This window comes from Bradyrhizobium acaciae (genome assembly GCF_020889785.1).
GTDB classification, from domain to species: domain Bacteria; phylum Pseudomonadota; class Alphaproteobacteria; order Rhizobiales; family Xanthobacteraceae; genus Bradyrhizobium; species Bradyrhizobium acaciae.
In genome coordinates this window covers 57672-107298 of sequence record NZ_JACMYK010000011.1, presented here as the reverse complement: position 1 = coordinate 107298, position 49627 = coordinate 57672, and the positions used below count along the sequence as shown (strand labels likewise).

Below are 49627 nucleotides of genomic sequence, written 5' to 3'. Positions count from 1 at the left end.
CGCGACGGCCCGGCCGCCGGCGCAATGATGCCCTTGGCCAGCGTTTCCGCCTCGGCCGAGCGCTCGCGATAGTTGATGGCGACGGCAGCGCCGGCTTCCGCCAGCATCTTGACGATTGCCGCACCGATGCCGCGCGAGCCGCCGGTCACCAGCGCCACATGTCCGTGCAGACTGTTTGTCGTCATCGGCAGTCCTCCTTTGCGCGTCCGGACAGGTTCGCAAAGGGGAAGGCGGGGTGCAACGCAACCCTGCTCAAACCTGCGTTGCGGCAGCCGCCCTTGCGGCAAAAAACCGGCATTTTGGCCCGGAATCGGCCTTGCGTCCGGCGCGGGCCGGCGGCAATGGTTGGGGCATCACTTCTTGCAAGCCCACCCACGAGAGTCCGATGAGCAAACTGATTGTCCGCGCCGGCGATTTCACCTTTGACGCCCGTTTCGAGGAGCAGCTTGCCCCGAAGACGGTGGCCGCCTTCCGCAAGGCGATGCCGTTCGAGAGCCAGGCGATCCATGTGCGCTGGAGCGGCGAGGGCGTCTGGATGCCGCTCGGCGATCTCGATTTCGGTGTCTCCTACGAGAACCACACCAGCTATCCGGCGCCGGGCCAGATCATCCTCTATCCCGGCGGCATCAGCGAGACCGAGATCCTGCTCGCCTATGGCGGCGTGCACTTCGCCAGCAAGATGGGCCAGCTCGCCGGCAATCATTTCATCACGCTGACCTCGGGGCTCGAAAACCTCACCGCCTTCGGCAAGACCGTGTTGTGGAAGGGCGCGCAGAACATCCGCTTCGAGGAAGTCTGATGTGACCGAGGCCCGCTATCCGCGCGATCTCCGCGGCTACGGCCGCACGCCGCCGGATCCGAAATGGCCGGACGCTGCGCGCATCGCGGTGCAGTTCGTGGTCAATTTCGAGGAAGGCGGCGAGAACAACATCCTGCACGGCGATCGCGCCTCGGAAGCGTTTCTCTCCGACGTGCTGGGCGCGCAGCCCTGGATCGGCCAGCGTCACGCCAATATCGAAACCATGTTCGAATACGGCTCGCGCGCCGGTTTCTGGCGGTTGTGGCGGATGTTCACCGAGCGCAAGCTGCCGACCACCGTGTTCGGCGTCGCGATGGCGCTGAAGCGCAATCCGGATGTCGTCGCCGCGATGCACGAGGCCGGCTGGGATATCGCCAGCCACAGCCTGCGCTGGGTCGAGCACAGGGACATGACGGAGGACGAGGAGCGCGCGGAGATCGCGCGCGCCATCGCCGTCCACACCGAGGCGACCGGCGCGCGGCCGCTCGGCTGGTACACCGGCCGCTCCTCGATCAACACGCTGCGGCTTCTGATGGAAGCGGGCGGCCTGCGCTATCTCTGCGATTCCTATGCCGACGACCTGCCGTACTGGATCAAGGCTGCCGGCACCGACCCGCATCTCGTGATCCCCTACACGCTCGACGCCAACGACATGCGCTTCATCAACCCGCAGGGCTTTGGCGGCGGCGATGAGTTCTACACCTATCTGAAGGACAGTTTCGACGTGCTCTATGCCGAGGGCGCGACGTCACCCAAGATGATGTCGGTCGGCCTGCATTGCCGCGTCGTCGGCCGTCCCGGCCGCGCCGCCGCGCTGATGCGATTCCTCGACTACATCCAGAAGCACGAGTACGTCTGGGTGCCCACCCGGCTTCAGATCGCCGAGCACTGGCACGCCAATCTGAAGCATCTCGCGGCCGACGCGTTCGAGATCGGCTAGCGCGGTTCCACCGCTTTCGGTTTGACGCAGGTTTCCAGCTCACCCGAAATGCATCCGATGAATTGCTGCGTTGCACTGAGGTCAGAGGCCATCCCGGATTCCGTGCGTTAGCGGCCTGCAATGCGGGAGCAGGCGGGTTTCATGCGCGAATTCTTAGCCGAATTGGAACACACATTTCGCTGGGTTCCAGATTGGGTCATCGGCCTTGGCCTCATTACGGGCGCGATTGTCGTTGCGCTTGTCATCCATTCGATCGCACAGCGCATCGTCCACCGCATGGTCGGGGCGAAGAACGCGGTCGCGCCGATGCTGCTTGACCGGACAGCTGGTCCGACGCGGCTGGCACTATGTCTCGCCGCCGTCGCGCTGGTGTTGCCGCTGGCACCGCTCGACGATCTGCTGCGGCAGACGCTCAGCCATTTCTTCGGCGTCGCCGTCATCGCCCTGGTCGGCTGGATCTCGATCCGCGCCGTCGACATGGCGTCGGCCAGATATCTCGAGAGATTCCGTCTCGACGTCGCCGAGAATTTCCTGGCGCGCAAGCACGTCACCCAGGTCCGCGTCTTCAAGCGGGTCACCGACACGCTGATCGTCATCATCGCGGTCTCCACTGCGCTGATGACGTTCGACTCGGTCAGGCAATACGGCGTCAGCCTGTTCGCTTCCGCCGGCGCCGCCGGCTTGATCGTCGGTCTTGCGGCAAGGCCGCTGCTGAGCAATCTGATCGCCGGCGTACAGATCGCCGTCACGCAGCCGATCCGGATCGAGGACGCCGTCATCATCGAGAACGAATGGGGCTGGGTCGAGGACATTGCCTCGACCTATGTCGTGATCCGACTGTGGGACTGGCGGCGCATGGTGGTGCCGCTGTCGTATTTCATCGAGCGTCCGTTCCAGAACTGGACGCGCGATGCGCAATCCCTGATCGGTGCGATCGCGCTGCATGTCGACTACAGCGCCGACGTGCCGGCGATCCGCAAGAGGCTGGAGCAGGTGGCCAAGGAGTCGCGACTCTGGGATGGCGCGGTGGTCAATCTGCAGGTGATCGACACCCACCCGCGCACCATCGAGCTGCGCGCGCTGGTCAGTGCCCGCAATGCGCCGCAGTCCTGGGACCTGCGCTGCGAGATCCGTGAGAAGCTGCTGGCGTTCATCCGCGACGAGATGCCGGACGCGTTGCCGCGCGATCGGGCGATCCTATCGCCCGCGACCGACGGATTTGGCCGGGGCTTTCTGCGCGGTACGCCGCCCCGCGAGCGCGCCGCGGCGGCGTCACCGAACTGATCAGCGACCGGCTTAGTGCCCGGCCATGTGCCGGCCGATCTCGGTGAGGTCGGCTTCGCTGGCGCGGGCCTCGTGAACGAACGCGCCGTGGAACATCACGACCAGGCGATCCGACAGCTCCAGCAATTCGTCGAGGTCTTCGCTGACCAAGAGCACCGCGGCGCCGCGGTTCCGGGCGGCCATGATCTCGGCGTGGATCTGCGCCACCGCCGCGAAGTCGAGCCCGAAGCAGGGGTTGGCGGCAATCAGCACCTCGACGTCGCCCGAGAGCTCGCGCGCCAGCACCGCGCGCTGGACGTTGCCGCCCGAAAGTGCCGCGATCGGCGTCTCCGGCGTGCGGGTCTTGATCTTGTAGCGGTTGATCTTGCGCTCGGCATCTTCGCGGAAGGCCGAACGATTGAGCCACCAGCCGCCGCGCGCGAATGGGGCGCGATCGAACTCACGGAACGCGATGTTGTCGGCGACACTCATGCCGCCGACGCAGGCGTTCTTCAGCGGCTCCTCCGGCAGCAGCGACATCTTGTGCCTGCGCATCTCCTCGCGGCTGGCCGCATAGGCCTCGCCCTGGACACGGATCACGCCGCTCTCGGCCTCACGCTGGCCGGCCAGCACCTCGACCAGCTGGCGCTGGCCGTTGCCGGAGACGCCGGCGATGCCGACGATCTCCCCGCTTTTCACCGTCAGCGACACGCCGTGCACGGCAATCGCGCCGGCATCGTCAAGCGCGGTGAGCTTGTCGAGCTCGAGCCGCGGCGCGCCGGTCTCGCCGGTGCGCGGCGGCTGCACCGTCAGCTGCTCGGCGCCGATCATGGTCCGCGCCATCTCGTCCGGCGTGAGATCGGCGACCCGGCCGGTGCCGGCGAGCTTGCCGCGGCGCAGGATCGTCACGTCATCGGCAAACGCCATCACTTCGCGGAACTTGTGTGTGATCATCAGGATGGTCAGTTCGCCCGCGACCACCATCGCACGCAGCATGCCGAGCACCTCGTCGGCCTCGCCCGGCGTCAGCACCGAGGTCGGCTCGTCCAGGATCAGGAAGCGGCGCTTCAGATAGAGCTGCTTGAGGATCTCGCATTTCTGCCGCTCGCCGGCCGAGATGTCGGAGACCTTGGCGTCGAGCGGTACCTTGAACGGCATCCGCGAAAGGAAGGCCTCGAGCTCCTTCTTCTCCTTGCGCCAGTCGACCACGGCCGGCACGTCGTCGCGCGCCAGCACGAGGTTCTCGGCGACCGTCATCGCCGGCACGAGGGTAAAATGCTGGTAGACCATGCCGAGCCCGAGCGCATGCGCGTTCTTCGGGTTGGCAATGGCCTGCTGGCGGCCGCCGACGATGATGTCGCCTTCGGTGGCGTGGTAATAGCCCATGATGCATTTCACGAGCGTGCTCTTGCCGGCGCCGTTTTCGCCGAGCAGGGCATGGAACGAGCCGGGCCGCACCTTGAGCTCGACATTGTCGAGCGCCAGGAAATCGCCGAACCGCATCGTCACGGCGATGGCGTCGACGCCGAACGCGCCTGATGGTGCGGGCGGTTCGCCGATGATCACGACAGCGCCCCGATCAGGTCAGTGGATTTCGTCACCGCGCCGAACACGCCGCCCTGCATCTTGATCATCTTCAGCGCGTGGTCGTGATTGCCTTTGTCGGTCGCGCCGCAGCAATCCTCGACCAGCACGCATTCGAAGCCGCGGTCGTTGGCCTCGCGCATCGTGGTGTGGACACAGACGTCGGTGGTGATGCCGGTCAGCACGATGTTCTCGATGCCGCGCAGCCGCAGCATCAGTTCGAGATCGGTGGCGCAGAACGAGCCCTTGCCGGGCTTGTCGATGATGGGCTCGCCCGGCAGCGGCGCGAGATCGGGAATGATCTCCCAGCCGGGCTCGCCGCGCACCAGGATGCGGCCGCATGGGCCGGGATCGCCGATGCCGGCGCCGATCTGGCGCGAGCGCCAGCGCTTGTTGGCGGGTAGATCGGCAAGATCAGGCCGGTGACCTTCGCGGGTGTGGATGATGTGAAACCCCTGCGCGCGCATCACCGCGAGCAGCTTCCTGATGGGCTCGATCGGCGCCCGCGTCAGCGAGAGGTCGTAGCCCATCTTGTCGACATAGCCGCCGACGCCGCAGAAATCGGTCTGCATGTCGATGATGATGAGCGCGGTATTTTCCGGCCGCAAATCGCCATTGTAGGGCCAGGCGTAGGGTTCGGATTTGATGAAGCGCTCGGGCATGAATGATCTCGCGGTCTATCGGGTGATGGACAATTCGGCGGGCGCGCCAGTCAGCGTGCGCTTCGGCGAGCAGGTGATGATCATGATCGCCAAGGTCAGGATGTAGGGCGCGGCATTGAACAGATGATAGCCGGAGGTGATGCCGACCGATTGCAGCGCCGGCCCGAGGGCTGCGGCACCGCCGAACGCAAGCGAGGCCCACAGGCACAGCATCGGGTCCCAGCGCGCGAAGATGACAAGCGCCACCGCGGTGATGCCCTGGCCGGAGGAGAGGCCTTCGTTCCAGCTGCCGGGATAGAACAGCGACAGGAACGAGCCGCCGATGCCGGCGAGGAAGCCGCCGACCATGGTGGCGCGCAGCCGGATCAGCAACACCGAATGGCCCATCGCGCGCGCCGCGTCCGCGCTTTCGCCGGCGGTGCGGATCAGCAGGCCCCAGCGCGTGGTCTTGAAGGCCCAATAGAGCAGCGGCGCGATCGCGACGCCGATCAGGAACAGCACGTTGATGCGCAGCGCGGCGCGCAGCTGAGGCACGTCGCTCCACCAGCCGAAATCGATCGCCGGCAGCCGTGCCGCCGTCGGCTCGATCAGCGGCTTGCCGAGGAAGAAGGCCAAACCAGTGCCGAGCAGCATCAGCGCGATGCCGACCGCGATGTCGTTGACCCGCGGCAGCGAGCAGATGCCGGCATGCAGCGCGCCGAACAACGCGCCGGTGATGCCGGCGGCGAGCACGCCGAGCCATGGCGAGCCCGAGAGATAGGAGATGCCGTAGGCGCTCATCGCGCCCATCACCAGCGTGCCTTCGAGGCCGAGATTGATGCGGCCACTGCGCTCGGTAATGCACTCGCCGAGGCTGACGAACAAAAACGGCGTCGAGACGCGAATGGCGCCGCCGAACACGGCGAGCGGGACAGTCCAGAGCCCGAGCGATGCATCCGCCATGTCAGGACTTTCCCTTCAGGAAGCCGATCCGCCCGTAGAGCGCGTCGCTCGCCAGCACGAACACGAAGATGATGCCTTGCAGCACCAGCACCGACGCGTCGGGCAGGCCGAGCCGCCGCTGCAACAGGCCGCCGGAGGCCGAGATGCCGCCGAGCAGGATCGCCACCGGAATGATCGCGAGCGGATTCTGCCGCGCCAGGAACGCGACCAGGATCCCGGTGAAGCCGTAGCCGGCGGCGAGGTTGGCATTGGTGCGGCCCTGCACGGCTGCGACCTCGATCATGCCGGCGAGGCCCGCACAACCGCCGGCAAGGAAGCAGACGGTCATGATCAATTTGCCGACGGAAAGCCCGACGATCTTGGCGGCGCGGATGTTGCCGCCGGCGACGCGCGCGGCGAAGCCGAAGGTGGTGTGATAGATCAGGATGTAGGCGGCAACCGCCGCGACGAGGCCGAACACCAGGCCCCAATGCACGTCGGTGCCGGGAATGCTGCCGATCATGTTGGCGGCGCCGATCTCGCGCGTCGACGGCTTGTTGAGGCTCGCCGGATCGCGCATCGGTCCCTCGACCAGATGGTTGAGGACCGCGAGCGCGATATAGACCAGCAGCAGGCTCGAGATCGTCTCGTTGACCCCGCGATATTGCCGCAGGCCACCTGATAGCGCGATCCAGAGGCCGCCGCCGATCATGCCCGCGATCACCATCGCGATCTGCACGACGATCGGTGCCGCGCCCTGCAATGCCAGCGCCGCCGATGTCGCCGACAGCGCGCCGATCAGAAGGGCGCCTTCGCCGCCGATGATCACCATGCCGAGCTGCGCCGGCAGCGCCGTGCACAGTGCGGTCAGGATCAACGGCGCTGCGCGGGTCAGCGTGTTCTGCCAGGAGAAGGCGGTGCCGAACGCGCCGTAATACATGTAGAAATAGAGGTCGAGCGGGTTCTTGCCGTAGAGCGCGACAAAGCCGCCGAACACCGCGAGCGCGCCGACCAGCGCCGCGCCCGGGATCAGGATGTACTCGATACTCGCGCCGTAGCGCTGGAGGAAGCCGGGATCGGCGGCCGGAGCAACGCCGGCCGCCTCCACCGATTCCGCCGCCTCGGTGGTCACGCGGTGGCTCCGATCACGCCCTCGACCAGATAGTCCATCTTCTCGAGCTCGGGATCCTGCTGGCCGCGATCGGTGCCGCCGGCGATCACGGTCTTGCCCTTGTTGTCGGCGATCGGGCCCTTGAAGATCGTGTATTCGCCGGACATGAACTTGGCCTTGACATCGTCGGCATGCTTGCGCGCTTCGGCCGAGACCATCTCGCCATAGGGCGAGACCTTGACGATCTCTTCCTTCAGGCCGCCGCGATAGAAGTTCGGGATCGCTTCACCAGCCACGATCATCTTGACGAACTTCGGATACAGCGCCTCCCAGTTCCATTCGGCGCCGGTCAGATAGGCCTTCGGCGCCAGCGGCGACTGGTTGACGTGATAGCCGCACACCATCGCGCCGCGGCGCGCGGCGTTCTCGACCATCGTCTTCGGTCCGTCGACATGGCAGGTGAGCACGTCGACGCCCTGGTCGATCAGGCTGTTGGTCGCTTCGGCTTCCTTGACCGGCATCGACCAGTCGCCGGTGAAGATCACCTGCGTGGTCGCCTTGGGATTGGCAAGGCGGGCGCCGAGCGTGAACGCGTTGATGTTGCGCAGCACCTGCGGGATCGGCTTGGCCGCGACGAAGCCGAGCTTACCGCTCTTGGTCGAATAGCCGGCGACGATGCCGGAGATGTATTGCGCCTCGTCGATATAGCCGAAATAGCTGCCGGCGTTCTTTGGGTCCTTGTCCGACCAGAGCCCGCCGCAATGCTCGAAGTGCACCTTCGGAAACTTGCCCGCCATCTTGACGACGTGCGGGTTGTAGTAGCCGAACGAGGTGGGAAACAGCAGCGTGGCGCCGTCGAGGTTGATCATGGACTCGATGGTCTTCTCGACCGCATCGGTCTCCGGCACCTTCTCTTCCTCGACCACCTTGATGCCGGGCAGCTTCTTCAGCGCCGCGGCGCCTTGGGCGTGGGCCTGGTTGTAGCCGTAGTCGTCGCGCGAGCCGACATAGATGAAGCCGACCGTGGTTTCTGCCGCCGCCGCGCCGCGAACGCCGAGCGTGCTGCCGAGCGCCAATGCCGCGCTTCCCTGCAACAAATGCCTTCTTGAAATCGTGCCAAAATCCATCGCCTGCTCCCTCCGGCGGGTCCGGCCCGCCTGTCCTTGTCGCGGCCGCCATAACGGCGGCGCGTGACGGAGTGTCGCAAGCTTCGTGCCAGAGCACGTTTGGCGGTCATTATTCCGTAAGTATCTGAATATGAATGAGAACGATGTTCGATGTGAGCCGCCTCGGAAGTGCGCAGTCGTCATCTTGCCTATTTTGTGAGCCATCAATCGCCGTTGTATGCAATGCCGTTAAGCAGTCGCTAACCGCCGGGCGGCCGATGCGGGGCCGGGACGGGTCGGCGCATCAGGCGTCATTTGCCGGCTGGTGAATCGGATCGGGCCTGCTACGAGTGAGGCGGGCCGCGGCGCCGGTTGGACTGATGGGAAACAGCATGAGCGAGACAAAACCGTCTTCGAGTCCCTCTTCCCTCGGTGAGGAGATCGTGGCGCGGATCGATCAGCTAGCGGCGATTTCCGAGACCCCGGAGCATCTGGCGCGTGTCTTCCTCACGCCCGAGCATCGCAAGGCGGCCGATCTCATCCTGTCCTGGATGCGCGAGGCCGGCATGAGCGCGCATCTCGATGCGATCGGCAATGTCTGCGGCCGCTACGAGGGCGAGCGGCCGGGCCTGCAGGCGCTGATGCTCGGCTCGCATTACGACACCGTGCGGGATGCCGGCAGGTGGGATGGCCCGCTCGGCGTCATCACCGCGATCGCCTGCGTCGCCGATCTGAACCGGCGCGGCAAGCGGCTGCCGTTCGCGATCGAGATCGTTGGCTTCGCCGACGAGGAGGGCGTGCGCTTTGCCTCAACCCTGCTCGGCAGTCGCGCGGTCGCCGGCACGTTCGACGAGAGCGTGCTCAATACAAGCGATCGCGCCGGCACCTCGATGCGCGATGCGCTGATCGCCTTCGGGCTCGATCCCGATCATATCGGCAAGGCAGCCCGCGCCCGCCGCGAGCTGCTCGGCTATGTCGAGCTGCATATCGAGCAGGGGCCCGTGCTGGAGGAGAAGGCGCTGCCGGTCGGTGTCGTCACCGCGATTTCAGGCGCGACGCGACTTGCCGCCAGTCTCACCGGCATGGCCGGCCATGCCGGCACCGTGCCGATGAAGCTGCGGCGCGATGCGCTGGCGGGCGCCGCCGAATGCATCGTTGCGATCGAGCAATTCTGCAAGTCCGACGAGCAAGGCCTGGTCGGCACCGTCGGCTACATCAACGCCATGCCCGGCGCCACCAACGTGATCCCGGGCAAGGTGTCCTTCACGATGGACATCCGCTCGCAGAGCGACATGCATCGCAAGCGCGCGGTCGCCGACATCGTGCGGCAGATCGAGGCGATCGCAAAACGCCGCGAGCTCGCCTTGCAGATCGACATCACCCATGAGAACCGCAGCGTGCCTTGTGCACCATGGCTGAAAGCGCAGATCGCCGAGGCGGTAGCTAGCGAGGGCCATGCCCTGTTCGAACTGCCGAGCGGGGCCGGGCACGACGGGATGGCGATGGTCGATATCGCCGATATCGGCATGATCTTCGTGCGCTGCCGCGGCGGGATCAGCCACAATCCGGCCGAGCATGTCGAGCTCGCCGACGCCGACACCGGCGCGCTTGTGCTGCTGCGCTTCGTTGAAAACTTCCGAGCGCACGGTACAGTGAATAGCTGAGGCTGCTGCTCCTCGCGGGCCACGTACGCGGCTGTCCGTGCCGAATCCGGACAATGTGACCGCCATTGGCTGGCACGGCCCGCCTATTTGCGCCCCGGCCCTGAAGCGCTAGACTTGCCCCGATTGGGGAGGGGGAGGGCATGAGGTCGTCCGTCGTCCAGGACGTTCAGTTCCCAAAACAACCGGCGCTGCAGCTGATCTATGACACTGCACCGATCGGTCTTGCCTACCTGTCTCCCGACTGCCGTTACCTCCAGATCAACCAGCGCCTCACCGAGATCTGCGGCATCTCGGTCGAAGGTCATCTCGGACGCACCGTGCACGATTGTGTGCCCGCGCTCGCCACCGCGGTCGAAGGCATCGTTCGTTCGATCATGGAGACCGGAGAGCCCGTGACCGGTGTCGAGGTGTACGGGCAGCGCCCCGGCCACAATGACGAGCGCTGCTGGATCACGCATTGGCACCCGCAGCGCGGGCCGAACGGCAGCATCGTCGGGGTCAACGTTGCGGCCGAAGAGATCACCGAGCGCAAACGCAGCGAACGCGAGATCCGCGCCGCACGCGATGCGGCCGAGAAGGCCTTGCAGCATCTGCAGGAGACCCAGGCGTCGCTGATCGAGGCGGAAAAGCTCGCCGCGCTAGGCCGGCTGGTGGCCGGCGTCGCGCACGAGATCAATAGCCCGGTCGGCACCAGCCTCACGGTCGCCTCGGTGCTGGAGCAGAAATGCGCCGATTTCGCCGCCGAGGCGCGCGCGGCAAGCTGAAGCGCTCGACCCTGAGCGATTTCATCGAAGTCGTCGAAAGCGCGTCGTCGCTGCTGGTCGGCAACCTCAAGCGTGCCGCGGACCTGGTGCAGTCGTTCAAGCAGGTGGCTGTCGATCGCAGTTATTTCGACCGCAGCGCGTTCGATCTCGGTGAGGTGACCGAGCAGGTGCTTTCGAACCTTCGTCCGGCCTTGCCGAAGAACAATCTCGCGCTCGCGGTCGATTGCCCGCCTGATCTTGCGATGAACAGCTATCCCGGCCCTTACGGCCAGGTGGTGACCAATCTGTTCGTCAATGCGGTCGCGCACGCATTTCCGGACGGCAAGGGCGGCACCATCACGATCCGGCTGCGTGCGTCAGGCGCGGGCGAGGTGGAGATCCTGTTCGCCGATGATGGCTGCGGGATGGACCGCGACGTGCTGCGGCAGGCCTTCGATCCGTTCTTCACCACGCGCCGCGACATCGGCCGTATCGGGCTCGGCCTCCACATCGTGCACAACATCGTCACCAACCGGCTCGGCGGCGAAATCCATCTCGACAGCGCGCCGGGGATGGGGACCAGCGTGCGGATCACGCTGCCGCGCGTGGCGCCGCAGCGCGGGACCGATGGTTGATGGGGAGTCGAGAAGGAAATGCTCTCCGGCGTACGGCCCGGAAAACGTCCTTCCAAGATACCGGCGCAAAAGGCATTCCGCGCCCCTTGCTTCGGCCCCCGCCGTCGCGACATTGTCACGGTAGTCCCTGATGGTTACGACGATGAGCCAATCCGCATTCGATCCCTTCGGTGAGGCGGTCCCCGCGGTCGATCGTTCGATCGCGAGCGAGGGCGTGTCAAAATGGCTGAAGACCGCGGGCACCAGCGTGTTCTGGGTTCTGGTGGTCGGCATCGTGCTGGCACGCGCCGTCTATTTCCAGCCCGGCGTGTTCAGTTTCGAGCGTGCCGTTGCCTGGGCGCAGGGTCTGTTCGCCGCGCTCTGAGCACGCGCACGTCCGCATTGCCAACGGAAGCCGACAAGAAGGCGCGCTTGGTCTTGCCGGCTAAGGCCACTTCCGGACTCATGCATCGCAACAAATTGCGTCTCGTATTCGATCACCTTGTCGGCACGAGTCGCTTACTCGGGCAGTCCCGCTTTCCGAAGGCCCTTGATCAGCAGCTTCGCATTTGACAGCCCGCCCCGAGCGATCCATGCAGATATCGTAAAGGCGGGATCGACCTCAAGCACACGCGCCGCCGCCTCACGCGCCTCAACACCTCGCCCGAGATGAGCGAAAGCGGACGCGAGACATCGGTGAGCTGGTGAGTAGAAGGGGTCCTGACGAAGGGCTTTCTTCCCCGCGGCGATGGCCTCGTCAAAGCGCCCGAGCTCGATCAACGCCGTCCCCATAGCAGCAAACATCAGGTGCAGCCGCGGGTCTACCGGGCTCATACGCATGGCGCGTTCAAAGCTCCGGACCGCTTCCTCCGGCAGCCCCGCAATTCGGTAGACTTGGCCTCTGCTGTTCCATGCGCCGAATGAATTTGGGTTGAGCGCGACCGCCCGGTCCGCCATTTCGATCTCACTTTCACTATCGCCGACCATGAACGCCGAGGTTATGGCAGCCGTTGCCAATGTGTCCGGATCACCATCGTCGATGCTCAATGCCAAGCGACAAAGCCGAATGGCTTCCTTGCGCTCGAATTGAGGATCCATAGCGTAGCCCAAAACGACGTTGAGCATGTGACAGTTACCCGCCAGCGCAGCGACAAAGCCGAACCGAGGGTCGAGCTCCAGGGCGCGATGAGCCAGCCTGATCGCCTCCGCCACCCGTTCGCGGGTCGTTAGGTAAAACTGCTGCCTCGCGCGGAGAGAGAAATCATACGCGGTGAGGTTCTCCGGTCGCTGCCGCGCCGCGATTTCAATTTCTGTTTGAAGCAGCTTTGGCTGAATGGCTGAGACAACGGCGACCGTGACTTGGTCCTGAAGCGCGAAAACGTCTGTCAGGTCACGCTCGAACCTGTCCGCCCAAATATGCGCGCCCGTCACTGCATCGATCAACTGTCCCGTGATGCGAACTTTCCCGGCTGCCTTGCGTACGGAGCCCTCAAGGACATAGCGCACACCGAGCCTGCGTCCGACCTCCTTGACATCGACGACTTTGCCTTTGAACGTAAAGCTCGAATTACGAGCGATCACGAACAGCCATTTGAACCGCGACAGCGCCGTCGTGATCTCCTCAACCATTCCGTCCGCGAAGTATTCCTGTTCGGGGTCGCTGCTCATGTTCTCGAACGGTAGCACGGCGAGGGAAGGCTTGTCGGGAAGCGCAAGGGCGCTCGCGGGCGCATCGCTGGGATTTGGGCCCGTAGCGTCTCGCGCCTCCCGCACCTGTCCGACGAAACGGAATCCCTTGCGCGGCAGCGTCCTGATCAGGCGCTGTTCCTCCCCGGAATCTCCGATTGCGCTCCGGGCGACATTCAGCCGGGTCGTCAGTGCTGCATCCGAAACGCTGCGCTTGTTCCAAATAGCATTGATGAGGTCGTCTTTAGTGACAACGCGCTCCCTGTTGCGGATCAGGTAATCGAGCAGATCGAACACCTGTGGTGCGACGGAGACGAGGTCCGGCCCGCGACGCAGCTCGCGCCGCTCGGTGTCGAATGCGTACTCCTCGAAGAGATAGCGCAAGATGCGAATCCGCTGGATGAGGGCCCGCCGATAACCGGGTGGCGCTTTGGCCTCGCTGGAAATCGCAAGAATAGGCTGCCGGTGAGGAAAATGTAAGCTGTCGGTCAAGCGTAGCCGCCGATCTTACAGCATGCTCGTGCGGGTGAAAAACACCCTCCTAGGAGGCGCCGCAATGAGCACGACGCACAGCACAAATTGGCTGGAACGGAAATCCGTATCGACCTGGCATGTCGCCCGCTTCGTCTGGAAGTGTTGGGATGCCTTTCAAGAGAGCCGCGAACGCCAAAAGTTGCGCGCCACCTTGTCCAGCCTTAGCGACCGGGAGCTGATGGATATCGGCACCGCGCGCGGCGAGATCGACTACGTCGCCTCGCACCGCGGGACTGACCCGCGAGACATCCGATCCGGCGATACCTGCCAACGGTTGACGGCCAAATTTGGCCCACCGACTTCCGATAGGGGGTCATTAACGGAACAGTAGCGCTCTAGCTGTTTGGCCGAGGCTTCTTGGTCTAAAGGCAGGTATGCTGCCATTTGCAAATGGCAGGTACCGTTCCCGCGAGATAGTTCTATGGACGCGAAATCAGCCACGCGATTTAAGCAGCACGGAGAGCGGGCCATTGAGGAGTTATCCTTGGCGCTCACGCTCGCCGAAGAAGCTGCTCCAGCAAGTGAGTTTCTGAGATTAAGGACGTCGGTCGGCGATATCATCGCTCGGATAGACAACATGCTTCAGGACAACATTTACAAAGATCATCCCGGTCTGGATGGCATGAAGACTGACCTTTAACGTCCGCTTCGGGGCCAATAGGCGACGTCACAGGCCGTCCTGCATCTGGACCGCTTCTCGCAAGCGGACCTTGTGATGTCGGCGGCTCCGGTCAGCAACGGGCGTAGGCTGCCGAAGGTCGATCCCAGCCCGGCTCACTTTTTGCGGAGATTGAATTTCGGTTGCCGGTTCCATGCTAGCTTGCATCTGGTGCAGAAGACAGAGTCAGACCTATCCTTGAAAGACCGCGCAAAAGAAGCGCTTGCTTACGCTTGTGGTTACGTTTGTGGCGAGGTCATTGGGTGGGTTATTGTCGGGGCAGCCTGGAGTTTGTTCCTTTTGGTGCGTAGCTACAGCACCTATGTAGGGGTGGCCGCAATTTCATGCGGGGCGCTTATTCTTGCGCTGGTTGCGTGGCAAGCACTCAAAGCCGGATACCAAAGCCTTCGATGATCCTAACGACGATGCACGCGCGAAGCGACTGATCAACGACCGCCGCGAGCGCGCACGTCATTGAGCGGGATCGTCAGTCGTCATGGCGCGGCATCCTGCACCTGGTCCGCTCAAACCTCATAAGCCGATCTAAGGCTATCCGCTTCCCAAGTCAGTGATGGGTCACAAGCCGATATTGCTTGGGCCGGATCGCGTGTCCGCTTCGCCCCGAAAGCGGGTGTCCCAGATTTTTATGAATACGCACCCTCGTCTCATCGCGCTCTGGCGGACGGCACTCGCGGCGGCGTCTTCGTGGCCTGCGTCGCCCGGATGATCCCCTCGAACGCGACCGCGGCCGGCACGTCGAGCCGGCCGGGCGATTTGAGCTGCCAGAGCGTGCGCTCGATATGAACGCCCTTGATCGGGATCACCTTCAGCTTTCCGAGCTTCACCTGATCGTCGATGACAGCAACCGACACGATGGCGACGCCGACGCCTGAGGCCACCGCCTGCTTGATCGCCTCGGTGCTGCCGATCTCGAGCGTGCGCTGCGGCTCGACGCGGTGAGCGGCGAGCGCTTGCGCGACCACCTCGCGGGTGCCTGAGCCCGGTTCGCGCAGGATCAGGATCTCGTCGTTGAGCAGGCGGACGTCGATCGGACCTGCGGCGGCTGCGAAGCGGTGATCGGGCGCTGCGATCAGCACCATCACGTCGGTGCGCCAGGCTGTGCTGGTCAGGTTCTCGTCCTCAACCGGCCCCTCGACCAGCGCGATCTCGATCTCATGCCCCAGCATCAGCGCGGCGATATCACTGGTGTTGGCGCTCACGACATGCAAGTCGATGCCGGGAAAGGCACGGTGGAACACGCCGAGATATTCCGGGATCATGTAGGTCGCGATCGTGGTGCTGGCACCGATCCGCAGCGAGCCGCTGTCGAGGTTGCGCAGCGCCTGCAATTCGTCCTCGGCGGCGCGCTCGGCCGCGAACAGCGTTTCGGCATGGCGGGCCAGCGCCGCGCCCTCCCGGGTCGGCCGCACCCCCTTCGGGGTGCGATCGAGCAGCCGGCAGCCGACCTGAAGCTCGAAATCCCGCACCCCCTTGGAGATCGCCGGCTGGCTGATGTGCAGCAGGTCGGCGGCGCGGGAGAAGCTGCCGGTTTTCGCCACGGCCGCGAACAGGCGGAGCAGATGCAGGTTGAGGGACATAACTTCTCTCTATCGGGGCAGTCCGAAAATATATTAGCCAAGAGGTGGCCTCTGGCGCATAAAATCTTCTCTGAAAAGAGGATTTCGTGCCGGAACAACAACAAGATCAGGGGCAGAAGCAGGGGACGCTGAAGCGCATATTCCTGCTCATTCCGGGCATTCTGCTCTGCGGAATGGTCACGATCATCTCGCTCGGCATCCAGGCCGCCGAAGAGCGGGTTTTCGACCATCCCTATATCGAGGCCCTGGTGGTCGCGATCCTGCTCGGGATGGCCGTGCGCACCGCCTGGGAGCCGTCGGAGCGCTGGCGCTCGGGCATTGCCTTCAGCGCCAAGCAGCTGCTCGAGGTCGCGGTGATGCTGCTCGGCGCGTCGATCAGCTTCGCCGCGATCCTGGCGTCGGGCTGGCTCCTGATCGGCGCCATCGCCGCCACCGTCGTGATCATGCTGGCGGTGAGCTATGGGCTCGCCCGCCTGCTCGGGCTCAAGACCAAGCTCGCGATCCTGATCGCCTGCGGCAATTCGATCTGCGGCAACTCGGCGATCGCCGCGGTGGCGCCCGTGATCGAGGCCGATGGCGACGACATCGTCTCGTCGATCTCGTTCACCGCCATCCTCGGCGTGCTGATGGTGCTCGGCCTGCCGCTCTTGATCCCGCTCTTGAAGCTGACCGCGACGCAATACGGCATCCTCGCCGGGCTCACGGTCTATGCCGTGCCGCAGGTGCTGGCGGCGACCGTGCCGGCCGGCATCGTGTCGACCCAGATCGGCACGCTGGTGAAGCTGGTGCGCGTCCTGATGCTGGGCCCGATCGTGGTCGGCCTCTCGCTGTTCGTGGCGCGGCGGCGCAAGGCAAACACCAAGGCAAACACCAGGACCGGCGCTGTCGACGCGGGTGCTGCAAAGGCCGCCGCGATCAGCCCGTTCAAACTGGTGCCCTGGTTCATCATCGGCTTCCTGGTGCTGGCCGCGCTGCGCTCGTTCCAGCTGGTGCCCGATATCGCGATCGCGCCGGTGACGAAGACGGCGGCGATCCTCACCGTCGTCTCGATGGCGGCGCTCGGGCTCGGCGTCGACGTGCGCGTGCTCTCGACCGTCGGCGGCCGGGTGACCGCGGCAGTCACGCTGTCGCTGATGCTGCTGCTGGGCTTGAGCATCGGCCTCGTGCACTTCTTCAAGTAGAGCATGACTAGATTAGGTTGAGCTGCAGCCGCATCGAAGGTTCACCTCTCCCTTAGGAGAGGTCGATTTGCGCAGCAAATCGGGTGAGGGGTTACGGTCTATCAAAAGAGCAAGAGCCCTCACCCGGATTGCACGGACGATGCTTCGCATCGCCGAGAGCAATCCGACCTCTCCCCGACGGGGAGAGGTGAGCCGAAATCGCGGCACGCCCGAGTCAACCAAAACTCATACCGCTCTGGCGGCTACTCGGCAGCCTTCGCGGCCTTGCCGAACATCCGTGTCGGTGCCGCAAAGCCGCAGGACGTGCCGTCGGTGATCTTGACCTGGTCTTCCCAGGGCAGCCGGAAGCGGCCGGATACCATGTCCTGCATGAAGGTGTAGGGGCAATCCATCGCGCCGCCCTTCACCGCGACATAGCCGCGGTGCCAGAGCTGATAGATGTTGTTCTCGACGCCCCAGTTGATCCGCGCCTCGCGCACGAGGTCGGGCCGCACCTCGGCGGTGATGATCTCGTCGGCCCGTCCCGTGGTGCCGTGCGCGATGATGCTGCCGTCGAAATTGACGATCATGCCTTCGCCCATCGAGTCGAAAGACCCGTCTGAGCCGCACATGCAGACATTGGCGGTCACCATCAGGTTCTGGAACGCGTTGGCCTGGTTGGTGAAGCGCCAGCTGTCGCGGATCGGCGCGGTATAGCCGGCGGTGCGGATCATGATCTCGGCGCCCTTGTAAGCACATTCGCGCGCCATCTCCGGGAACATGCCGTCGTGGCAGATGATCAGCGCGATCTTCGCGCCTTTCGGTCCGTCGATCACGGGAATGCCGATGTCGCCCGGCTCCCACGGCTCGACCGGAATCCAGGGATGGAATTTGCGGTAGTACAGCTTGATCTCGCCGTGATCGTCGATGATCAGCCCTGAATTGTAGGGATTGCCGTGCGGGTTGAACTCCATGATGGAGAAGCAGCCCCAGATCCTGTTGTCGATGCAGGCCCGCCTGAAGGCCGCGACTTCCGGCCCGTCGAGCCGGCACATGATCTCCGGATTGGTATCCATCGACAGGCCGTGCAGCGAATATTCGGGGAAGACGACCAGATCCATGGTGGCGAGATTGCGCCGCGCCTTGCCGACCATCCAGACGATGCGCTCGGTCTGCCGTGCCAGATCGGCCTTGGTCGCAACCACGGGCAGCTGCAGCTGCACCAGTCCGATCACGACGCCGTTGGGTGACTTGTTGAGACCGCCAAGTCCATTCATGCCTGTCCTCCCGCTTGTTTGAAGCGTTGTCATTTCCCGAACGTTCGTCGCCGCTCGTTCGGCTCCGATGCGGCTCTCAGCTAGCAACGATCATGCCAGCAGGATTAAGCGATGCGCAAATCAAGCGGATGAGAAGCGGGGCAGGGCGAACGGCCGGGCGCGTGTCCCAAGCAATTGAGATGCCGGGCATTTCGGGCCATTGAAGGGGACGGCACTATCATTTGCGCAATGGCACGCGGTTTGCTTAATCAAGCGCGGGTCTTCTCGCATTCGGGGCGTACGTCATGGCGAATTCAGGCGCGACAATCGCGGCGGAGCCGGGGCCGATCACGCTCGACTGGAGCAGGACCGCGCTCGTCATCATCGACATGCAGCGCGATTTCATGGAGCCTGGCGGCTTCGGCGAGACGCTCGGCAATGACGTCGGCCAGCTCGCCCGCGCGGTAAAGCCGATCGCTGCCGTCCTCGCGGCAGTCCGCGACGCCGGCCTGCTCGTTGTCCATACCCGCGAGGGCCATCTGCCCGATCTCTCCGACGCGCCGCCGGCAAAGCTCGAGCGCGGCGCGCCGTCGCTTCGGATCGGCGATCCCGGGCCGATGGGACGTATCCTGATCCGCGGCGAGGCCGGGCATGACATCATCCCCGAGCTCTATCCGCTCGACGGCGAGATCGTGATCGACAAGCCCGGCAAGGGCGCATTCTACGCCACCGAATTCGGCGACATCCTGCAGAAATACGGCATCGAGAATCTCCTGGTCTGCGGCGTCACCACTGAAGTCTGCGTCAACACCACGGTGCGCGAAGCCAACGACCGCGGCTATCGCTGCGTCGTGATATCAGACGGCTGCGCGTCCTACTTCCCGGAATTCCACGAGATGGGCCTGAAGATGATCAAGGCCCAGGGCGGCATTTTCGGCTGGGTTGCCGATTCAGCCGCGGTGCTGAAGGCGTTGGCCGGCTAGAGCGGACCTGATCAGCGCGCGGCCGCAGCCGATCGATGCGTTCACCCGAGCAACGTCACGCGGCTCGGTCGGCAGCATCGGCAGAGTGGCGCGCAAACAACAGGCAGCGGCCGAAATCCATAGTCCGGCTCAATGCGGCGCGCGCAGGCCGTGTTCATCATCAGCCAGCATCTCGAGTTGTTTTGCCAGGCCTGTGAAGCTGTTGGCGATATTTCGCAGCACGTTCGCCTGCTTTGCAGAGACTGCGCGGTCTTGCGATTGGCTCCGATAGCTCTCGGCCAAATCTCGGCATTCCGCTGCTGTCAGCATCAAAAAGGCTCCGGGTCGATCAAGACAAAAAGGGCCGCCGGCCTTGGGGAAGCCAGCGGCCTTGGGATGGGGGGCATTTCTCGCGTAGGGGGGACCACGCACTTCTTGATTAGCTCATCTAAAGCCGGGGCAAGTTGAGCGAGATCAACTCCGCTTTCCGCCAGTCGCGCGGCCGGCGTGCCGCGCCGCGGGCGCGTTGCCGTGCTTCGCGCCCCGGTACTTTCCTTAGCCGGCATATGTGCTGGCCACGATGATCGGGCCGAGCACGGTCAAAATCACATTGCCGACGGCGTAGGGAACGGCAACGCCGAGGACCGGTGTTTGGCTCTCCGCCATCTCGCAGGCGCCGGTTACCGCGGCATCGACGGTCATCGCGCCTGCCAGCGCGCCGCAGGTCACCACCGGATTCATGCGCAGCACGTAAAAGGCAAACAGTGTCGCGACCACCAACGGCACGATAGTAATGACGAGGCCCATGCCGACCAGCATCAGGCCGTGCGCCTGAATCGCGGTCCAGGCGGCTGCGCCGTTGCCAAGACCGATCGCGGCGATGAAGCCGCCAAGCCCGACATCGCTTAGCGTTTGCTGCGCGGCAGGCGGCAGCGCGCCTAGGGTTGGCCGGCGCGAACGCAACCAGCCGCAGACAAGGCCGGCGATCAGCGCGCCGCCGCCGCCGCCAAGGGTCAGCGCGACGCCGCCAACCTTGATGCTGGCAAGCCCCGCAAGCAGGCCGATGGCGATGCCGGCGGTAAGGAAGGCGATATCGGCGCGGTCGCCCGTCCGCAGTATCTGGCCCACGTTGCTGGCGGCCCGCTCGATATTCCTCGTGCTGCCGACCAACGTCATGACGTCACCCACGTAGATGCGTGTATCTGCGCTCAACGGCACTTCGCGGCCCATCCGCGTCAGGGCACGCAGGAAGACGCCGCGCGCATTGCCGCCGACCTGCTCGGCAACGTCCTTGACGGAACGACCGTGAAGCCTGCGATTGTCGACCAGCACTTCGACCACGTTGCCGGGAATTGCCTTGAGGATCTCGTCGGCGTCGATCTCGGTGCCGATGATCGGTCTGGCGGCGACGAGGGCTGCGGTGCGTCCGGCGATGACGATGTTGTCGCCACCCTCCAGCACGGTGTCCAGATGCGGCTCTATGTCGATCCCTTGGCGAACGATACGTTCAACGACGGTCCGGCTTCCGATCTGCTCCTCAATCGATTTGACCGATCGCCCCGCAGCGGTCGACACGAGATAGGCGCGAGCCTGAAATTTTCGGTAAGAAAGATTTTCGGCCGGCGGTACTTCGCCCCCCGCAAGCTCGGCTTCCAGCTTCTTGGCCTCCGCTTTCAGGTCGATGCGCATCAGTTTCGGTGCGACGAACGGTACGAATAGCAGTGTCAGAATGTAGCCGAGTACATAGGTGACGGCGTAGCCGGCTGCGATATTGGCTTCCTGCTGCTTCAACTCGTCGGCCGGCAGACCGAGCTGGGCCAGCGCGCCCGACGCGGTGCCGATCACCGAAGATTGCGTCAGCGCACCCGCGGCGATTCCCGACGCCGTGCCAGGATCGAGCTTGAGGCTGGATGCGAACGCCAACACGATCAGCAGTCCGGTGCCTCCCAGCACCAGGGCCATCGCGACTTGCGCTAGCGTGCGCAGGCTGAGCGACGCGAAGAACTCAGGCCCTGAGCGGTAGCCGATCGTGAACACGAAGAGGCTGAAGAGAATGACGCGGAGCACGGGAGGGAATGTGAAGCCGCCGAATTGCCCGATCAGCACCGCCACGATCAGGACACACGCCGTGGTCCCGATCGCAAATCCGCGAATCTTCACGCGGCCCAGGATCGTGCCGACGGCAACAGCCAACAGCAGAAAAATCTCCGGAGCAGCGGAAATGATCCACCTGATCGTGTTCATATCGCATTTCTCCCGGCGAGCTTTGCCGGAATGTAATTCCAGGAATCCAAGGGATTGCTTGATTCATATCAAGCGGAGGCAAGGCGTTGCCGATGGTGATGCAGCGTTTGCGAGGGAAGAGCCCGCCCCGTTGCCTCGCCCGTTGGCCGGTCAGAGCCGGGAGAGTCTCTCATCTGCCGCGCCAGAGCGGGGTTTGTCCTAGAAATGGAAGCAGCGTCAAAGTGTTAGTAATGTTATCGGGACTGTCATGAGCGCATATGTTGTGACAGAATGCTTCCCGGGCTCCTGTGCGAGGGGATTGAGCCTTGGTGGATTTTATCTTCAGGGCGAACATCGCTCATTTCAAAGAGCTGTTGGCGATCGAAACAGACGCGGTGAAGATCGCGATCCTGCAGAGGCTGCTGGCCGAGGAAGAAGCCAGGCTGGCCGAGTGGCAAAAGCAAAACCCAACACCGAAGTCAGCGTGAGACCACTCTATTTTTTGACGTCGCTCAAAACCGTCTGATGCTTCGGCAGTAAGGTTCGACTCCCAGACGCGGGAGTTGCCTCATGGACGACGAAATCCTTTACGCCGCGAGCATTGTGATCTTGGGGCTAGCCCCATTTGCCTTTGCTGCGGTTGCGATCTTGATGTAGTTGCGCGCGCCTGAGTTCGCAGCCTCTTCATTCCTGCGCGTCGGCGATCGGTCGCGAGGGCGAAGTGCCGCGGTGCCGCCACTGCACAAGCTCGCTGATGCCATATGCGACAGCGGCAGGGCGACGTCTGCCCAATTTCGGAATATTAGAATATATCCCTGAGTTGCCCGACATGTCAAGTTGCCCGGTCGAACGTCGGGCGCCGCCGGCACCTTTGCATGGGGTTGTTTTCGATATTTTGGCAACGCCCCCTGCGACGGCGTCATAACTCCATCTGACCTAGCCGCCTTTCACCGCGCCCGCCGTGAGCCCGGCGACGATCTGCCGCTGCGCCAGCACGGTGAGCAGCAGCACCGGCGCGGTCACGATCAATGCGGCGGCGGCGAGCGGGCCCCAGCTGAGCTGGTCGAACGAGATCATGTTGTAGACCGCGACCGGCAGCGTGCGGGTCTCGCGTCCGGCCAGCACGATGCCGAACACGAAGTTGTTCCAGGAGAAGATCACCGCGAGGATGAAGGCGACCGCGAGGCCGGGCCTTGCGATCGGCAGCGCGACATGGCGGAACACCTGCCAGCGGGTGGCGCCGTCGATCAGTGCGGCTTCTTCCAACTCGAGCGGCGTGGTCTCGAAATAGCCGATCATGATCCAGATCACGATCGGCACGGTGACCACGAGGTGGATGATGATCTGCGGCACCAGCGTGCCGAGCAGGCCGAGCCACTGGAACAGCAGGAACAGCGGGATCAGGTACGACAGGCCCGGCGTGATGCGCGCGATCAGGATCACGATCGCCGATTTATGCGCGGCCATCCGCGCAATGCCGTAGCCGGCGGGCACGCCGACCAGCATCGCCAGCGCCGTGGCGCAGCCGGTGACGACAAGGCTGTTGGTGAAATAGGTCAGGAAGCGGTTCGACGCGAACACGTCGGCATAGTTCTTCCAGGCGATATGCTCCGGAAAGAACACCGGCGGATAGGAGGCGTTGTCGATTTCGAATTTCAGCGACAGCGAGCCCATCCAGAGGAAGAACAGGATCGCCGGCGAGACGATGACGAACACCGACAGCCAAAGCCCGATCCGGCCGACGATATAGCGCGGGTTCATGCCTCGCTCCCGAGCTGCGACGTCCACAGCAGGCGCTTGCGCAAGTAGAGCAGCAGCGCTGCCAGCGCCACGATCAGCAGGAAGAACACCACCGCGATCGCCGATCCGTAGCCGAGGTCGTAATAGACGAAGGCGACGCTGTAGAGATAGACGTTGATGGTCTCCGACGCCGAGCCGGGCCCTCCTTGCGTGATCGCGAAGATGATGTCGAAGCTTTTCACCGCGTCGATCATGCGGATCATGCCGGCGATGAACAGGAACGGCATGATCAGGGGAAGCGTGATGAAGCGGAACACCTGCCAGAAATTGGCGCCGTCGATCTGCGCGCTCTCATACGGCTCGGTCGGGATCGCGGCGAGGCCGCCGAGCACGATCAGCATCACCAGCGGTGTCCATTGCCAGGTCTCGACCAGCACCAGCGAGGGAATCACGGTGGTCGGGTTGAACACCCAGAGTTGCGGCGGCAGGCCGACCAGCGAAAGTAGATAGTTCAAGACGCCAAGCTGCGGGTGGAACATCATGGTCCACACCAGCGCGATGGCCACGGGTGTCGCCATCATCGGCATGATGAAGATGCCGCGCAGGAAACCGCGCGCGGCGAATTTCTGGTGAAACACCACCGCCGCCAGCGTGCCGAACACCAGCGGCAGCAATACCGACAGCGCGGTGTAGGACAATGTGTGCCCGACCGCCTCGACGAAGCGCGGATCGGTCGGCAGCCGCAAATAGTTGGCGAGCCCGACGAAGGTGGTGGGCGAACCGACCTTCCATTCCTGCATGCTCATCCAGATCGTGAACACCCAGGGAAAGATGATCACCGCCAGCACCACGACGAGCGCCGGGATCACGAACGGCCAATAGGACGGCGGACGCCATTCACGCGCCGGCGCGGCATGATCGGCCGCAGCCGGCGAAGCTTGAGTCACCACGCTCACGCTTTTTCGCTACGCTCCAGGATGGGGCGGAATTGCTCGTGCGCCTTCTTCAGCTCGGTGGCGGGATCGGTGCCCGACAGCGTCGCGGTCAGTGCCGCACCGACGATGTCGCGGAATTCAGCGACCGGGATGATGACGGGCAGGCCGAGCTTCGAGATCTTGGCGGAATCGACCACCGATTGCAGCCATTCCTTGGTCTTGACGCCCTTGGCGACCTCGGCATCGTCGACGATGGAGTTGCGGAATGGTACGCCGCCGCCGGCTTGCAGCAGGCGCGCGCCCTGTCCCTTCGAAACCACCCATTGGCAGAGCAGATAGGCGGCTTCCTTGTTCTTGCTGGCGGCGGCAATGCCGACGCCGTCGCCATAGGTCGAGGAGAAACTGCCCTTGGGACCGGCCGGCACCAGCGTGTAGCCGACCTTGCCGACGACGCGTGAGGCGGCGGGATCTTCCAGCGGCGGCGCCCAGCCGTCGGCGTCGATCCACATCGCCGATCTGCCTTGGGTGAAGGACGCCATCGACTCCATCCAGTTGAAGCCGGCGACGCCGGGCGGCGCGCATTTGGTCAGCAGCCGCTGATAGAGTTTTGTCGCTTCGACGGCCTCGGGGCCATCGGTCAGGATATTGCCCTTCGCATCGAGGAATTCGCCGCCGTAGTTCAGATAGAAGTTGGTCCACATCGCCATGTTGGCGTTGCGCAGGCCGCGGCCGACGAAGCCGTAGATGCCTTCCTTGGGATCGGTGAGCTTCTCGGCGGCGACCGCCATCTCCTCCAGCGTCTTCGGGACCTCGACGCCCTTCTTCTGGAACAACTCCTTGTTGTAGTAGAGGATGAAATAGTCGACCGACCACGGCAGCGACAGCATCTGGCCCTTGTCGTTGCGTGCATATTGCAGGCCGGCTGCGGAGAAATCGCTCTCGACGAGGTCCGGCAGCGTCAGGCTCGGATCCTTGAGATAGCCCGACATGTCGGCGAGCCAGCCGGCCTTCTCGAATTGCCGCTTTTGCACGTGATAGCTGAGATGAACGACGTCGAAGCTCGGCTTGCCCGACGACAGTTCGATCACGCATTTCTGGCGCTGCTGCTGCTCGGGGACCTGCTCGGATTCGACCTTGATGCCGGTGAGCTCGGTGAATTCCTTGATGTATTTTTGCAGATTGTCGCCGCGCGGTCCCTTGGCGAGGCTGACTTCGAGCGTGGTGCCGGAATATTTCTTCCAGTTGACCTCGGCGCGGGCCGGAAATCCGGTCATTCCAACCGCGCCCGCGGCGGCCGTGCCCGCCAGCATCTGCCGGCGCGAGATCAGGTGATGCGACATGTTTCTCTCCCAGGGACTGCTTCTTGTTTGGGAGGGATACTAGAGCATGATCCGGAAAAGTGAACACCGGTTTTCCGGACGGATCGTGCATCGACCGATGCACCAACAGCATTGATACGATCAAAAATCGCATCGATGCTGGAGCGCTTCTGCGCGTCGTCTTGGGCAACATACGCGGCGCCGCATGATGCAGCGCCGCGCGTGCGATGGCAGTTAGGCCTTGACGAAGGCGAGCAGGGTGCCGTTCGCAGCAGCCGGCGGCACGGTGATGCCGCCGCCGTTCTTCACGCCGGTCGCGCCGAGCGCCTTCTCGGTGGCGGCAAGGTCGGCCGCGATCACGAGGCCGGCGCCGCCGCGCTCGGACAGGCCGTCAAGCGACACGCCGGGATAGCGCTTGCCGAGCTGATCCCTGGTCAGGAACACGAAGTCGGCGCGATCGCCGCCGGACGGCACCGCAACCGCACCGTCGGGATCGTTCCTGACAGCGATATCGATCATCTTGGACAGATGCGCGGCATCGGTTGCGGGATCCGGCGAGACGATCAGCACCTGCTTGAGGCGGTTTGCCCCATTGGCGTGCGTCATCAGTTCGGGAATCCACACCGTCTCGCGGGTCTTGTGCTGGCAGGCGAAGATGCGGACGCCGCCGGGCGCCTCGGCGGTCGGCCACTGGAAGGTGCGGAATTTCGCCGCCGAAACGGTGCCATCAGGCAAGCTCACCGGGCGCTCGAAATCGGTCGGCCCGATCGGGGCATAGCCGCGTGTTCGGATCTCCTCGGCACCGGCGGTGGAATCCACCGCGGTGAACGCGATCCGTTCGATGCCTTCGCCGCGCTTCTCCAGGAAGGCGCGCGCCGGAGCATTGTGTTCCGTCGGCGTCAGCACGCCGAGCAATTCCATGTAATCGGGGTCGAACATGATGGTGTAGTTGCCCGATCCCATATGCGCGCTGTGGGTGCCGCGCGGCGACACGGTGAAGCCGAGCCGCTTGTAATTCTCGGCCGCCTTGTCGAGGTCTTTCACCATGACTACGGCGTGATCGATTCCGATGACGTTCTTGAGTGCCACTTGTTGTCTTCCCGGCTGAAATAGGAGAGTAGAGTGAAGCTAACCAGAATGACCGGGCGCCCGCAAGAAAGGATCATGATGACCAGCAATGCCGTGCGCTGGCCCAATTCGCTCTGGGCAGCCGTGACGCCGTCAGGGCCCGATTGCCCCGAATTGACCGGCGCGCAGCAGGCCGACGTCGTCATCATCGGCGGCGGCTTCACGGGGCTGTCGACCGCGCTGCATCTGCGCGAGGCCAATGTCGACGTCGCGATCGTCGAGGCCGCAGAGCCGGGCTGGGGCGCCTCGGGCCGCAACAACGGCCAGGTGATCCCGACGCTGTCGCGCCCTGATCCCGATGACATCATCAAGAGGCACGGCGCCGCCGGCGAGCGCTTCGTCGCGATGCTGCGCGACAGTGCGGCAATGCTCTTCGACGTCGTCAAGCGCTACAACATCGAGGCCGAGCAGGAGCAGGCCGGCTGGGTGCAGCCGGTTCATTCGCCCGGGCGGATCAAGATCGCCGAACGACGAGTGCAGCAGTGGTCGAAATTCGGAGCGCCGGTCGAATTGCTGTCGCGCGACCAGACCCGGGACATACTCGGCTCGGATGCGTGGTACGGCGGCTTCTGGAACAGGACCGGCGGTCACGTCAATCCGCTGGCGCTGGCGCGGGGCCTCGCGCGCACCGTGCTTGGGCTAGGTGCGCGGATCTACGCCCGCTCGCCCGCGCTCGCTTTCGAGCGCCGCGGCGATCGCTGGGTGGTGAAGACCGAGAAGGGCGAAATCTCCGGCCGCGCGCTTGTCGTCGCCACCAATGCCTATAGCGGCGAGTTCGCGAAATCGCTGGTGCCGGAGATCGCGACCGAGGTGATGCCGGTACTGTCGTGGCAGATGGCGACGCAGCCGCTGTCGGACAATGTCCGCAAGACCATCATCCCCGGCCGGCAGGCGATGTCGGATACCCATGGCGAGCTCTACTTCGCACGCTACGACGCCCGCAATCGCCTCGTCACCGGCGGCGCCGTGCTCGGCCCCGGTGATAAGACCGCGCGGCTGAAGGCGCGGGTGACCGAGCGGTTGCAGCGTCTGTGGCCGCAGATCGGCGACGTCTCGTTCGACTATGTCTGGAACGGCTATGTCGGAATGACCGCGGATTTCCTGCCGCGCATGCATCGCCTCGGACCGAACGCCTATGGCTGGACCGGCTGCAACGGCCGCGCCGTCGCGCTGACGATTCCGCTCGGCCGCGAATTGGCAAGGGCCGTGCAGGACGTGCCGGAAAGCGAGCTGGCGCTGCCGTTCACCGAGCCGGTGCAGTACATGGCGCACGGCTTGCTACGCAAGCTCGCGCCCTGGATGCTGGTGCTGTACCGGCAGCGCGATGCGCAGGAGCTGGTCGGGGGCGATCGCTTCGAGCTGCTGCGCTGGGCGGAGCATTTGCTCGCCTCGCGCCGGTCGCGGTAAAGGCGAGCAGCCTGATCAGGCGATCAAGGCGTCGCGCTTTCGCGTGAAATCGCCGCCGGGGATCGCCGACAACAGCGCCTGCGTATAGGGATGCTGCGGCTTGCCGAAGACTTCATCGGTCAATCCTTGCTCGACCACGGCGCCATCCTTCATGACAGCGACGAGATCGCAGATCTGCGCGGCGACACGCAGATCATGGGTGATGAAGACGATGGAGAGGCCGAGCTGCTGGCGCAGCTCGGCGAGCAACCTCAAGACCTGCGCCTGCACAGAAACGTCGAGTGCCGAGACCGGCTCGTCGGCGACCAGCACATCCGGCCTCAGCGCCAGCGCCCGCGCAAGCCCGATGCGCTGCCGTTGGCCGCCGGAGAATTCGTGCGGGAAGCGGTCGCCGGCGGACGGGTCGAGCCCGACCAGCTCGAACAGCTTTCGCGCTTCCGCGATCGCGGTGGCGCGGTCGGTGCCGTGCACGATCGGTCCCTGCGCCACCAGCTCGGCCGCCTTGCGGCGCGGGTTGAGCGAGGCGAAGGGATCCTGGAACACCATCTGGATGTGGCGGGTCTCGTGCCTGATCTCGTCGCGGCCGAGTTTTGCCCAGTCCTTGCCGTCGAGCACGATCGATCCGGTGTCGGGATCGACCAGCCGGACGATGCAGCGTGCCAGCGTCGATTTGCCCGAACCGGACTCGCCGACGATGCCGAGCGTCGCGCCGCGCGGCAGGCGCAGCGAGACGTTCTTCACGGCTTCCGTGATCCGCGCGCCGCGGCCGAGGAAGCCGCCGGTGCGGTAGGTTTTTGAAACCCCGTCGATGGTCAGAATGTCCTTGCCGGACAGGATACGCGGCGGCGGCGCCGTCAACGGCGGCACGGCAGCGATCAGCTGCCTGGTGTAGGCATGCTGCGGATCGTTCAGCACCTTGTCTGCCGTGCCTTGCTCGACGATTGCACCGTGCTGCATCACCACGACGCGGTCGGCGATCTCGGCCACCACGCCGAAATCATGGGTGATGAACAGCACCGCGGTCTTCTTGCGCTGCTGCAGATCGCGGATCAGCTTCAGGATCTGCGCCTGCGTCGTGACGTCGAGCGCGGTGGTCGGCTCGTCCGCGATCAGGAGCTTCGGGTCGAGCGCGAGCGCCATCGCGATCATGGCGCGCTGGCGCTGGCCGCCGGAGAGCTCGTGCGGATAGGCCTTTGCGGCTGCCTTCGGGTCGGGGATGCGAACGTCCTCGAGCAGCGCCAGCACCCGCGCGTTGATCTCGGCCTTGGACAGGCCGGTGTGGATCGCAAACATCTCGCCGATCTGGTCGCCGATCGTGCGCAACGGGTTGAGCGCCGTCATCGGCTCCTGGAAGATCATCGCGATCCCGGCGCCGCGCACATCGCGCATTTCTGCGGCATCGGCGGCGCAGAGATCGCGACCGTCGAACATCATCCGGCCTTGTTCGATGGTCACCTCGTTCGGCAGCAGCCGCATGATGGCATTCGCCATCATCGACTTGCCGGAGCCGGATTCCCCGACCACGCAGAGGATCTCGTTCGACGCGATCGAGAGCGAGACATCGGACAGCGCATGCGGCCGGTCGGCGCCTTTGGGCAGCCGCACCGTCAGGCCGTCGAGCGAAAGGACAGTCTCGCTCATCGGCTCTTAAGCCTCGGATTGAGCGCATCGTTGAGGCCCTGGCCGACCAGCGACACCGCGAGCACGGTGACGAGGATCGCGATGCCGGGGATTGCCGAGACGTACCACTGCACCCGGAGCACGTCGCGGCCGAGCCCGATCAGATTGCCCCAGGAGGCGACGTTGGGATCGGACAGCCTTAAGAAAGCGAGCGCGCTCTCCAGGAGGATCGCGACCGCCATCACCACGCTGGCATACACGATCACGGGTGGCAGTGCGTTGGGCAGGATCTCGCCGAGGATGAGTTGCACATCCTTCATGCCGAGGGTCTTGCCGGCCTGCACGAATTCGCGGTTGCGCAGCGACAGGAATTCGGCGCGGGTCAACCGTGCGGCGCCGGCCACGACACCACGCCGACCGCAATGGTCACCGTGGTCAAGGTCGAGCCGAACACCGCGACCAGCACCAGCAGCAGCACGAAGTTCGGCAGGGTCTGGAACGCCTCGGTGATCCGCATCAGCACATTGTCGACCCAGCCGCCGTAATAGCCGGCGAAGGCGCCGACCAGGATGCCGATCAGGATCGCGATCATCGTGGCGACGCCGCCGATCAGGAGTGAAATCCGCGCGCCGTAGAAGATCTGCGCGGCGATGTCGCGCCCGGAATTATCTGTCCCGAGCAAAAAGCGTGGGTTGGAGAACGGCCAGACCAGCGGCCTGCCTGCCAAGGCAAGTGGATCGCGCGGATAGAGGAAACCCGCGCTGACAGCCATCGCGATCACGAGCAGCAGCAGGATCAGGCCGATCACCGCGGCCGGACTGCGGAAATAGCGTTTCGCCGCGTCCATCGTCAGCCCTCCGCCGCGATGCGCGGATCGAGCCGCGCGTAGAGCAGGTCGACGACGAAATTCACTGATATGACCAGCAGCGCCGAGACGAACACGATGCCGAGCAGCGTGTTGAGGTCGCGCTGCACCACCGATTCATAGGCGAGGCGGCCGAGGCCGGGCAGCGAGAACACGCTCTCGACCACGACCGAGCCGCCGAGCATGGTGCCGGCCTGCAATCCGATCAGCGTCACCATCGGCAGCAGGGCGTTGCGCAGCACATGACGGGTGATGACATGGGTTTCGTCCAGCCCCTTGGCGCGGGCGGTGCGGACGAAATCGAGGTTCAAGACCTCCAGCATCGAGGCGCGCATGATGCGCAGATAGATCGCAAGGAAGATCAGCCCGAGCGTCAGCGTCGGCAGCACCAGATGGGCCGCGATATCGAGCACGTGCCAGATCCCGGTCTGGACGTTGCCGATGTCCTCGAAACCGCCGGGCGGCAGCCATTGCAGATAGACCGAGAACACCACGATCGCCATCAGCCCGAACCAGAACGAGGGCGTGGCGTAGAAGATCAGGCCGAGCGTCGAGATCATCGTGTCCGGCCAGCGGTTGACGCCGCGCGAGGCGATCACGCCGAACACGAGGCCGAAGAAGAACGCGAACGAAAGCGAGGCGGTCATCAGCAGGATGGTCGGCGGCAGCCGTTCCAGGATCACGGTCGCCACCGGCTTGCCGTAGATCGAGGAGAAGCCGAGGTCGAGCCGCACCAAATGCCACAGATAGTTGCCGAGCTGCGCCGGAACCGAGAGGTCGAGCCCGTAGAACTTGCGCAGCGCCTCGGCGGTCGCGGCGTCGCCGCCGCCCATCTGCGCCATCAGCGCATCGACGGTGTCGCCGGGCGCGAGCTGCAGCAGCAGGAACACGCCGATCAGGATCAGGAACAAGGTCGGAATCGAGGCGGCAAGCCGCCGCCCCGCAAGGCTCAGGATACGCATGCCTTTTACTCTGTCATTGCGAGCGAAGCGAAGCAATCCATCGCGCAGCGCGCGCGGAAGGATGGATTGCTTCGTCGCTTTCGCTCCTCGCAATGACGGTGTAGATGGATCCGGGCCCTATTGGGATTGAAATTGCCACCAACTTACGCCGAAAGCCAAAGATCGTGCCAGCTCGCCGAGCCCCAGCGCGGGGTGTTGGAGTGGTTGCGCGCCTTGGCAGTGATCACGGTGACGAAGATCTGCTCGATCGGCATCCAGACCGGCAGCTCGGTGTTCACCTCCTTGACGAAATCGGCATAGAGCGCCTTGCGCTTGGCCGGATCGACTTCGGTTGCGGCATCGTCGATGGTCTTGTCGACGGTCTTGTCTTCCCAGCCCCACTGATTGGTCCACGGCGCGCCCTTGGGCTGGCCGGAGCGGTACCACACCGTGGTCGAGACCGCGGGGTCGTTGCGATACTGGTGCCAGCCGGTGGCGAGATCGAAGGCGTGGTCGTCATAGACCTGCTTGAGGAAGCCGCCGCCGTCGTTGCGCACGATGTCGACCTGGATGCCGACTTCGCCCAGCGACTGCTGGATGAAGGTCGACCACAGCGAGATGTCCTCGCCCCACGGTGCCGGCAGCAGTTTCAGCGAGAAGCGGTTGCCGCCGCTGGCCTTGAACCCGGCCTCGTCGAGCAGGGCGATGGCCTTGGCCTTGTCGTAAGGATATTGCGGGGTGTTCGGCCCGGGATAGAAGTCGGTCGAGGTCGACGGGATCGGGCCGGTGCCGAGCTTGGCGAAATCGCCCAGGAAATTCTCGATGAAGAACGGCACGTTGATCGCGTGCGCGATGGCGCGGCGGACGCGGATGTCGGCCAGTTCCTTGCGGCGGAAGTTGAACTCGATGGTGTTGGTGCGGGCGTTGCCTTCATTGCCCTTGGTCGAGACGATGAAGCGCTTGTCCTTGCCGAGCCGCGCCATGTCCGAGATGGTCAGGCCCGAGAACGGACTGTAGTGCAGCTCGCCGGCCTCCATCTGGGCGGCTGCGGCGGCGCGGTCGGTGATCACCTTCCAGACGATGCGGTCGAGATAGGGCGCGTTCGGCCGCCAGTAATCCGGGTTGCGGTCAGCGATGATGTATTGCCCACGCTCATATTTGACGAATTTGAACGGACCGGTGCCGACCGGCGCCAGATTGGTCGGGTTCTGCCTGATGTCGCCGCTCTCATAGAGATGTTTGGCGGAGACGTAGCCGAGGTCGGGCAGGGCGCGCAGCAGCAGGTTCAGCGGCATCGGACGCTCGTAGCGGAAGATCGCGGTCTGCGGATCAGGCGTATCGACAGCCGTGAGGAACAGCTGCAGCGTCGATCCGTAGTTGAGGATCTTCTTCCACATGTTCATCGCGGTGAAGGCAACGTCCTCCGACGTGAACGGCTTGCCGTCATGCCAGGTGATGCCCTTGCGCAGCTTGAAGGTGACGGTCTTGCCGTCCGGCGTCGCCTCCCAGCTCTCTGCGAGCACGCCGACCGGCTGGCCGCTGGCGTCGAGGTCGACGAGATTTTCCTGGATCTTGCCGCCGATGATGTAGACCCCGGTCGAGGCCTGGATGCTGGGGTTGAGCTGGCGCTGCTCGGCGCCGTAATGGACGTTGAACACGCCGCCCTTGCGCGGGGTCTCCTGCGCGAAGGCCCGCATCGGATTGATGACATTGGCGGCAATTGCGGCCGAGGTCAGAAGGGCGGTGCGGCGGTTGATCTCGAGGCGGCTCAAATCCATACGCGGGTCTCCGGAACGTAACTAAAGGCTTGCATCGGGCGGCCGGCCGATCGGTCATGGCCGCCTTGCACCGATGTTACCTTGGAAAGGGAACCCGAGTCGAACCCGGCTCATTTTCTAATGCCGCGGCCTTTTGGAGGATCCTTTCCGAAACCTGAAGTGGCGCATCGCGGCGCGTCGCAACCCGAATTGTGCGCGGCATTGTCGCACCGCGGCGGCGCAAGATGCGCAAGGTGATTCTCTCCAGGGAGCGTTTCGGGAGCCCCGAAGCCGCTCAAACGCTGTAATTTTAGGGGTCGGAAGCGCCTTGACTGGAAAAAACACTGGAAAAAACCCTGATTCGGGCGCTGTCCACAGCGATATTCGTGTGGTGAGTGCAGAAAACACTGTTTTTCTCGGCGTTTTCCGCCATATCGTGCCCACTCCAGAATCAATGGAGCAACCATGGCTACCCAACTGTCGAAGTCGCAAGTGATCGAGAAGATCGCGACCACCACCGAACTCTCCAAGCGCGACGTCAAGAACGTTTTGGACTCGCTCGTCGATGTCGGCCACAAGGAGCTGAAGAAGGCCGGGGTGTTCCTCGTCCCCGGCTTCGCGAAGTTCGTTGTCGTCAAGAAGCCTGCGACCAAGGCGCGCAAGGGCACCAACCCCTTCACCGGCGAAGAGATGATGTTCAAGGCCAAGCCGGCCCGGAAGATCGTCCGCGCACGGCCGGTCAAGGCCGCCAAGGACGCGGTTTAAGATGAAAGGCCTCCGGTGACGGAGGCCTTTTGCTTTTGAGCCGTTAGCCAGCCGCAGTAGGTTGCCTGCCCGCGAGAGTGTTCGAGCGAAATGGACACCGGCTCGCATGTGGAAACGCGCCAAAGCAAGCATCCGGAGCTCCGGTCCTGGTTAAGCCAAGACCGGAGTTCTAGACCACCGGCGATCGGCCACCATCGACATTGATGGCGGTGCCGGTGATGTAGGAGCCTTGCTCCGAAGCGAGGAAGCAGGCGAGGTTGGCGAACTCCTCCGCCGTGCCGATGCGGCCGAGGGGCGTGCCCTTGGCAAGGCCCTTGGCGAACTCCCCGAAATCCGTGTTCGGCGCCTGGGCAGCGTGTCGCTTGACCCATTGATCGCTCATGATCAGGCCGACCAACAGCGCATTCACCAGGATGTTGTGCTCGCCGCCTTCATTAGCCATGACCTTGGTCAGCGCCATGCCGGCGGCACGCGACACCGATGTGGGCGCGGAATTGCCGGCCGGGGCCTTCGCAAAGGTGTTGAGCACGTTGATGATGCGGCCCCATTTGCGCTGCTTCATGCCCGGCCAAACCAGCCGGCTGAAGCGGATCGCGGCAAACAGCTTGAGGTCGAGGTCCTCCTGCCAGGCCTCATCGCTGATGCTCTCGAACGCCAGCGTGCGCGCCGTGCCGGCATTATTGACCAGCACGTCGATCTTGCCCAAGTCGGCGACGATCTGGTCGTGGGCCTTGCTGATATCGGCGGCCTTCGCGACGTCGCAGACGTAGTCGCGTACCACGAGGCCGTCCTTGGCGAGCGCCTCGCGCGCCGCTGCGAGGTCGGCTGCGCCGCGAGCGAGGATCGCGACCTTGGCGCCGGATTCCGCAAACCGCCGCGCCACCGCGATCCCGATACCTTTGCTGCCGCCGGTGACCACCGCCACGCGGTCTTTCATCGATAGGTTCATTGTTGTTCTCCGATGGATCAAGGTCCCGGAGAGAACGCTATCAAACCGACAGCGCGACCAACAAGGTCATGCAGAGCAGGTGTGCCGTGACGATCATCGCGAGATGGAGCGGGCCCGACATCGGATGTCTCCATGGTTATGCGGGGCGAGGTGAGCACCGCCGTCAAGCTCCCTCACCCTGAAAGGGGCAGGGTGGGGTGGGGGTCAAGCCGCAACGGCAGTGTCCGCGGAGGCAGGATCCCCACCCGGTTTGCTGCGCAAACCGACCTCCCCTTTTCAAGGGGAGGTGAGGGCGCTAGTTCGAGTTCGCACCGGCCGTAAAGCTGCGATCGACGGCCTTGCCGACATCGAGCGTCTTGCCGAGGATGCCATAGCGCGTGGCGCGGTCGGAGGCGGCCTGCACCTCCTTCACCACGGCCTCGTCGATCGCGATCGGGCTCGTCTTCTGCGCGGTGTAGGCGGCGAGCAGCACGTCCTCGGGCAGCTTGGTGAGCTCGGCCGTGCTCTTGGCATATTCCGCGACATGGTCGAGCGACCACAGCCGCGCCTTGTTGAGCCGCTGCACCAGATCCTGCACTGCCGCGCGCTTGGTCGCGATCGCATTGTCGGAGGCGACGATGAAGGTGATGGTCGGCGTCAGGCCCTCGCCATCGGCGACGACGCGCGCATTGTCCTTCAGCTTGGCATAGGAGATGTAGGGCTCCCACACCGCCCAGGCGTCGATCGAGCCGGCGAGCAGCGCGATCTTGGCGTCGACCGGGCCGAGCGGCGAGAAGGTCGCGTCCTCGACGCTGCTGCCTGCCTTTTCCAGCGTCGCATTGATCAGGAACTGGCCCCAGCCGCCGCGCGTGCCGGCAAGGCGCTTGCCCTTCAGATCGGCCGCCGTCTTGATCGGCGAATCCCCGCGCACCAGGATCGCCTGGGTCCGCGCATCCGAGCGCGTGCCGCCGATCGCCTTGATCGGCGCGCCCGACGCGTAGACCGTGAGGAACGACAGGTCGCCGGTGTAGCCGACGTCGAGCGCGCCGGCATTGATCGCCTCCAGGATCGGAGCCGCGGCCGGAAATTCCGACCACTCGATCTTGTAAGGCAGGTCCTTGGCGAGGCCGGAAATCTCCAGCAGCGAGCGGTTGCCGCCCTTCTGGTCCCCGACACGCAGCACGATCGCATCAGCCGCGAACGCCGCCGCCGATGTCGACAGCGTGATCACTGCCGTGATCAGCGCGGCCGCGGTGCGGCGCGTCAGAGAGTAGGGCGAGCCCGATGGGGTCAGTTTGCGCATATGCATTTTTCTTTCTGATTCATTCGCGGCCCGGCGGAAAGCGCGGCAGCGTTCGACCAAGTCTATGAGCAAGCCGTTCGCCGTCAACGAAACGGAAATCTGTATTCGCGGGCCGCACGGCAAGGATGATCTCGTCGAACCTGCCGAATGGAGAAGACATCGCGCATGCGTCCGCAAAGCGCCTCAATTCGATGCAGTCACAGCGATGGCGCCGCATCTCCGTGTCGCCACAACAGCGAAAATCCTTTCATCGTCGCGCGATGCGATCGTGGAGATATCGACTGCGACGTCGATGACATTCGAAATTCCATTTCATTGACGGTGAACCTGCCGCGCCGCATCATTTGAGCGTTGCCTTGAGTGCAATCGCGCCGGAGAAATCCGCTTTTTCTGAACCATGAGCTTCGAACGACGGGGCGTGCAGGCGGAGCCGTTTTGCGCGCGGGGCGGAGCCTTGCCGAAATGCAGGAGTGAAAATGTCGACCGACAACAAGAAGACGGTGATGGATCGCCGCACCTTGCTGCGTGCAGGCGCCGCCGCGGCCTTTGCCGCACCGATCGGCGCCTATAGCGCGCAGGCCTTCGCGCCGCGCTCGATCGCGCCGGCGATCGACTTCTCGGAATTCCCGGTCTGCAAGACAGCATCCGATGCGCCGCCGCTGACGGGCGCACCGCGCAAGCTGAAGCTGTCCTGGAACGCCGGCGCGGTCTGCCTCGCGCCGCTGCCGGTCGCGATCGATCATGGCTTCTTCCAGAAGCAGAACCTCGACGTCGAGCTCGTCAACTATTCCGGCTCGACCGACCAGCTGCTGGAGGCGATCGCCACCGGCAAGAGCGACGCCGGGCTCGGCATGGCGCTGCGCTGGCTGAAGCCGCTCGAGCAGGGCTTTGACGTCAAGATCGCCGCCGGTACCCATGGGGGCTGCATGCGGGTGCTGACCCGCACCAATTCCGGCGTCGACAAGCTGGCTGATCTCAAGGGCAAGATCGTCGCGGTCGGCGATCTCGCGGGCCCCGACAAGAACTTCTTCTCCATCCAGCTATCCAAGCTCGGCATCGACCCGGTCAAGGACGTCGACTGGCGCGCCTATCCCGGCAATCTCTTGAACATCGCGGTCGAGAAGGGCGAGGTGCAGGCCTTCCTGTCGTCGGACCCGCTGGCCTATCTCTGGCTGAAGGACACGCAGTACAAGGAGGTCGCCTCCAATCTCGATGGCGAGTATCGCGACAAGAGCTGCTGCATCGTCGGCCTGCGCGGCAGCCTGGTGCGGGAAGAGCCCCACGTCGCGCGTGCCATCACCCAGGCACTGCTCGATGCCGCGATGTTCACTTCGCAGAACCCGGACAAGGCGGCGAAATCGTTCCAGCCCTATGCACCGAAGGCGGCGAGCCTCGCCGATCTCGAGGCGATGGCGCGCTACCACACCCATCACCATCATCCGACCGGCGAGGTGCTCAAGCGCGAGCTCAAGGGCTACGCCGACGATCTGAAATCGGTGCAGGTGTTCAAGCAGAGCACAGACACGGCCAAATTCGCGGAGCGGATCTATGTCGACGTATTCAGTGTCTGATACGACGGCCCCGGCCGCGCCGCGCGCCGCGCTCACGTTCTCGAACCTTTCCGGCCGCTATGGCGTCGGGCTTGCGGCGAGCCTCGTCTGGCTCGCGTTCGGCCTGTCATGCCTGTATTGGCCCGATCTCGGCGACTGGTCGCGGACCGGATCGCTCGGCATCGGGGCGATCGTCATCGCGGCCTTCATCCTGTTCGGCACATTCAGCGCGGATTATCTCGGCAGTGCCGGGCAGGCACTGCGCAAGCGTGCGCCGTGGCTGCTGGCGTTCGGCGCCTTCGTCACGCTGTGGGAGGTCGCCACCGCGAAATTCGCCTGGCTGCCGTTGCCGTTCTTCCCACCGCCACAGTCGATCCTCGAGGTTTACACCGACGATCTGCCAAAACTGCTCGACAGCGTGTTCGCCTCGATCAAGCTGCAACTCGGCGGTTACATCATCGGCGCGACCGTCGGCTTTATCACCGGCGTCTCGATCGGTTGGTCGCAAAAGATTGGCTACTGGGTGCATCCGGTGCTGCGCTTCATCGGTCCGCTGCCGGCCACCGCCTGGTTGCCGATCGCCTTCTTCACCTTCCCGTCGAGCTGGAGCGCCTCGACCTTCCTGATCGCGCTCGCCACCGGCTTCCCGGTGACGGTCTTGACCTGGTCCGGCGTGGCGAGCGTCAGCAGCGCCTATTACGACGTCGCGCGCACCCTCGGCGCAAAGCCGTCGTTCCTGGTGCTGAAGGTCGCGATCCCCGCGGCGCTGCCGCATGTGTTCGTCGGCCTGTTCATGGGGCTGGGCTCGTCCTTTGCGGTGCTTGTCGTTGCCGAGATGATCGGCGTCAAGGCAGGCCTCGGCTGGTACCTGCAATGGGCGCAGGGCTGGGCGGCCTATGCCAACATGTATGCGGCGCTGATCGTGATGTCACTGCTGTGCTCCGGCGCGATCACGCTCTTGTTCCGCACCCGCGACCGCCTGCTGGTCTGGCAGAAGGGCGTCGTCAAATGGTAGTGCAATCTGCCGCCGAAGCGATCATCTATCCCGCCGTGGGCGCCGAGCTCGATATCGATGGCGTCAGCCACGCCTTCGATATCGATGGCGCCACGCTGCCGGTGCTCGACAATGTGAATCTTTCGATCGCGCCGGGCGAGTTCGTCGCGCTGCTCGGCCCGTCCGGCTGCGGCAAGTCGACCCTGCTGCGGCTGGTGGCCGGACTGGAGAAGCCGCGTACCGGTTCGCTGCGGGAAGACGAGGTCCGCATCACCGGACCGCATCCGTCGCGCGTCGTCGTGTTCCAGGACCCGACGCTGTTTCCGTGGCGTTCGGTGTGGGACAATGTCGCGCTCGGGCTGGAGGCGCAGGGCATCCTGAAGACGCAGCGGCACCGGGTCGATGCGGTGATCGAGCTGGTCGGGCTGTCGTCGTTTCGCAATGCCTATCCGCATCAACTCTCCGGCGGCATGGCGCAGCGCGTCGCGCTGGCGCGGGCGCTGGTCAACGATCCCAAGATCCTGGTGCTGGACGAGCCGCTCGGCAAGCTCGACTCGCTGACGCGGATCGCGATGCAGGCTGAGCTGGTTGCGTTGTGGCAGCGCAAGGGCTTCACCACGCTGCTCGTCACCCATGACGTCGAGGAAGCGCTGGTGCTCGCCAACCGCGTCATCGTGCTCTCCGATCGGCCGGCGCGGATCAAGGCTGATATCGCCGTCGCGCGGCCATACCCACGGCATCGCGGCGATCCTTATCTCGCCGATCTGCGCAAGCAGATCCTCGGCCTGCTCGGACTGGAGGCGACATGGTGACGACAGCAGCGCGGGAGCTGCCGCGTGCGGACGAGCCGGAGCACATCGCACGTGCGTTGCGGCTCGCCGATGTGTTTGCCGTGCGCGCGCCCGCGCATGACCGCGACGCCAGCTTTCCTTTCGAGAATTTCACCGATCTCTCCCGCGAGGGGCTGCTGGCGCTGACGGTGCCGGCGGCGCTCGGCGGCGGAGGGGCAGGCGCGCGCGATGCCACCCGCGTGCTCGGCATCATCGGCAAGGCCGATCCGTCGACCGCGCTGGTGCTGTCGATGCATTACATCCAGCATCTGGTGATGGCGCGCAGCACGCGGTGGCCGGGCCGGCTGGCGCGGAAGCTCGCCAGGGAAACCGTCGAGGGCGTCGCGCTGATCAACGCTTTGCGCGTCGAGCCCGAACTCGGCTCGCCCGCGCGCGGCGGCCTGCCGGCGACCACGGTGCGTCGCACCGAGACCGGCTGGCGGCTGACCGGCCGCAAGATCTATTCGACCGGCGCGCCGATCCTGAAATGGTATTCGGTCTGGGCGAAAACCGACGAGCCCGACACCCGTGTCGGGTTGTTTCTGGTTCCCGCCGGCCTGCCGGGAACGCGCATCGAAGAGACCTGGGATCATCTCGGCCTGCGCGCCAGCGGTAGCCACACGGTGACCTTCGACGACGTGGTGTTTCCGCTGGACTACGAGATCGACGTCCGCAGGCCCGACGACTGGAAGGTTCCTGACGTCACCCAGGCGACCGTGCACGCGATTTTCGTCGCCGCGATCTATGACGGCATCGCCCGCGCCGCCCGCGACTGGCTGGTCAAATTCCTGAAGGAGCGGGTGCCCGCCAATCTCGGCGCGCCGCTGGCGACCGTGCCGCGCATCCAGGAGGTGGTCGGCAGCATCGAGGCCCGTCTTGCGGTCAATGCCCGCCTGATCGACAGCTTCACCGCCGATTTCGATAACGGCTTCCAGCTTTCGGCGATCGAGTCTAACATCATCAAGCTGACGGTGACCAATAACGCCGCAGCAGTGGTGGAGGATGCCTTGTCGCTGACCAGCAATCACGGCCTGTCGCGAACCAATCCGCTGGAGCGGCATTACCGCGACGTGCTGTGCGGACGCGTCCATACCCCGCAAGACGATGCCACCCGTGTCTCCGCCGGACGCCACGCGCTGGGCGTCTGAAAACAACAGCCAACAACAACGGAGTTGTCAGTCATGCCGGTCGAGTTCATCGGCTTCATCACCAACAACAATGCTTCCGAGACCATCGTCCGGTCCGGGCCGGTACTTGATCCGCCCTATATCGAGACCGTCGCCAAGGCCCATGAGCTGGCCGGCTTCGATCGCGCGCTGCTGGCGTTCCACTCGACTACCCCTGACGCGTTGCAGGTCGCGCAGCATGTCCTGACCATCACCAAGCAGCTGAAGGTGATGATCGCGCAGCGCCCGGGCTTCACCGCGCCGACGCTCTTGGCGCGCCAGCTCGCGACGCTGGATCAATTCTATGGCGGTCGCGTCTCGCTGCACGTCATCACCGGCGGCAACGCCATCGAGCTGCGCCAGGACGGCAACACGCTCGACGACAAGGACGAGCGCTACGCCCGCACCAGCGAATTCCTCGACGTGGTGCGGCTGGAATGGACCAGCGAGAAGCCGTTCAACTACAGCGGCAAGTATTACAACGTCGAGAACGGCTTCTCGCAGGTGAAGCCGTTGCAGAAGGGCGGTATCTATACCTTCGTCGGCGGCGGTTCGGATGCCGCGGTCGAGGTCGCGGGCAAGCATGCCGATACCTTCGCGCTGTGGGGTGAATCCTACGCGCAGGTGCGCGACGTTACCGCCCGGGTGCGCGCCGCTGCGGCCAGGCACGGCCGGCCGACGCCGCGCTTCAGCCTGTCGGTGCGGCCGATCCTGGCCGATACCGAGGAGAAGGCGTGGGCGAAGGCGGAGCATATCCTCGAGCGTGCCACCGCGCTGCAGGACCAGACCGGCTACCGGCGGCCCAATCATGCGACCGACGGCGCCAAGCGGCTGCTGGCGCTGGCGGATCAGGGTACGCGCATCGACAAGCGGCTGTGGACCGAAATTGCAAAGCTCACCGGCGCCAACAGCAACACGACCGCGCTGGTCGGCGCGCCCGAGCAGGTCGCCGAGGTGTTTGCCGATTATTACGATCTCGGCGTCAGCCACTTCCTGATCCGCGGCTTCGATCCGCTGGTCGATGCCATCGACTATGGCCGCGCTCTGATCCCGCTGACCCGCAAGCTGATCGAAGCGCGCGACCAGCAGCGGGGGATCGCCGCCGAATGATCCGTCTCATTGTCGCGGCGGCGCTTGCGCTCGCCGCCATCGATGTTGCCGCCGCGCAGACCACGCTGCGCGTCGGCGACCAGAAGGGCAATTCGCAGGCCGTAATGGAAGCGGCCGGCGTGCTCAAGGACGTCCCCTACAAGATCGAATGGAAGGAGTTCGCCGCCGCGGCGCCGCTGCTGGAAGCCTTGGGCGCGGGTGCAATCGACACCGGCCTGGTCGGCGATGCGCCGTTCACCTTTGCGGCCGCTGCCAACGTCCCGGTCAAGGCGATTGCAGCGGTCAGGCAGTCGGGCGAGGGGCTTGCAGTCCTGGTGCCGGAGAATTCCGCCATCAAGAACTTTGACGATCTGCGCGGCAAGAAGATCGCGACCGGCCGCGGCTCGATCGGCCATCAGCTGATCCTGGCGGCGCTGGAGTCGCACGGCTGGAAGGCGACCGACGTGCAGATCGTGTTCCTCGCGCCGTCGGATGCGAAGGTCGCCTACACGCAAGGCTCGGTCGATGCCTGGTCGACTTGGGAGCCTTATGTCAGCCAGGAAGAGGTTCTGTTCAAGTCGCGCCGGGTGATCACGGCCGATGGCATCACGCCCGGCCTCGGTTTCCAGGTCGCAACGCCTGACGCGATCAAGGGCAAGCGCGCCGAGCTCGAGGATTTCGTGCGACGTCTGGCGACCGCGCGCGCCTGGTCGCAGAACAACGTCGAAGGTTATGCTGCGACGTGGGGCAGGCTGATGAACATCCCGCCCGCGGTGGCGGTGAACTGGCTGACGCGGGCAAAAATCCGCATCGCGCCGATCGACGACAGCGTGGTGGCCGACGAACAGAAGACCATCGACCTCTACGACCGCTGGGGCCTGATCCGGCAGAAGATCGACGCTGCGGATATCGTCGACCGGTCGTTTGGTGCGGCGGTCGAGAAGGGCGCGGGGCTGTAAGCGTGACGGCATAGGCGGTTGCAAATGCACCATCAGCGTCGTCCTGGCGAAAGCCAGGACCCATTACCCCAATCGTCTGTTTTTGGACGACGCTGGGGCCGCTATCCCGCTCATCATCCACTTCGGTGGTTATGGGTCCTGGCATTCGCCAGGACGACGGGCGTGGAGAGGATGCGCCAACATTCATCACGCTAACGAGTCCGTGATCGCAAAAATATCCATTCGTCGGCGCGCCGTATGCCGGCAAAGATTTTCCCCGTTCTGCGCTCTTCAAAACCGCAACGTTGCTATTTTCGCCGCGCCCTTGTCACTCCGGCTCGTGCCGCCAAGATCAAAAGCACGAACAATCGAGTCCGGGAGATCACCGTGGGCCTTCAAGAAACTCGCATCGAGTCGCTGCCGTTTGTGACCGCTGAACTGAATTACCTTGCGCCGACGCCGGGCAAGCCCCGGACTTACGCTTTCGATCCGCCGCCCGGCGAACCCAAATCCACCGCGCTGCCTGAACCCCACAATGTCCCGATCTTCGACGGGCGCCTGATATCAGACAGCTTCTCGCTCGACCGCGAGGGTTTTGCGCTGGTCAAGCATCCGACCGTCGTGAAGGACTATTACGACGACAATGAAGTCCGCAATGTCTACTATCCCGCCGTCGAAGCGTTCCTGAAGGCGACGCTGAAGGCGGACCGCGTGCTCATCTTCGATCACACCGTGCGCAAGCGCGTCGAGGGTGCGGCCGATATCCGCGGCGGCGGACCGCGCCAGCCGGCGACCCGCGTCCATGTCGACCAGACCGCGGTGTCTGGCCGCAACCGCGTGTTCGAACATCTGCCCGACGAGGCCGAGCAACTGGTCAAAGGCCGGGTCCAGGTGATCAATCTGTGGCGCCCGATCCGTGGCCCCTTGCGCGATTCACCGCTGGCGATGGCCGACGGCACCACCGTCGCACCGGAGGATTTGATCGCCTCGGACCTGATCTACCCGAACCGCAGCGGCGAGACCTATTCGGTGAAGTACAATCCGAACCATCGCTGGTTCTATATTCCCGAGATGACGCCGGACGAGGCGATCCTGCTGAAATGCTACGACTCCGCAACCGACGGCCGCACGCGCTTTGGGCCGCATACGGCGTTTGTCGATCCGACCACGCCGGCGGATGCGGCGCCGCGCGAGAGCATCGAGCTGCGCACGCTGGTGTTCCATAAGCAGTAATATGACGAACTTTCCCGCATAACAGGTGTGCTCCCTCTCCCGCTTGCGGGGAAGGGTTCGGGTGGGCGCTCTCTCCACGAGTCGTATCGTGGTGAGAGCCTCCACCCGCATCGCATCTTCGATGCGATGCGACCTCCGCCTCAAGCGGGAGAGGTGACCTCCCGATAGGTCGCCAAAATTCGCTCTGCCTAGAAAGTTGGCACCCCCCATCCAATAATGTTACGCCCTCCCGAAAGCGCTCAGGGAAGAGGCGATTCGTGGACGGCGTGGTGACGAAAGAAGAGGCGGGGATCGGGTTCCGCGCCCTGGTTCTTGCACTTCTGGCGTTGGCCTCCGGCCACATGCTGTCGACGCTGCTGCGGACGATTCCTGCGATCAGCCTCGATCTGATGGCACGGGATTTCGGCACCTCTCCGCAGGCGCTGGCGAGCCTCACCTCGATCTATCATTTCTCCTTTGCCGCCTCGCAGATCCCGGTCGGTGCCGCGATGGATCGCTTCGGCGTGCGACCGGTGTCGTTGAGCCTGCTCGCCGGTACCGTGGTCGGAACACTGGTTTCGGCGCTCGCCGCCGGCCCCGCGAGCTTCGTGCTCGGGCAACTGATGCTCGGCGTCGCCACCTCGGGCATGCTGATGTGCCCGATGACGCTTGCGGCCAAGCAGATGTCGGCGGCGAAGTTCGGCCTGTGGTCCGGCCTGATCCTCTCGATCGGCAATATCGGCATGCTGCTGTCGGCAAGTCCGCTGGCCTTCGTGGTCGATCAGTTCGGTTGGCGTGCCGGCTTCTGGGTCTCGGCCGGCTACGGCATCGTCGTGCTGATCGCGGTGTTCGCGCTGGTGCCGCGGCAGCCGGCGGCGCATGCGGATGATTCCTCGCCGCTACGGCAGATGGCGGAGGTGCTGCGGCTCGGACTGTCGCGTGGCCTGCGCGGGTTGATCGCGCTGTCGCTGGTGTCGCTCGGCGCGTCACTGACCTTGCGCGGCTTGTGGGGCGGACCGTGGCTGATGGATGTGAAGGGCTTGAGCCGCATCGAGGCCGGCAACGTGCTTGGCCTGTTCACGCTGGCGATGATCGTCGGTCCGGCCTGTATCGGCGCGTTCGATCGCAAGTTCGGGCACCGCCGTGCCATGGTGGCGTCCACGCACGCCATTGCCGCGCTGCTGCTGGTGCTGATGGCGGCGGGCGCGCCGCACTTCCCGGTGTCGAACATGCTCGGCGTTGCCGTGATGCCGACGCAATATGATCTGGTGCTGCTGATCCTGATCGGGCTCGCGACCTCGGCGCAGCCGCTGATCTATGGCATGACGCGGCAGCTGGTCGACGCCCAGAACACCGGCAAGGCACTGTCGTCGGTCAACCTCGCGTTCTTCCTCGGCGCGGCGCTGCTGCAATCGAGCACTGCCGGCGTCGCCGCGCTGTTCGGCCTGCCGGCGGTGCTGCTGTTCATCGCCTTCGCGCTGGTGATCGGCACCGTACTGTTCTGGGTCTACACCAAGCCCTGAGGCTCTGTCCGGACTAGATCGCCTGCGCCTGCTTGCGGATTTCGTTGGCAAGCGGTTTCAGCTGCTCAGCTGCGCCCGGTCCTACGACGCTATAGCCCATGCCACCGTCGGCCCAGGAAAAGCCGGCGAAGTCGCTGCCCGAATGCGGTGCCATCGGCGCGTTCTGATCTGTCGTCATCGGGCGGGTCAGGACCACAAGCCGCTCGCCATGATCGTCGTCATACATGAACATGGCCGCCGGACCGTGCGCAGTCGGCACCACCCGCCCGCCCATCAGGCGATACCCTGACTTGGTCAGATCCGGCAGCTTGACTGGCTGTTGCAGCCTGTTGGAAACCCACTGCACCAGCTCGGTGCTGTCGCGCAGTTCGACCGGCCGGGTCCGATCGGAGGCATACACATGATAGGAATCGCTTGCCTCTTGCGCGAGCGCGGCAAGGCCGCCTGTCGGCGCCTCCGTCGCGCCGCGGATCGCCCAACCGCCGACACCGCCGATTGCGAGCATCAACATCGCCGCGATCGCCCAGCGGAAGGAGGCGGGGCGGCGTCGCTTGCTCTCGATGATCCTGGACAGATTGAGCTGCGGCGGCAGTGGCTCCTCCGCGATCGGTGCCAGCGCCGCACGCAGCATGCTGCGCTGGTCGGAAAAGGACGCAACACGCTCGGCCACGTCCGGATGGCCTTCGAGATAGGCCGCGACCTCGGCCTGACGCTCTGCCTCGAGCGCATGGTCGACATAGGCATGCAGATCGTCCTCCGAGATCGGGCGATTGCTCATGGCTTGCTCCGCAACTGCACGACATTCCCCTGCTGGTTATCCGCAGGTTTTTCCAGTTCCTGCTGCAGTCTCTCACGTGCCCGCGACAGGCGCGACATCACGGTGCCGATGGGAATGTTGAGCACTTTGGCGGCCTCCGCATAGCTCAGGTCTTCGACGGCGACGAGCAGCAGCACGGCGCGCTGCTCCTCGGGAAGCTTTGCGAGCTTCCCGAGCACGTCCTGATAGATCAGCTGCTGTTCCTGCACCGCGTTCTGTCCGAATTCGTGCTCGCCCGCCTCGTCTATGCTGACGTGGCGGGCACGCGCGGCGGCACCGCGGAACTGGTTGATGGCAAGATTGTGCAGGATGGCAAACAGCCACGACTTCGGGCTGCCGGTTTCGCGCCGTTGCTCCCAATGACTGACGGCGCGCTCCAGGCAGTCCTGCACCAGATCGTCGGCGGCCGCGCGGTTGCGGACCAGCGTGCGCGCATAGCGGCGCAGCGCTGGAATCACCGGTTCAATCTGGTGCAGCATGTCGTTCATGGCGCTTGCACCTGGATCACGGGTCCGAGCTTCGCCGGCTCGCCGGATGCGATGACGAGATAGCGCCGCTCGGCCTTGGCCCCGCTCTGCACGATCTGCCGGATCGGTCCGGTGGCGTTGACGATCGCCGAGCCCGCGGGGTTGGTCATGAAGGCTGCGAGCGGCTGCACCGATCCCGTCCCTTCGGCATGCTCGGCCAATGCTAGCACGTAATGCTGCTTGGGTTCGAGCCCGGTGACCGCTGCCTGCACCACCTGGATCAGGCCCTGATCGAACAGCGAGACGCTGGTCGGCGGCTTGTCGCCCTTCGCGTGCTGCTTCGGCGCGAGCGTGAGGTGGGCGGTCTGGCCGGCGACGCCGAGCTCCTGCAGGTTCTGGCGGTCATCGGGATTCGGCGCGGCGTTCGGTACATAGGCTATGGCTTGCGGCGCCTGGCCGATCGGGATGTTGGCGATCACCTTGTTGGTCGCGGTGTCGATCGCGGCCAGCGCGTCTGCATTCTCCAGGCCGACATAGATCCGCGTGCCGTCGCCGGACGGCCAGATGCCGTGCGGCAGGTTGCCGACCGGAATGACAGCGACCTGCGAAAAGTCATCGGTGCGAAACACCTTGATCTGGTTGGTGCCGCCGATGGTCACATAGGCGAAGGTCCCCTTGGCGGTCTTCGCGAAATTGACGTGGTTGGTGATCGGGCCGGTGTCGATGGTCTTGATCGGATTGAACGGCGGCCTGGCGTTGAAGACCTGGGTCTTGCCGGTATCCTTCAGCGTGAACCAGACCTGCTCGCCATCGGGTGTGGCTGCGATGTTCGGGCAGAACGGGCTTTCCTGCTTCACCTTGCCGACGATCTGATGGTCGGCGACCGAGACCACGTCGATCTCCGGGTTGAACGACGAACAGATGTAGCCGTACTTGCCGTCGGGCGAGAAGATCTGCATGCCTGGTCCCGGCGGCACCTCGATCCGCATCGTTTCCTTGAAGCTCGAGGCATCGATCACCGAGATGTAATTCTCGCCGCGCACGGTGACCCACACCTCCTTGCCGTCAGGCGTGAAGAATGCCTCGTGCGGCGAGCGCCCGACATAGGTGGTGTGCTTGACCGTATTCGTCGCGGTGTCGATGAAGGTCACCGAGTTCGAGCCGATCGAAACGATCGCGAGCGTATGATGGTCGGGCGAAAAGCCCATGCCGTGGACCAGCACCTGTCCCTTGTAGAGCGGGCTGAAATTGCCGGGCTGCGGATCGCCGAGCCGGATCACGCCGAGCAGCTTGTTGTCGACGGGATCGGTGACCGACACGGTGTTGGAGAACTGTTCGGCGGCGTAGACGCGGTCGTGATGACTGATCGGAGTATCGGGCGAGGATGCGGCGTCCGGCGCCTGTCCGGCGAACGCGGAACTGGACAGCGCGATCATGCTGGTCGCCAACAGGCCCTTCATGAACTGGCTCGTCATCACTTGGTCTCCTGCTTCATCATGTCGTGGTGCATGTTCATGTGATCGTGGGTGGTCGCCGCCGGGCCGGGTGTCGCGCCGGGTTGTTGTGTCGGGGCCGGTGTCGTGTCCGTGACCTGCTCGCCGATCGCGAGCTTCATGGCGTCGATCTCCTGGCGTTGCTCGACGATGATCTCCTGGGCGATCCGGCGCAGGCGCTCGTTCTTGCCGTAGCGCAGTTCGATCACGGCCATGTCGATCGCACCCTGATGGTGCGGCGTCATCATCGCGACGAAATCGCGATCGATGTCGCCGCTCGGCCTGGCCGCCATGTCATTCATCATCTTGGTCATCGCCGCATCGTTCTCGGCGAGGAAGGCGCTCTCTTCGGCCGACTGCGGCGTCGGTGCCGGTTGGCGCGCCTCTTGCGCGAGCGCCACCGGGGAGAGAACAATGGCAAACAGCACACGCGCGCCGAGCAGCGCGGCACCGATGCCGGGTCTGAAGAATCGCAGGATCATCGCGTTCACCCTGAAAGTTAGCTGGCACGGGTGGGACGCGGTGCGGCGAATTCTATTCCGTCGGAGGGGTGAAGATTCGTGCCGATCACGAATTGCTGAACGGTGGAATAAATTCTTTGCCCCGCGCCGCGGTTTGCGATCCGGAAGCGTCTGGCTATAAGAGGGAATTCCGGTTTCGGTTGCCGGTTCCTCGATCCTCTCTGCGCGATCCCACGCGCCAATAAGGGCCAAGATGTCCGCCAAGATCGATCCGATCACCCGCTCCGTCGTGCAGCACCGCCTGTCGTCGATCGTGAAGGAGATGGGCGAGGCCATGCTTCGCACCTCCTATTCGCAGATCCTCAATTCCAGCCGCGATTTCTCGCTGGCGATCTGCGACACCAGCGGACGGCTGATCGCGCAGGCCGATCACATCCCGGTGCATGTCGGCGCCCTGCCGTGGGCGACGCTAGCGGTCGAGGAGCGCTTCAAGGATGTCGCGCCCGGCGACGTCATCCTGCTCAACGATCCCTATCAGGGCGGCAGCCATCTGCCTGACCTAACCGCCTTCGTGCCGGTATTCGATGGCGGAAAAAGGCTGCTCTGGACCATCGTGCGTGCGCATCAGAGCGACATCGGCGGCGCCACCCATGGTGCCTACAATCCCGCAGCCACCGAGATCTATCAGGAAGGCATCCGCATTCCGCCCATAAAACTCTACGAGGCCGGCAAGCCGCGTGAGGATCTTCTCGATCTCCTGGCTTTGAACATTCGCAACCCCAGAGAATTCCGTGGCGACCTCGCGGCGATGCTGGGTGCTGCGCATCTCGGCGAGCGCCGCGTCGCAAAACTGTTCAGCGAGTTCGGCGCGGAGACCGTCGAGGCCGCGATCGAG

47 protein-coding genes and 2 pseudogenes (1 of these 49 running past the window's edge) are annotated in these 49627 nt (G+C 64.4%); 24 read left to right on the top strand and 25 right to left on the bottom strand.

Features of this window, described 5'->3' with window-relative positions; translation table 11 throughout:
* Positions 1–185: SDR family NAD(P)-dependent oxidoreductase (locus H8A92_RS08025; protein WP_229195287.1), on the bottom strand; the 185-nt coding region annotated here is incomplete at its 3' end.
* Between the two features lie 200 nt (positions 186–385).
* Here H8A92_RS08025 and H8A92_RS08020 point away from each other — a divergent pair.
* The 3 genes from H8A92_RS08020 (at position 386) to H8A92_RS08010 (ending at position 3023) form a co-directional block, all read left to right on the top strand.
* Positions 386–799 (top strand): DUF3830 family protein, encoded by a 414-nt coding sequence (locus tag H8A92_RS08020; RefSeq protein ID WP_050631209.1) that lies wholly within the window; start codon positions 386–388, stop codon positions 797–799.
* Position 800: 1 nt separating this feature from the next.
* On the top strand, positions 801–1739 hold the full coding sequence (puuE, locus tag H8A92_RS08015; protein ID WP_229195286.1) for an allantoinase PuuE: 939 nt from the start codon (positions 801–803) through the stop codon (positions 1737–1739).
* A gap of 141 nt (positions 1740–1880) precedes the next feature.
* Positions 1881–3023: a mechanosensitive ion channel family protein gene (locus H8A92_RS08010; protein ID WP_229195285.1), complete on the top strand. Its 1143-nt coding sequence runs from the start codon at positions 1881–1883 to the stop codon at positions 3021–3023.
* Between the two features lie 12 nt (positions 3024–3035).
* Here the strand turns inward: H8A92_RS08010 and H8A92_RS08005 are convergent, their stop codons facing one another.
* Genes H8A92_RS08005 through H8A92_RS07985 form a run of 5 tightly spaced genes read right to left on the bottom strand, consistent with a single transcriptional unit; the run spans position 3036 to position 8407 of the window.
* A complete protein-coding gene (locus H8A92_RS08005; RefSeq protein WP_229195284.1) occupies positions 3036–4568 on the bottom strand; it encodes an ABC transporter ATP-binding protein in 1533 nt (510 codons plus the stop codon).
* Positions 4565–5248: a biuret amidohydrolase gene (gene biuH, locus H8A92_RS08000; RefSeq protein ID WP_229195283.1), complete on the bottom strand. Its 684-nt coding sequence runs from the start codon at positions 5246–5248 to the stop codon at positions 4565–4567. Before biuH ends, H8A92_RS08005 begins: the two co-directional genes overlap by 4 nt.
* Before the next feature lie 15 nt (positions 5249–5263).
* Positions 5264–6190 (bottom strand): ABC transporter permease, encoded by a 927-nt coding sequence (locus tag H8A92_RS07995; protein ID WP_163157718.1) that lies wholly within the window; start codon positions 6188–6190, stop codon positions 5264–5266.
* Between the two features lies 1 nt (position 6191).
* Positions 6192–7301 (bottom strand): ABC transporter permease, encoded by a 1110-nt coding sequence (locus tag H8A92_RS07990; protein WP_229195282.1) that lies wholly within the window; start codon positions 7299–7301, stop codon positions 6192–6194.
* A complete protein-coding gene (locus H8A92_RS07985; RefSeq protein WP_229195281.1) occupies positions 7298–8407 on the bottom strand; it encodes a BMP family ABC transporter substrate-binding protein in 1110 nt (369 codons plus the stop codon). The genes H8A92_RS07990 and H8A92_RS07985 overlap by 4 nt, the downstream gene beginning before the upstream one ends.
* 371 nt (positions 8408–8778) lie before the next feature.
* On the opposite strand from H8A92_RS07985, the gene H8A92_RS07980 reads away from it, so the two are divergent.
* The 4 genes from H8A92_RS07980 (at position 8779) to H8A92_RS07965 (ending at position 11792) form a co-directional block, all read left to right on the top strand.
* The gene (locus tag H8A92_RS07980) at positions 8779–10050 is read left to right on the top strand and encodes an allantoate amidohydrolase (protein ID WP_229195280.1); all 1272 of its coding nucleotides are present in this window, start codon (positions 8779–8781) and stop codon (positions 10048–10050) included.
* A 140-nt stretch (positions 10051–10190) separates the two neighbouring features.
* On the top strand, positions 10191–10814 hold the full coding sequence (locus H8A92_RS07975; RefSeq protein ID WP_229195279.1) for a PAS domain-containing protein: 624 nt from the start codon (positions 10191–10193) through the stop codon (positions 10812–10814).
* Entirely contained in the window at positions 10775–11428 is a 654-nt protein-coding gene (locus H8A92_RS07970) for a sensor histidine kinase (protein ID WP_229195278.1), read from the top strand. The genes H8A92_RS07975 and H8A92_RS07970 overlap by 40 nt, the downstream gene beginning before the upstream one ends.
* 142 nt (positions 11429–11570) lie before the next feature.
* Positions 11571–11792: a hypothetical protein gene (locus tag H8A92_RS07965; RefSeq protein ID WP_229195277.1), complete on the top strand. Its 222-nt coding sequence runs from the start codon at positions 11571–11573 to the stop codon at positions 11790–11792.
* 134 nt (positions 11793–11926) lie between these two features.
* Here H8A92_RS07965 and H8A92_RS07960 read toward each other — a convergent pair whose 3' ends face one another.
* Positions 11927–13477, bottom strand: a complete 1551-nt coding sequence (locus H8A92_RS07960; RefSeq protein ID WP_229195293.1) for a winged helix-turn-helix domain-containing tetratricopeptide repeat protein — start codon at positions 13475–13477, stop codon at positions 11927–11929.
* A gap of 172 nt (positions 13478–13649) precedes the next feature.
* On the opposite strand from H8A92_RS07960, the gene H8A92_RS07955 reads away from it, so the two are divergent.
* Both H8A92_RS07955 and H8A92_RS07950 read left to right on the top strand, forming a co-directional pair.
* Positions 13650–13958: a DUF1127 domain-containing protein gene (locus tag H8A92_RS07955; protein ID WP_338026512.1), complete on the top strand. Its 309-nt coding sequence runs from the start codon at positions 13650–13652 to the stop codon at positions 13956–13958.
* A gap of 153 nt (positions 13959–14111) precedes the next feature.
* Positions 14112–14267: a hypothetical protein gene (locus H8A92_RS07950; RefSeq protein ID WP_229195276.1), complete on the top strand. Its 156-nt coding sequence runs from the start codon at positions 14112–14114 to the stop codon at positions 14265–14267.
* 683 nt (positions 14268–14950) lie between these two features.
* Here the strand turns inward: H8A92_RS07950 and H8A92_RS07945 are convergent.
* The gene (locus H8A92_RS07945; RefSeq protein WP_229195275.1) at positions 14951–15883 is read right to left on the bottom strand and encodes a LysR family transcriptional regulator; all 933 of its coding nucleotides are present in this window, start codon (positions 15881–15883) and stop codon (positions 14951–14953) included.
* A gap of 173 nt (positions 15884–16056) precedes the next feature.
* Between H8A92_RS07945 and H8A92_RS07940 the strand changes: the two genes are divergently transcribed.
* On the top strand, positions 16057–17064 hold the full coding sequence (locus H8A92_RS07940) for a YeiH family protein (protein WP_229195292.1): 1008 nt from the start codon (positions 16057–16059) through the stop codon (positions 17062–17064).
* A gap of 242 nt (positions 17065–17306) precedes the next feature.
* Here the strand turns inward: H8A92_RS07940 and H8A92_RS07935 are convergent, their stop codons facing one another.
* Positions 17307–18320, bottom strand: coding sequence for a formamidase (locus H8A92_RS07935; protein WP_229195274.1), 1014 nt, complete (start codon positions 18318–18320; stop codon positions 17307–17309).
* 284 nt (positions 18321–18604) lie between these two features.
* Here H8A92_RS07935 and H8A92_RS07930 point away from each other — a divergent pair, with 284 nt between their 5' ends.
* Complete coding sequence (locus tag H8A92_RS07930) at positions 18605–19282, top strand: cysteine hydrolase family protein (RefSeq protein WP_229195272.1); 678 nt, start codon at positions 18605–18607, stop codon at positions 19280–19282.
* Positions 19283–19411: 129 nt separating this feature from the next.
* On the opposite strand, the gene H8A92_RS07925 is transcribed toward H8A92_RS07930, so the two are convergent.
* Both H8A92_RS07925 and H8A92_RS07920 read right to left on the bottom strand, forming a co-directional pair.
* Positions 19412–19591 carry a hypothetical protein gene (locus H8A92_RS07925; protein ID WP_229195271.1) on the bottom strand — a complete coding sequence of 60 codons (180 nt, stop codon included), beginning with the start codon at positions 19589–19591 and terminating at the stop codon, positions 19412–19414.
* A gap of 225 nt (positions 19592–19816) precedes the next feature.
* Positions 19817–21505 (bottom strand): aspartate:alanine exchanger family transporter, encoded by a 1689-nt coding sequence (locus H8A92_RS07920; RefSeq protein ID WP_229195270.1) that lies wholly within the window; start codon positions 21503–21505, stop codon positions 19817–19819.
* A gap of 305 nt (positions 21506–21810) precedes the next feature.
* Between H8A92_RS07920 and H8A92_RS07915 the strand changes: the two genes are divergently transcribed.
* Complete coding sequence (locus H8A92_RS07915) at positions 21811–21972, top strand: hypothetical protein (protein ID WP_229195294.1); 162 nt, start codon at positions 21811–21813, stop codon at positions 21970–21972.
* A gap of 448 nt (positions 21973–22420) precedes the next feature.
* Here H8A92_RS07915 and H8A92_RS07910 read toward each other — a convergent pair whose 3' ends face one another.
* From H8A92_RS07910 to H8A92_RS07895, 4 genes are all read right to left on the bottom strand, one after another.
* Entirely contained in the window at positions 22421–23245 is an 825-nt protein-coding gene (locus H8A92_RS07910; protein WP_229195268.1) for a carbohydrate ABC transporter permease, read from the bottom strand.
* On the bottom strand, positions 23242–24180 hold the full coding sequence (locus H8A92_RS07905) for a carbohydrate ABC transporter permease (protein WP_229195266.1): 939 nt from the start codon (positions 24178–24180) through the stop codon (positions 23242–23244). Before H8A92_RS07905 ends, H8A92_RS07910 begins: the two co-directional genes overlap by 4 nt.
* Positions 24177–25499, bottom strand: coding sequence for an ABC transporter substrate-binding protein (locus H8A92_RS07900; RefSeq protein ID WP_229195264.1), 1323 nt, complete (start codon positions 25497–25499; stop codon positions 24177–24179). Before H8A92_RS07900 ends, H8A92_RS07905 begins: the two co-directional genes overlap by 4 nt.
* 213 nt (positions 25500–25712) lie before the next feature.
* Positions 25713–26567: a VOC family protein gene (locus H8A92_RS07895; protein ID WP_229195263.1), complete on the bottom strand. Its 855-nt coding sequence runs from the start codon at positions 26565–26567 to the stop codon at positions 25713–25715.
* 78 nt (positions 26568–26645) lie between these two features.
* Between H8A92_RS07895 and H8A92_RS07890 the strand changes: the two genes are divergently transcribed.
* Entirely contained in the window at positions 26646–28013 is a 1368-nt protein-coding gene (locus tag H8A92_RS07890) for an NAD(P)/FAD-dependent oxidoreductase (protein ID WP_229195262.1), read from the top strand.
* A gap of 15 nt (positions 28014–28028) precedes the next feature.
* On the opposite strand, the gene H8A92_RS07885 is transcribed toward H8A92_RS07890, so the two are convergent.
* The 4 genes and pseudogenes from H8A92_RS07885 to H8A92_RS07870 all read right to left on the bottom strand — a co-directional run bounded on the left by H8A92_RS07885 (position 28029) and on the right by H8A92_RS07870 (position 33217).
* Complete coding sequence (locus H8A92_RS07885; RefSeq protein ID WP_229195261.1) at positions 28029–29654, bottom strand: ABC transporter ATP-binding protein; 1626 nt, start codon at positions 29652–29654, stop codon at positions 28029–28031.
* Positions 29651–30480 (bottom strand): annotated as a pseudogene (locus H8A92_RS07880) (ABC transporter permease). Before H8A92_RS07880 ends, H8A92_RS07885 begins: the two are co-directional and overlap by 4 nt.
* Before the next feature lie 2 nt (positions 30481–30482).
* The gene (locus H8A92_RS07875; RefSeq protein WP_229195259.1) at positions 30483–31460 is read right to left on the bottom strand and encodes an ABC transporter permease; all 978 of its coding nucleotides are present in this window, start codon (positions 31458–31460) and stop codon (positions 30483–30485) included.
* A gap of 143 nt (positions 31461–31603) precedes the next feature.
* On the bottom strand, positions 31604–33217 hold the full coding sequence (locus H8A92_RS07870; protein WP_229195257.1) for an ABC transporter substrate-binding protein: 1614 nt from the start codon (positions 33215–33217) through the stop codon (positions 31604–31606).
* Between the two features lie 444 nt (positions 33218–33661).
* Between H8A92_RS07870 and H8A92_RS07865 the strand changes: the two genes are divergently transcribed.
* Positions 33662–33961, top strand: coding sequence for an HU family DNA-binding protein (locus H8A92_RS07865; protein ID WP_021077434.1), 300 nt, complete (start codon positions 33662–33664; stop codon positions 33959–33961).
* Between the two features lie 169 nt (positions 33962–34130).
* Here H8A92_RS07865 and H8A92_RS07860 read toward each other — a convergent pair whose 3' ends face one another.
* Both H8A92_RS07860 and H8A92_RS07855 read right to left on the bottom strand, forming a co-directional pair.
* The gene (locus H8A92_RS07860) at positions 34131–34910 is read right to left on the bottom strand and encodes an SDR family oxidoreductase (protein WP_229195255.1); all 780 of its coding nucleotides are present in this window, start codon (positions 34908–34910) and stop codon (positions 34131–34133) included.
* Between the two features lie 295 nt (positions 34911–35205).
* Positions 35206–36192 carry an ABC transporter substrate-binding protein gene (locus H8A92_RS07855; protein ID WP_229195254.1) on the bottom strand — a complete coding sequence of 329 codons (987 nt, stop codon included), beginning with the start codon at positions 36190–36192 and terminating at the stop codon, positions 35206–35208.
* Positions 36193–36256: 64 nt separating this feature from the next.
* Between H8A92_RS07855 and H8A92_RS07850 the strand changes: the two genes are divergently transcribed.
* The 9 genes from H8A92_RS07850 to H8A92_RS07810 all read left to right on the top strand — a co-directional run bounded on the left by H8A92_RS07850 (position 36257) and on the right by H8A92_RS07810 (position 45494).
* Positions 36257–36511: a hypothetical protein gene (locus H8A92_RS07850; protein WP_229195252.1), complete on the top strand. Its 255-nt coding sequence runs from the start codon at positions 36257–36259 to the stop codon at positions 36509–36511.
* 157 nt (positions 36512–36668) lie between these two features.
* The gene (locus H8A92_RS07845) at positions 36669–37763 is read left to right on the top strand and encodes an ABC transporter substrate-binding protein (protein ID WP_229195250.1); all 1095 of its coding nucleotides are present in this window, start codon (positions 36669–36671) and stop codon (positions 37761–37763) included.
* Positions 37741–38757 (top strand): ABC transporter permease, encoded by a 1017-nt coding sequence (locus H8A92_RS07840; RefSeq protein WP_229195249.1) that lies wholly within the window; start codon positions 37741–37743, stop codon positions 38755–38757. Before H8A92_RS07845 ends, H8A92_RS07840 begins: the two co-directional genes overlap by 23 nt.
* Positions 38751–39548 (top strand): ABC transporter ATP-binding protein, encoded by a 798-nt coding sequence (locus tag H8A92_RS07835; RefSeq protein WP_229195247.1) that lies wholly within the window; start codon positions 38751–38753, stop codon positions 39546–39548. Before H8A92_RS07840 ends, H8A92_RS07835 begins: the two co-directional genes overlap by 7 nt.
* Positions 39542–40714, top strand: a complete 1173-nt coding sequence (locus H8A92_RS07830; RefSeq protein ID WP_229195245.1) for an acyl-CoA dehydrogenase family protein — start codon at positions 39542–39544, stop codon at positions 40712–40714. Before H8A92_RS07835 ends, H8A92_RS07830 begins: the two co-directional genes overlap by 7 nt.
* Positions 40715–40747: 33 nt before the next feature.
* Complete coding sequence (locus H8A92_RS07825; protein WP_229195244.1) at positions 40748–41842, top strand: LLM class flavin-dependent oxidoreductase; 1095 nt, start codon at positions 40748–40750, stop codon at positions 41840–41842.
* Positions 41839–42780 carry an ABC transporter substrate-binding protein gene (locus H8A92_RS07820; RefSeq protein ID WP_229195243.1) on the top strand — a complete coding sequence of 314 codons (942 nt, stop codon included), beginning with the start codon at positions 41839–41841 and terminating at the stop codon, positions 42778–42780. Before H8A92_RS07825 ends, H8A92_RS07820 begins: the two co-directional genes overlap by 4 nt.
* 366 nt (positions 42781–43146) lie before the next feature.
* Positions 43147–43992: a CmcJ/NvfI family oxidoreductase gene (locus H8A92_RS07815; RefSeq protein WP_229195242.1), complete on the top strand. Its 846-nt coding sequence runs from the start codon at positions 43147–43149 to the stop codon at positions 43990–43992.
* Positions 43993–44258: 266 nt separating this feature from the next.
* A complete protein-coding gene (locus tag H8A92_RS07810) occupies positions 44259–45494 on the top strand; it encodes an MFS transporter (RefSeq protein WP_229195291.1) in 1236 nt (411 codons plus the stop codon).
* A gap of 13 nt (positions 45495–45507) precedes the next feature.
* Here the strand turns inward: H8A92_RS07810 and H8A92_RS07805 are convergent, their stop codons facing one another.
* Genes H8A92_RS07805 through H8A92_RS07790 form a run of 4 tightly spaced genes read right to left on the bottom strand, consistent with a single transcriptional unit; the run spans position 45508 to position 48996 of the window.
* Positions 45508–46272, bottom strand: a complete 765-nt coding sequence (locus H8A92_RS07805) for an anti-sigma factor family protein (protein ID WP_229195241.1) — start codon at positions 46270–46272, stop codon at positions 45508–45510.
* On the bottom strand, positions 46269–46799 hold the full coding sequence (locus H8A92_RS07800) for an RNA polymerase sigma factor (protein ID WP_229195240.1): 531 nt from the start codon (positions 46797–46799) through the stop codon (positions 46269–46271). The genes H8A92_RS07805 and H8A92_RS07800 overlap by 4 nt, the downstream gene beginning before the upstream one ends.
* On the bottom strand, positions 46796–48253 hold the full coding sequence (locus H8A92_RS07795) for a YncE family protein (RefSeq protein ID WP_229195239.1): 1458 nt from the start codon (positions 48251–48253) through the stop codon (positions 46796–46798). The genes H8A92_RS07800 and H8A92_RS07795 overlap by 4 nt, the downstream gene beginning before the upstream one ends.
* A complete protein-coding gene (locus H8A92_RS07790; protein WP_420831298.1) occupies positions 48253–48996 on the bottom strand; it encodes a DUF305 domain-containing protein in 744 nt (247 codons plus the stop codon). Before H8A92_RS07790 ends, H8A92_RS07795 begins: the two co-directional genes overlap by 1 nt.
* On the opposite strand from H8A92_RS07790, the pseudogene H8A92_RS07785 reads away from it, so the two are divergent.
* Positions 48986–49627 (top strand): annotated as a pseudogene (locus tag H8A92_RS07785) (hydantoinase B/oxoprolinase family protein); it runs 1010 nt beyond the window's last position. The gene H8A92_RS07790 and the pseudogene H8A92_RS07785 overlap by 11 nt on opposite strands.

Bases quoted from the DNA above. Each gene is read 5' to 3' on its own strand.
- H8A92_RS08020 (WP_050631209.1), top strand. From the start codon at position 386: ATGAGCAAACTGATTGTCCGCGCCGGCGATTTCACCTTTGACGCCCGT.
- H8A92_RS08010 (WP_229195285.1), top strand. From the start codon at position 1,881: ATGCGCGAATTCTTAGCCGAATTGGAACACACATTTCGCTGGGTTCCA.
- biuH (WP_229195283.1), bottom strand. From the start codon at position 5,248: ATGCCCGAGCGCTTCATCAAATCCGAACCCTACGCCTGGCCCTACAAT.
- H8A92_RS07995 (WP_163157718.1), bottom strand. From the start codon at position 6,190: ATGGCGGATGCATCGCTCGGGCTCTGGACTGTCCCGCTCGCCGTGTTC.
- H8A92_RS07985 (WP_229195281.1), bottom strand. From the start codon at position 8,407: ATGGATTTTGGCACGATTTCAAGAAGGCATTTGTTGCAGGGAAGCGCG.
- H8A92_RS07980 (WP_229195280.1), top strand. From the start codon at position 8,779: ATGAGCGAGACAAAACCGTCTTCGAGTCCCTCTTCCCTCGGTGAGGAG.
- H8A92_RS07975 (WP_229195279.1), top strand. From the start codon at position 10,191: ATGAGGTCGTCCGTCGTCCAGGACGTTCAGTTCCCAAAACAACCGGCG.
- H8A92_RS07970 (WP_229195278.1), top strand. From the start codon at position 10,775: ATGCGCCGATTTCGCCGCCGAGGCGCGCGCGGCAAGCTGAAGCGCTCG.
- H8A92_RS07965 (WP_229195277.1), top strand. From the start codon at position 11,571: ATGAGCCAATCCGCATTCGATCCCTTCGGTGAGGCGGTCCCCGCGGTC.
- H8A92_RS07955 (WP_338026512.1), top strand. From the start codon at position 13,650: ATGAGCACGACGCACAGCACAAATTGGCTGGAACGGAAATCCGTATCG.
- H8A92_RS07945 (WP_229195275.1), bottom strand. From the start codon at position 15,883: ATGTCCCTCAACCTGCATCTGCTCCGCCTGTTCGCGGCCGTGGCGAAA.
- H8A92_RS07940 (WP_229195292.1), top strand. From the start codon at position 16,057: ATGGTCACGATCATCTCGCTCGGCATCCAGGCCGCCGAAGAGCGGGTT.
- H8A92_RS07935 (WP_229195274.1), bottom strand. From the start codon at position 18,320: ATGAATGGACTTGGCGGTCTCAACAAGTCACCCAACGGCGTCGTGATC.
- H8A92_RS07930 (WP_229195272.1), top strand. From the start codon at position 18,605: ATGGCGAATTCAGGCGCGACAATCGCGGCGGAGCCGGGGCCGATCACG.
- H8A92_RS07925 (WP_229195271.1), bottom strand. From the start codon at position 19,591: ATGCTGACAGCAGCGGAATGCCGAGATTTGGCCGAGAGCTATCGGAGC.
- H8A92_RS07920 (WP_229195270.1), bottom strand. From the start codon at position 21,505: ATGAACACGATCAGGTGGATCATTTCCGCTGCTCCGGAGATTTTTCTG.
- H8A92_RS07910 (WP_229195268.1), bottom strand. From the start codon at position 23,245: ATGAACCCGCGCTATATCGTCGGCCGGATCGGGCTTTGGCTGTCGGTG.
- H8A92_RS07900 (WP_229195264.1), bottom strand. From the start codon at position 25,499: ATGTCGCATCACCTGATCTCGCGCCGGCAGATGCTGGCGGGCACGGCC.
- H8A92_RS07890 (WP_229195262.1), top strand. From the start codon at position 26,646: ATGACCAGCAATGCCGTGCGCTGGCCCAATTCGCTCTGGGCAGCCGTG.
- H8A92_RS07885 (WP_229195261.1), bottom strand. From the start codon at position 29,654: ATGAGCGAGACTGTCCTTTCGCTCGACGGCCTGACGGTGCGGCTGCCC.
- H8A92_RS07875 (WP_229195259.1), bottom strand. From the start codon at position 31,460: ATGCGTATCCTGAGCCTTGCGGGGCGGCGGCTTGCCGCCTCGATTCCG.
- H8A92_RS07870 (WP_229195257.1), bottom strand. From the start codon at position 33,217: ATGGATTTGAGCCGCCTCGAGATCAACCGCCGCACCGCCCTTCTGACC.
- H8A92_RS07865 (WP_021077434.1), top strand. From the start codon at position 33,662: ATGGCTACCCAACTGTCGAAGTCGCAAGTGATCGAGAAGATCGCGACC.
- H8A92_RS07860 (WP_229195255.1), bottom strand. From the start codon at position 34,910: ATGAACCTATCGATGAAAGACCGCGTGGCGGTGGTCACCGGCGGCAGC.
- H8A92_RS07855 (WP_229195254.1), bottom strand. From the start codon at position 36,192: ATGCGCAAACTGACCCCATCGGGCTCGCCCTACTCTCTGACGCGCCGC.
- H8A92_RS07850 (WP_229195252.1), top strand. From the start codon at position 36,257: ATGAGCAAGCCGTTCGCCGTCAACGAAACGGAAATCTGTATTCGCGGG.
- H8A92_RS07845 (WP_229195250.1), top strand. From the start codon at position 36,669: ATGTCGACCGACAACAAGAAGACGGTGATGGATCGCCGCACCTTGCTG.
- H8A92_RS07840 (WP_229195249.1), top strand. From the start codon at position 37,741: ATGTCGACGTATTCAGTGTCTGATACGACGGCCCCGGCCGCGCCGCGC.
- H8A92_RS07835 (WP_229195247.1), top strand. From the start codon at position 38,751: ATGGTAGTGCAATCTGCCGCCGAAGCGATCATCTATCCCGCCGTGGGC.
- H8A92_RS07830 (WP_229195245.1), top strand. From the start codon at position 39,542: ATGGTGACGACAGCAGCGCGGGAGCTGCCGCGTGCGGACGAGCCGGAG.
- H8A92_RS07825 (WP_229195244.1), top strand. From the start codon at position 40,748: ATGCCGGTCGAGTTCATCGGCTTCATCACCAACAACAATGCTTCCGAG.
- H8A92_RS07820 (WP_229195243.1), top strand. From the start codon at position 41,839: ATGATCCGTCTCATTGTCGCGGCGGCGCTTGCGCTCGCCGCCATCGAT.
- H8A92_RS07805 (WP_229195241.1), bottom strand. From the start codon at position 46,272: ATGAGCAATCGCCCGATCTCGGAGGACGATCTGCATGCCTATGTCGAC.
- H8A92_RS07800 (WP_229195240.1), bottom strand. From the start codon at position 46,799: ATGAACGACATGCTGCACCAGATTGAACCGGTGATTCCAGCGCTGCGC.
- H8A92_RS07795 (WP_229195239.1), bottom strand. From the start codon at position 48,253: ATGACGAGCCAGTTCATGAAGGGCCTGTTGGCGACCAGCATGATCGCG.